The following is a 44333-nucleotide window of genomic DNA, read 5'->3' as shown; positions in this document are numbered from 1 at the left end:
CGTCTGCGCTCAGGGTAAACTTCTCGCAGTATCTTTTGGGCATAAAAAAACCCCGATGCCATATCGAGGTTTGTTATGTGAAGTGACTTGGCTGGGGCTCCCTTCGTCTGCGCTCAGGGTAAACTTCTCGCAGTATCTTTTGGGCATAAAAAAACCCCGATGCCATATCGAGGTTTGTTATATGAAGTGACTTGGCTGGGGGGAGAACCCCTTTTGCTAAGACCAACCAGAGTCGAGTACTTGCATCATTTCACATTTCGTGTTGACGATTTGTGAACTTTATTATGAAATAAATTATGTCAAAGTAACTTTTGAATTACAAATATACATGTTTAGAAACCTTTATAAAATGTATTTGAAGATTACTATAATTAGAGTATTTGAATTTATGTCATTGTAAACGTTCGGTTTCCAGTACTGCAATTACATTCCATACACATTTGCAATCCGGTTGCATTATTAATCGTTTATCTTTGCAATGTGAAAACAATCGCAGTCTTACTGTCCCTATATTTTTTGGCACTCAACTTAGTGCCTTGCGGCGATGATGCTCAAATTTCCGATTCGGAAACAACCGAGTTTCAAGTGGGTTCGGACCATAATCAAAATCACGGCGATTGCGAACTTTGCTCACCTTTTTGTCAATGCCATTGCTGTCATTCGCACACCATTGTTTTTGATTTGGACATTTTTGAGCCTATCGAACCTAAGGTTATACAAGAAAGTTTTTCCCATTTTGAAAGCGTAAGCGAAGACCCGGTATTTACCCTCTTTCAACCTCCCAAGATTATTGGCTAATTACATATGCGATGACATCATCGCCCTCCAAAAAAATTAGTCAATTAAATTCAAATTACTATGAATAAATATGCAATAAGCCTTTGGCTTATGCTCATTTGCTGTGCATTCGGTTATGCACAGAATAATCTGAAAATCAATATTTTTACAGCAGAAGAAAAAGAACCTTTATTCGGGGCGACCATTTACATTGAGAGCCTGGATAAGGGAGTGACCACCGATTTTGATGGTATAGCCTTATTAGAGGATGTACCCGATGGTCAATTCAATCTCCAAATCTCGTACTTAGGCTTCGAGACTTTGAAAACCAATATTGTTGTACCTACAGGAGATGAGTTGGTCTTTTATCTGAAGGAAAGTGCAAACGCCTTGGATGAAGTGGTAGTACAATCCTCAAGAAGCACCCGTACCATACAAAGGATACCGACTCGAATTGAGTATATCGGGGTCGAGGAATTAGGGGAAAAAGCGATAATGAACCCAACGAATATTTCCATGGTACTCCGTGAAAGTACGGGAATCCAGATGCAACAGACCTCGTTGAGTAGTGCCAACACCAATATTCGGATACAAGGTTTGGACGGTCGTTACACCCAGCTCCTTCGAGATGGTTTTCCCCTCTACGGAGGTTTTTCAAGCGGTTTGAGTATTCTACAAATACCACCGTTAGATTTGAGACAGTTTGAAATTACAAAGGGAAGTTCTTCCACATTGTACGGTGGTGGAGCCATTGCAGGTTTGGTCAATATGGTTTCCAAGACTCCAAACGAAGAACCTGAACTGGATATCATGCTTACCCAGACCCAAGCTTTGGGAAGTACGGCCAATGTCTTTTATAGTGAACGTAACGAAAAATGGGGATGGACACTTTACGGCTCTGGTCATTTACAAAAAGCTTTTGACCCTGAAGATGATGGATTTAGTAACCTTCCTCGTACCCGTTCCTTAAGTTTCAATCCGAAATTGTTCTATTATCCTTCTGAAAAAACTACGGTGTGGTTTGGTGTCAATGGAACCTACGATGATAGAAAAGGAGGTGATATTACGAAGATTGAAGAGGGTGAAAATGGAATCCATCAGTATACCGAAGAAAACCTGTCAAAGCGAATCAGCACACAAGCTGTTTTCGAAACCCAGTTGGACTCCACCCAATCCATTTCGGTCAAGAACAGCGTTGCGTTTTTTGATAGAAGTCTTGAAATCCCTAACCTTTCTTTCAAAGGAACGCAATGGAACACTTTTTCGGAGGCATCATATCAGAAACAGGGACTAAAATCAGATTGGGTCTTGGGAGCCAACCTTTACACGACTTCTTTTGATGAAATGGAGAATCCCATTGAACGTGATCAACGCGATATTACATACGGACTATTCTTAAATAGCATCAATGACCTTTCGGACCGATGGATTTTTGAAACAGGTGTACGAACAGACTATGCTGAGGATTGGGGATTTTTTCCACTCCCAAGGGTCTCCTTGCTTTACAAATCAAACACTAGTTTTTCAAGTAGGCTCGGTGGTGGACTAGGGTATAAAATCCCTGATATTTTTACGGAAGAAGCAGAGTTCATCAATTTCAGGGATGTTCTTCCCATTGATAGGGAAACTATGAAAGCCGAACGGTCGTACGGTCTGAACCTTGATTTTAATTATCAAACGAGATTATCTGACGAGCTGGGCTTTTCTATCAATCAATTATTTTATTTGACCGCTATCAGAAATGGCCTATTGCTCAACTCTTTGGATAATGGCCTATTCCAGTTTGAAAATGCAACTGGGGAAATCTTGAGCAAAGGCTCAGAGACGAATATCAAATTCACCTTCAGGGATTTTCGATGGTTCTTAAACTACGCGCTTATCGACGCGAGATTGAATTATTTACCTGGCAATCCTCAAAAACCCTTGACCGCCAAGCATAATGCGGGGAGTATTTTAATGTATGAATCTGAAAAATGGCGTATTGGGTATGAGACCTATTATACAGGAAAACAATTACTATCCAATGGAACGGAAACTACTGATTTCGTAACCATGGGGCTCTTGCTGATGCGCAACTTTAAATGGGGAAGCACATTCATTAATTTTGAAAATTTCACGGACAGGAGGCAGAGCCGTTTCTCTCCTTTGGTATTGCCACCACATGAAAATCCTACTTTTCCAGAAATCTATGCCCCCACAGACGGATTTATCTTTAGCGTAGGCCTTATTTTTAAACCATTTGGAAACGAAGACAACGATTAACTGACAATACAATGATACAAGCAGATAAATTTATGGAAGAAAAAGGGGTTCGCCCAACGGCAATGCGTTTGTTGGTCTTCCGATTCTTGGCCGAAAGCAAAACCGCCAAAACCCTATCTGACATCGAAAACGCTTTTGCAAAGGCGGATAGGACTACTTTGTATAGAACCCTTAAGACTTTCGAGGATAAAGCGATAGTCCATCAGATAGATGACGGTACGGGCATGACCAAATATGCACTATGTGAAGAAGGCTGTAATTGTGCCATCGAACAGGATTTGCACCTTCATTTCCATTGTAATAACTGTAAGGAGACGGTCTGTCTTACGGAACATAAAATTCCACATATCAATCTTCCGGACGGTTACGTTGCAGAAGATGCGAATTTGGTATTGAAGGGAATCTGTGACAAATGTAGCGGACAATAAATGCACTTCTGTTGCATGATTCCATAATGTACCTTGCATTAAAAAAGTAGTAATCCATGAAATTCAACACATCTATACCAAGCGGACTCAAAGGACATTACTTAAAAGAGATTGAACTGTATCGTTCATACCTTCAAAAGAATGATTTAACAAGGGCATGGCATCATCTTGAACGTTCTCATATTCTAGGCCAGTCTTACCCCATGGAGCATAGTTATACGCATTGGTTAATGTTGAAATTTGGGTTCAGTCAGAGAAATATTAAAGAAGTTTTTGGGCAAGTGATACGGCTTTTAGTTGGGGGTTGGAAATCCTTTATAGACCATGTTCCGATTGGAAATACAGGTGGAAGTAACGTGCCACCTATGAAGAAGATGGAAATGCCACCAGACTTAATTCTTATTTTGAATAATTACAGAAAAGGTCAATGAAAAAGAAAAAAGTAAACTTACGCGATTTAGACCCTAAGAATCATGAGGGCGAGCACAGTCATGATGATGGACACAATCACAGCAGTCCAGAAGAAGCATCCAATTTTAGAACGTATCTGCCTGCGATTTTCGGCTTCGTAATGTTAATGATAGGTATTGCGGTTGATTATTTCGATGCTATTCCTTTTTTCAAGGGATGGGTCAGAATTGTTTGGTACACGATAGCTTACATTCCAGTAGGGTTTCCAGTAATCAAGGAAGGATGGAATAGTATCAAAAATGGAGATTTCTTTACGGAATTTTTCCTGATGTCCATTGCCACTTTGGGAGCTTTTGCGATAGGCGAATATCCCGAAGGCGTGGCCGTAATGTTATTCTATGCTGTAGGCGAATTATTCCAACAAGCAGCCGTTAATCGAGCAAAAGGAAACATCAAGGCTTTGCTGGATGTACGACCTAATGAAGCTCTGGTATCCCGTAATGGCGACTTCATTTCTGTTCATCCTGAAACTGTAGCGATAGGCGAAAAAATTCAAGTACGGGTGGGCGAGAAAGTACCTCTCGATGGAGTTCTACTTTCAGATAAAGGTTCTTTTAATACCGCAGCCCTAACGGGAGAAAGCAAACCCGATACCCTCCAGAAAGGCGCATCTGTGTTTGCTGGAAGTATTAATCTTGATGGAGTAATAGAAGTGGAAACTTCGAAAGAGTTCAAGGACAGTTCCATTGCACGTATTCTAGATATGGTTCAAAATGCCACCGCTCGCAAATCTAAAACCGAACTTTTCATTAGAAAATTTGCTCGTATTTACACACCTATTGTTGTTTTTCTCGCTATAGGTCTAACGTTGCTTCCCTATTTCTTTGTTGATGATTATGTTTTTAGAGATTGGCTTTATAGGGCTTTGATATTCCTTGTGATTTCGTGTCCCTGTGCATTGGTCATCTCTATTCCATTGGGTTATTTCGGTGGTCTTGGTGCAGCGTCCCGAAATGGTATCCTTTTCAAGGGCGCGTCCTTTCTCGATGCAATGACAAAGGTAAATACCGTAGTAATGGACAAAACAGGAACAGTTACCAAAGGTGTCTTTAAAATCAAGCAAGTGGTAAATAGTTCCGCTTTCGCTGAGTCGGAATTTATGCAATACCTGATGGCCATGGAAGAACAGTCCACCCATCCGATTGCAAAAGCAATTCTGGAATATAAAGCCGAAGGTGCGGATTTTGAAGCGACCGATGTCTCAGAAGTCGCGGGAAAGGGATTGAAAGGAACTGTTAATGGGAAAACAGTTTTGGTTGGCAACAAAGCCCTAATGACCTCGAACAAAATAGAAGTGCCTTTAGAAACGAATAATATCGTAGAATCAATTGTAATGGTCGCCATTGACGGAAAATTTGCAGGCTATGTGACCATTGCCGATGAACTAAAGGAAGATGCCCATCAAGCCATAAAACAAATTAGGGATTCGGGGATTTCCAAAATCATCATGCTTTCTGGGGATAAAGATTCCATTACCCAAAAAGTCGCCAAAGAATTAGGTATCGATTGGGCAAAGGGTGGCTTATTACCTGAAGATAAACTCAATGAAGTAGAAAAGCTCAAAGAGCAAACAGATACAAAGGTTGCCTTTATAGGCGATGGTATCAACGATGCTCCCGTTTTAGCGGCAAGCGGCGTAGGTATAGCAATGGGGGGCTTAGGAAGTGATGTGGCTATTGAAACAGCTGACGTTATTATTCAAAATGACCAACCATCAAAGATTGCACGGGCCATTAAAATAGGCCGTTCAACAAGAAGTATCGTATGGCAGAATATTGCATTAGCTTTTGGAGTTAAAATCATAGTACTCATTTTGGGTGCAGGTGGCCTCGCAACAATGTGGGAAGCTGTTTTTGCCGATGTGGGTGTGGCGTTATTAGCGATATTGAATGCTGTTCGGTTGCAAAAAATGAAGTGGGGGTAGAGTCGAGGGAGTTTATAGTTTTATACTTTTGTCAAGCCTAATTACAACAACTTGAACCTTCTTGAATAGGAGGACAGGCCACAGTTCCATAGGAACAATACACACAACAATCTCCTTCTTTGGGCTTAAGTAATGTTTTGCAATTTTCGCATTCATAGAAGAACTGGCACGCCGATGTGGGCATTTTCTCTTTTGCTTCATGACCACATTTGGGGCAGGTAATTGTTGATTCTAATTGTATCTCCATTACTTCACTATTTTGTATCCCGTGCTAAGAATAGCAGTTTCTATTTTTTCAAGGTCGACTTTAGTTTCATCATATTTTACGGTTGTATTCGCCGCTTCGTAATCTGCATTGACTTTTAGTATGCCGTCAAGATTATTTACCTCACTTTCGATATGTGCTTCGCAACCCGTACAGGTCATTCCTTCAATAGTTACCCTGATTTCTTTAATGTTCGATTGCTCCACGTAAACGATTTGCTTACTTGAACCTGGACTGGAATAAAGAATATGGGAGTAGGATGGAAATGCCAACATGGCTCCGGCGAATAGGGTTATCAAAAACAAAAAACCCTTGGAGTTGATAAACTTGAGTTTTTCGTCATCACATTCACAATCAATTTCCTCTTGGGTTTTGGGCTTGAATTTTTGATACCATGCAAAACCTAAAACCAAAATGGTAAATCCGATTAAATACGGTCTAAAAGGTTCTATCCAAGAAAAGGTAGAGGCTAAACCAGTAGTTCCTGCCAATACTGCAAGTACAGGTGTAATACAACATATAGATGCAGCAAGAGCAGTTAGAACCGTCGTACCAATCAATTTTTTATTTCCAATCATAACACTATACTTTCCTTTTTCAATAAATTGAGAATTGGACTCAATGTCGTCAACTTGTCCTTGTTAAGCGCATAAAAAATCGTCTGAGCTTCTTTTGTGGCGTAGACCAAATCTCTATCCTTTAGCTTTCTAAGGTGTTGTGAAATTGCCGATACGTTCATTTGAAGTATATCGCTCAAATCACAAACGCATAGTCTTTCTTCCCTTTGGAGCAAAAAGAGAATTTGAAGTCTAACCTTATTTCCTGCCAAGTTTAAGACTTCGGAAACAAAACTTAAAGAACTGTCCAACTCCGCTATTGAAGACCTACAGTCCATTATCTGTCTTGCGTCTGCTTCCAATCGGATACATATCTGTTTTCCCATAAAACAAAGATATGTATTTTAGTATTTTCTTAAATACATATCTTTATTAAAATTGTTCTTTATACAACAACTTATTAATAGAATCAAGCAGGAAAAATATAAAGTCTTAGTAAACATCTCTTTTGCAATTCACTTTTTAAACTTCTGTTAAACAAATGACTACCATTTAATATTTTTGTAATTTTGCAGTTCAAATGAAAGAAACGCTACATAAAATAACCTCTACTTTAATGGCACTTATTGTGCTATTATCCACCATGTCTTTCTCTGTGGATATGCATTACTGTGGTGACCATTTGGTAGATTTCAGTATGTTCGATAAGGTAGACACCTGCATGATGAAAGCAGAAAAGTCGAAAGACTCTAATTCCTGTGAAGTTATGGAAATGGAGACTGAGACAAGCTGTTGTTCCGATATAGAAGTTACAATTGAAGGTCAAGATGATTTAAAAATCTCATTCGACAACCTTTCTTTTGAACAGCAACAATTTGTTTATTCTTTTGCTTATTCCTTTATAAATCTCTTTGATGCGGTAGACGAAAATATAACTCCGTTTAGAGACTATGTCCCGCCTCCACTATTACGGGATGTTCAAATTTTAGACCAGACTTTCCTTATTTGATTATTAGACAGTATTAAGTGCGCCCTGCGATAACTATCGTTTGGGGCTCAATTTGTTGTGTTTGTTTTTCTGTTTTCTAGAATTTCAAATCTTTCATAACTGTTTAATTATCAAATCACATGCTTAATAAAGCTATCAAATTCCTTATCGAGAACAAACTCGTTGCAGTATTAATGCTCGCCTTTTTTGTAGGTTGGGGTATCGTAAATGCACCATTTGGTTGGAATACAGGCTTTCTGCCTTCAAACCCCGTAGCAGTAGATGCTATTCCGGATATTGGTGAAAATCAACAAATTGTTTTTACGAAATGGGAAGGTCGTTCTCCACAAGATATTGAGGACCAAATTACGTACCCGTTGACCACTTCTCTGCTTGGTATACCAGGTGTAAAAACTATCCGTAGTTCTTCTATGTTCGGTTTTTCTAGCATCTATATCATATTTGAGGAAGATGTTGAGTTTTATTGGTCACGTAGTCGGATTTTAGAAAAGCTAAATTCATTACCGGCAAATCTTTTGCCTGAAGGTTTAAACCCAGCTCTGGGTCCCGATGCAACAGGATTAGGTCAAATTTATTGGTACACTTTAGAAGGGCGTGATGAAAATGGAAATGTAACTGGTGGATGGGATTTACAGGAACTACGCAGCATTCAAGACTACTATGTGAAATATGCGCTTTCAGGTGCTAGTGGAGTATCAGAGGTCGCTTCTATTGGTGGTTATGTACAGGAATATCAAGTTGACGTGAATCCTGAGAAAATGCGCCAATATAAAATAAGCCTTAGCCAAATTGTAAAGGCAGTAAAGGAGAGCAATCAGGATATAGGAGCGCAGACATTAGAAATAAACCAAGCTGAATACCTTGTTCGCGGCTTGGGCTATGTCAAGACCATTGCAGATTTAGAGAATGCGGTTGTTTCTTCTGAAAATTTCACATCACTTCGAATTAAGGATGTAGCCAACGTAAGTCTTGGTCCAGCAACTAGACGTGGTATTCTGGATAAGGAAGGAGCAGAAGTCGTTGGTGGTGTGGTTGTTGCTCGATACGGTGCTAACCCAATGGAAGTCATCACGAATGTAAAAGCCCAAATTGATGAACTTAAAGATGGCCTACCATCAAAAGTACTGGCCGATGGACGCACCTCTCAATTGACCGTAGTTCCTTTTTACGACCGTACAGAGCTGATTGAAGAAACACTCGATACACTTAATGAAGCATTGACATTAGAAATACTAATTACCATTTTAGTGATTATCATAATGGTCTTCAATTTAAGGGCGTCTATTTTAATTTCTGGATTATTACCAGTTGCTGTATTGATGGTTTTTGTTGCCATGAAAATCTTTAATGTAGATGCCAATATAGTTGCGCTTTCAGGTATCGCTATCGCCATTGGTACAATGGTGGATGTTGGTGTCATTCTAGCCGAAAACATGATACGGCATATGGATGATAAAAAATTGCGCTTTAGTGAAGGCGGCACGGAATACACTACGAATGAAATTATCTATAATGCCACCTCTGAAGTTTCTGGAGCAATCTTAACTGCAGTCCTAACTACCATTATAAGTTTTGTACCGGTATTTACTATGATTGGTGCAGAAGGAAAGCTATTCCGTCCCCTTGCTTTTACAAAAACCATGGCGCTTTCGGCTTCTTTGGTTATCGCCTTATTCATAATCCCACCATTGGCGGCATATCTATTTAGAAAGAAGAACCTAAAATCTTCGTTGAGCTATGTACTTCAAATTTCCCTCTTAGTATTGGGAGCAATCGCAATGTTTTCAGGCTATTGGTTGGGGATTGTTTTGATTGCTTTTGGTGTAACCGGACTATTAAATTTAAGGGGTAATCTTGACAAGAAGAGAGTAAATCTGATTAACATTATTATATCGTCAGCTGCTATCGTATTTCTGCTTGCAGAATATTGGAGACCGTTAGGCTTTGATAGAAGTGTGTTTATCAACTTAATTTTCGTAGCGATTATTTGCTTTGGAGTTCTAGGGATATTTTCTGTTCTAAGAATGTATTATGGTCAGATTTTGGAATGGGCATTAGCGAACAAACTCTTGTTCCTAATCATTCCTGCAACGGTTCTTATTTCTGGTGTGTGGATTATGAACAACACGGGAAAGGAATTTATGCCATCCCTAAACGAAGGCTCGTTCCTATTAATGCCTACCTCTTTACCACATGCCGGTGTAGAAGAAAACAAAAGGGTATTGCAACAACTGGATATGGCAGTTGCTACCATCCCCGAAATAGAAACGGTGGTTGGTAAATCTGGCAGAACAGAATCCGCACTCGACCCGGCACCGCTATCTATGTATGAAAATACGATTCAGTATAAATCTGAATACATGCATAATACAAAGGGTAAAAAGCAACGCTATAGAATAAATGACGACGGGCTTTTTGTACTAAAAGATGGTAATCTTGTTATCAACCCAAATACGGATATAGATAGTGAAAATTCGAGTTACGATGCATCAAGATTAAGAGACCCATTTGCTATTGATTCGAGGCATTTGGTTGAAGATGATGATGGCGAATTCTACCGTAACTGGCGACCGGAGATTAATAGCCCAGATGATATATGGAATGAAATCGTTAAGGTGACCAAATTACCAGGGGTAACTTCAGCACCGAAATTACAACCCATTGAAACCAGATTAATAATGTTGCAAACAGGAATGCGAGCACCTATGGGAATCAAGGTCAAAGGGCAAGAATTGGCCCAAATAGAAGCCTTTGGTTTACAGTTAGAAGGTATTCTGAAACAAGCCGAAGGTGTTAAGGAGCAGGCTGTTTTTGCAGACCGTATTGTTGGTAAACCTTACTTATTAATTGATATCAAACGAGAGCAACTAGCGCGATATGGAATATCCATTATGGATGTTCAGCAAGTTCTAAAAGTAGCTGTTGGCGGAATGCCTTTGACGCAGACAGTTGAAGGTCGTGAGCGTTATGGAGTTCGTGTGCGTTACCCAAGAGAATTACGTGGGAATGAAGAAGACCTTAAAAAGATTTATGTTCCTGTAGAAAAGGGAAGTCCCGTGCCATTGGGCGAACTCGTTGACATACGTTACGAGCAAGGTCCACAAGTGATTAAAAGTGAAGATACCTTCCTAATCGGATATGTACTGTTCGATAAGCTTGATGGTTTTGCTGAAGTAGATGTCGTAGAAAATGCTCAGGCTTTAATCAAGGAAAAAATCGCTGCTGGGGAATTAACCGTTCCTAAAGGAATCAGTTATCAATTTACTGGAACCTATGAGAACCAGTTACGAGCAGAGAAAACACTTTCAGTTGTAGTTCCGTTGGCACTAGCAATCATTTTCTTGATTTTGTATTTCCAGTTCAAATCTGTTTCTACGTCACTTATGGTCTTTACAGGAATCACGGTGGCTTTTGCAGGTGGTTTCATTATGATTTGGCTGTATGGTCAAGACTGGTTCTTCAATTTCAATCTGTTCGGAGAGAATATGCGTGACCTATTCAATATGAAAACCATCAATCTAAGTGTGGCGCTATGGGTCGGGTTTATTGCACTATTTGGTATTGCTACCGATGACGGAGTAGTAATGGCAACCTACCTCACACAAACCTTTGACCGTGACAAACCAACAGATAAAAAGGGTATCAGGCATTCAGCATTAGAAGCTGCGAAAAAGCGAATACGTCCTTGTCTGATGACCACGGTAACTACAATTCTTGCCTTACTTCCCGTATTGACATCCACAGGAAAGGGGAGTGATATTATGATACCAATGGCTATCCCAATTTTTGGGGGAATGGTGATTGATATTACCTCCTATTTCATTGTACCGGTATTGTACAGTTGGAGAGAAGAATTAAAACTAAAAAGAGCAAACTAATGAAAAATATAAATATCGTTATCTGTCTTTTGTTTGTTTCCGCTTTTTCGAGAGCGCAACAATTACAATCATTTATTAGCGAGGCAGTAGGTAATAGTCCTGAGATTCAGGCGTACAATCTTCGTCATAACATAGCTGAAGAAAAAGTGAACGAAGCCGATTGGATTCCCAATACAGAATTCAGCGCAGGCTATTTTGTGAGTGAACCTGAAACTAGAACAGGCGCACAACGGGCCCGATTTTCGGCCAGACAAATGTTGCCATGGTTCGGTACGATTACGGCTAGAGAAAATTACGCAAGCGCAATGGCAGATTCGGAATATGTAGAAGTCGTGATTGCAAAACGTAAACTGGCACTTTCGGTTTCTCAATCCTATTATAGACTCTATAGCATAAAGGAAAAACAAAAAGTACTTGATGAGAATATTCAGTTATTGAAAACCTATGAAAAACTGGCACTTACTTCTGTGGAAGTTGGAAAGGCATCTGCAGTAGACGTATTGAAATTGCAGATTAGACAAAATGAGTTACAGCAGCAAAAAGAGGTGTTGAACGAAGGGTATTTAGGCGAACAAACAACCCTTAATAAATTGCTCAATCGAGATGGGGACACAGAAGTAGTTATTCTTGAAAAATTAATGCTCCCAAATGAAGATGGCGTGTTTGCTGAGGAGGCTTTAACACTTAATCCAGAATTGCTTAAATATGACAAACTCTATGAATCCGTAATGCAATCAGAAGAATTAAATCAAGCAGAACGCAATCCTATGATTGGTTTTGGATTGGATTATGTTCCTGTTTCGGAGCGACCTGATATGAGTTTTAGTGATAATGGTAAGGATATTTTCATGCCAATGGTTTCTGTTTCTGTACCACTTTTCAATAATAAGTACAAGTCTACTTCAAAACAGAACGAACTGAGACAGCTTGAAATAATAGCTCAAAAAGACAATCGCCTGAATGTTTTAGCGTCTGCTTTTGCTCAAGCGATATCACAACGCAATCAAGCTAGAATTAAATACAATACACAAGAGAAAAACTTGAAGCAAGCTAATGATGCGGAAGAAATCCTTATTAAAAATTATGAAACCGGTACTATTGATTTTAATGATGTACTCGATATACAAGAATTACAATTAAAGTTTCAAATCAATCAAATAAGTGCCATAACAACTTACTATGCGCAAAGTGCGGTAGTCAATTATTTAATAACTCAATAAACACAAAAACAATGAAAAAATTCAGAACAATTTTAGGAGCAATGTTAGTAATAGCCTCAATTACAATGGTCTCTTGTAAAGACAATAAAAAAGAGGTACTAACGGAAACGGAAACAAACGCTGAGAACCAAGGAAAAGAATATACTTCGGCTTACGTATGTCCAATGCATTGCGAAGATAGTGGTAGCGATAAAGAGGGTAAATGTGCTACCTGTGGAATGACATTAGTGAAAAACGAAGACCATACGGCAAATGGCCATACTCACTAGAAAAATCGAAAGATAATTAGAGTAGGTATTCTGAAAGAGAAGACTAAACCTCTTTGCATTTCTAAACAATCATAAGAAAATGAAGATGTATAAACACACCTTTTACGTGTTACTTGGAATGGCTCTGTTGAGTTTTTTAACTAATTCTTGTACTGATGAATCTACTAATGTAAAAGTTGGGTATTCGGGAGCTTTGCGAAACATAATGTCAGGAAATATAGATGCTACAATTTCATTAGATACCCTGTCACAAAAGAAACATTTTTATGCTCTTGGCGCAGTAGCAGATTTAAAAGGTGAAATACAAATATTTGACAGTCAAGCACATAATAGTGTTGTAATTGATAGCAGCATGAGAATCACCGATTCTTATGCCATCAAGGCTGCTTTACTTGTTTATGCAGAAGTTGAAACGTGGAATAGTTTTAATATTGAGAATGTCACAACTAAAGTTGATTTAGAAAAGAGAATTTTTGAAACTGCGAAATCTAATGGTATTAATGTGGAAGAACCTTTTCCTTTTTTGTTAGAAGGCCAAGTTGCTACTTTAGACTGGCACGTGATAAATTGGAAAGAAGGAGATACTGTTCATAATCATAAGAAGCATAAAGAATCTGGTTTGAGTGGAAGCATACAGCAAGCAGATGTTGAAATTATTGGTTTCTATTCCACAAAACACAAGGCAGTATTTACGCATCATACTACTAATATGCATATGCATTTCAAAACTGATGATAATGCAATTGCTGGGCACGTTGACGAACTGATGTTAGACAAGCAATTCATACTAAAACTTCCAAAACAATGAAACACACCTTTCACATACACGGAATGACCTGCAACGGTTGCAGAAATCACGTAGAGCAAACACTTTCTAAAGTGGAAGGTGTGACTAATGTTTGGGTGTATTTAGAGAAAGCAGAAGCAACTATTGAAATGAAATCCCATATTCCCATTGAGACATTTCAAAAAGTAATGCAAAATGATGGAGGTTCTTATAGCATACATAAATTAGGAGAACATAATAAAGCAAAAGAAACTAAAGAGGAAGAAACGAAAGGCAAAGGTACAGGTACTTTCTATTGTCCGATGCATTGCGAGGGAGATAAAACCTACGTCAAACCTGGCGATTGTCCAGTTTGCGGAATGGATTTAGTTGAAGAACAAAATTTATCTGCAACGACTTCACATCAATGGACGTGTCCAATGCATCCCGAAATTGTTAAGGACGAAGCGGGAGCTTGTCCCATTTGCGGAATGGATTTAGTACCAATGCAGCCAGACCTTTCTTCAGAAGATAAGACCTATAAAAAGTTACTCAATAAATTCTGGATAGCTGTAGCTTTTACGCTGCCTATCTTCATAATCGCAATGAGCGAGATGATTCCTAACAATCTATTATACGATATAATAGAACAAAAATCGTGGAATTGGGTTCAGTTCGCTTTATCTATTCCTGTAGTTTTCTATGCAACTTGGATGTTCTTTGAACGTGCCTTTAAAAGTATAAAAACATGGAATCTCAATATGTTTACGCTCATAGGCATCGGTGCGGGTGTGGCCTGGTTGTTTAGTGTTTTTGGGATGTTGTTTCCTGATTTCTTTCCTGAACAATTTAAAACGGGGTCTGGTGCTGTTCACGTATATTTTGAAGCTGCAACTGTGATACTAACATTAGTCTTGATGGGTCAGGTTTTAGAAGCCAGAGCGCATAGCAAAACCAATTCGGCTGTAAAAGAACTATTGAAATTGGCGCCAAATAAAGCAATACGAGTTGTTGATGGAAATGAAGAAGAAGTTTCCATAGACCAAATCCAAAAAGGCGATATCCTTCGAGTTAAACCAGGTGATAAAATTCCTGTGGACGGCGTAATTATGGAAGGACATACCACCGTAGATGAGTCAATGATTTCAGGCGAACCTATTCCTGTCAACAAAGCTGAAGATGACAAAGTGAGTAGCGGAACTATCAACGGCAATCAATCCTTTTTAATGAAAGCCGAAAAAGTAGGTAGCGATACTTTGCTCTCCCAAATCATACACATGGTAAATGATGCCAGTAGAAGTCGTGCACCTATTCAAAAACTTGCAGATACCGTTTCAGGTTATTTTGTACCTGTGGTGGTTATCATTTCTCTAGTCACTTTTGCAGTTTGGGCAATTTGGGGTCCAGAACCAGCATATGTATACGCGCTCGTAAATGCGATTGCAGTATTGATTATTGCCTGTCCCTGTGCTTTAGGGTTGGCGACACCAATGTCAGTAATGGTAGGTGTCGGTAAAGGGGCGCAGAATGGCGTGCTAATAAAGAACGCCGAGGCTTTAGAGAAAATGGACAAGGTGGATACTTTGATAGTTGATAAGACAGGAACGATAACAGAAGGAAAACCAACTGTTGAAAAAATGGGGTCGTTCAATGATTCATTTTCTGAAAGTGAAATAACCCAATTTATAGCCTCCTTGAACAGTTCTAGCGAACATCCACTAGCCGAAGCTACTGTCAAGTATGGGAAAGAACAAAAAATAGAAATCCGTAAAGCAAAAGATTTTAGTGCGGTTACTGGAAAAGGAGTAGAAGGAATAGTCGATGATAAAAAGCTTGACCTAGGAAATGCAAAAATGATGGAGTATGCCAATGCAACTATATTATCAGCAATGGAAGCCGAAGCGCAATCCTTTCAAAAACAAGGAAAAACCGTTTCCTATCTGGCAGTAGATGGCCATGTGTCTGGTTATGTAGTGATACGCGATAAAATAAAAAGTACAAGTGCCAAAGCCATTGCAGCACTTCAAAATAAAGGAATTTCAGTAATAATGCTTACTGGCGATAATCACGATACTGCACAAGCCGTTGCCACCGAACTCAACTTAGCAAACTTCAAGGCTGGAATGTTACCAGAAAATAAATTGGAAGAGGTAAAGAAACTACAAGACGAAGGTCATGTCGTAGCAATGGCAGGAGATGGAATCAATGATGCCCCAGCCCTCGCAAAAAGTGACGTAGGTATCGCAATGGGTACGGGAACAGATGTTGCAATTGAGAGTGCAATGATTACCCTAATAAAAGGTGATTTACATGGTATTGTAAAAGCAAGAAATTTAAGTGATAAAGTAATGCGGAATATAAAACAAAATCTATTTTTCGCTTTGATATATAACACTCTAGGTATACCCATAGCGGCAGGGGTTTTGTTTCCATTTTTTGGAATTCTACTATCACCAATGATTGCCGCATTAGCAATGAGTTTTAGTTCTGTTTCAGTAATTGTAAACGCACTTAGACTCAAAACAAAATCAATTAATTAATAAAAAATAAAGAACAATGAATTCAGAAGAAAAAAATCACAACGAAATGAAAAAAGGAAATTATACCAAATTTGTAGCGATGCTTGCTGCATCATTCATAGCTATGTACATCACGATGTACTTGAATACCTATCAAATAGACCATGTTTATTTTAGCCTAACTAGATTCTACATGAGTTGTTTAGGTATCGCAACTATGGCTATCATTATGTTTGTTGCGATGCGTAATATGTACACCAACAAGAAGAAAAACATCGCTATTGTCTTAGGAAGTATTGCTCTTTTTGGAACCGCTCTAGGGCTCGTAAGGCTGCAAGCACCAATAGTGGGAGATATTTTGTGGATGAAGGCAATGATTCCTCATCACTCCATAGCAATTTTAACTAGTGGGCGTGCAGACATTCAAGACCCTGAAGTAAAAAAATTGGCGGACGATATAATTAAAGCTCAAAAAAGGGAAATAGAAGAAATGAAGGCAATGATTCAACGCCTTGAAAACGAAAAATAATAATTATGAAAAAAAATATCCTATACCTAGGTGTTGCGGTAATCATTGGACTAATAGGTGGTTATTTGATATTCGGGAATTCTTCGCTATCGTCTATTCCAGAAAGTCCAGATAATCATAACCATTCTGAGGCATCAATAAATGAAATGTGGACATGCTCAATGCATCCGCAAATTTTGCAATCAGAACCTGGTGATTGCCCAATTTGTGGTATGGAATTGATTCCTGCAGAAGCAAGTTCTGAAGGTCTATTGGCAAACCAAATCCAGATGACAGAAAATGCAATGGCATTAGCAAATATTGAAACTACCATTGTTGGAAACCTTATGGAAGGTAATGATGACGGGGTTATTTCTCTATCTGGTAAAATAGCTACAAATGAGGAAAACAATGCTATTCAAGCAAGTTATTTTGATGGTCGTTTGGAGAAATTAAATGTAAGTTTTGAAGGGCAAGAAGTAAAAAGAGGGCAATTATTAGCCACAATCTATTCCCCTAATCTCGTAGCTGCTCAACAGGAATTAATTACAGCAACTTCTTTAAAAGAATCTCAACCAGCTTTATATAAAGCTGTTCGTAATAAGTTGAAACTATGGAAGCTTTCTGCAAGTCAAATCGACAATATAGAGTTAACGGGAGAAGTGCGTGAAAACTTCCCGTTATACGCAACGGTTTCAGGAACAGTAGCGATGGTAATGGCGGCAGAAGGTGATTATTTAAAACAAGGTCAGCCTATTCTAAAAGTAAGTAACCTTAATTCAGTTTGGGCAGAATTTGATGCTTATGAAAATCAAATTTCACAGTTTAAAAAAGGACAGAAAATAAAGGTTACCACGAGCGCATATCCTAATAAAGAATTTGATGCAGTCATATCATTTATTGACCCTGTGTTGAATAGTAGTACAAGAACTGTGACGGTGCGTGCAACCTTAGAGAATAACGAAAGTTTATTCAAGCCTGGAATGTTTGTTTCTGGAAAGATAAAAGGCACAGCCCAAGTTCCGGGAGAATCATTGAATATTCCAGCAAGTGCGGTATTATGGACAGGGGAACGCTCATTGGTATATGTAAAACCAAATCCAAATAGGCCTGTTTTTGAAATGCGAGAAGTTACTGTTGGGCTTCGTAGCGGAGATAATTTTACAGTTACTTCAGGATTAGAAAATGGAGACGAAATTGTGACCAATGGCACCTTTACGGTAGATGCAGCAGCCCAATTACAAGGTAAGAAGTCAATGATGAATAAGTCTGGCGGAAAAACAATGACGGGTCACGAAGGTCATTTGGGAATGCAAGGAGATTCAGAAAATAAATCCAATGCCATGCAAACTATGAAAATGAAATTATCAAAGTCATTTCAAACAGCTTTTCAAGCTGCATTAAAACCCTATTTTAAAATGGAAGATGCCTTTGTGGATAGTGACGCGAGTCAAGTTTCTGCTATAGCAAAAACGACATTAGCAAAAATGAAAGCAATAGACGTAAGTGATTTGGGCAAGATGGAAAAATCGCATCTATCTAAAAGTATTGAAATCTTGGGTGCAATCTCAGCAAGTACGGATTTAAAAAAACAAAGAGCTCAATTGGTTGTTTTAAATGAAAATATTGTGGCCCTTGCAATGAATATCGAATCACCTGCGGAAACATTATACGTTCAAAAATGTCCTATGGCCAATAGCAATAAAGGTGCTATCTGGTTAAGCACCGAAAAAGAAATTAAAAATCCTTATTATGGAGATGATATGTTGACCTGTGGTAGTGTGATTGAGGTGATTAAATAGAAATATAAACTTTATTAAAAAGTAGGGGTTGGCATTTAAGGTCAGCCCTTTTTGGTTTTAACCCTAGTTATACATTTGTAAATTATCTATGCTATTCCACTCAGCACATTCCCCTTCATTCCGAGAAAAGCTCTATTACAGAGAAAGAGCTTCGCTGCAAAAGTCTTGAACAAGATCCTCCAACTTTAGATTTCCACTTCGCTTCTCCTACCGAAAATGGCAGGAACACTACGTTCCCAATATAAAGTTGAAGCATCACGTTCGCTTCACCGGAAAATACTATTTCCAATTTGTTCCACGTCCTATGATTTTATATTTCACAAGGGATTTAGACCTACTCCCGAACCTCCACCAATACCTTTTTTTGACAGCAAAATAACAACATTCCATCTTGGACGGCGGCATAAAGCCGCTGCGCTTTTTATACGCCTTACCAAGATGGAATATTGAAGAGTCCGAGCAACAAAAAAAGGTAACAGCGAAGGCGCTATGGGAAGTAAATCTAAAAGGAATCTTATGAAATCTTACAAAATCAGCAAAAAGGACGTGGAACAAAAGTTAAAAAAACAACAAAAGGAAAACGCTCTAGATATAATAAGTAAATCACTCAAAAAATATATAAACAAATACTGCTTGAATGGTTCGGGTAGTCTATTAATTAATCTTTAAATCTTCTATTATGAGTATTTTAAAAAATCACGTACAGTTAATTGGAAACGTTGGACAAGAGCCGACCATTACGAACTTAGAAAGCGGCAAAAAGGTTGCACGGCTTTCATTGGCAACAAATGAGTATTACAAAAATGCCAAAGGTGAGAAGCAAACCGAAACAAACTGGCATACGGTTGTCGCTTGGGGTAAAACCGCGGAAATTATAGAAAAGTACGTTGCAAAAGGCAAGGAAATCGGTATCAGCGGAAAATTAAAAACTAGAAGCTACGAAACCGAAGACGGCAATCAAAGATATGTTACCGAGGTGGTAGCGGATGAAATTTTACTGTTAGGTATTAAAGGCGAGTAAAAATAAAGAGGGCGTTCCTGTGGAAAGATGCGCCCTCTTTTTCATTATTAACTTCTTAAAGAAAATTACAATGAGCAATAAAGTTAGAGAAATTAAAGAGGGATTACAACATTTTAACGGTACTGAAATGTTTTACCGAATCCCATTAACACGAACCCGATTTACCGATGGCTTAAAGTATTTAGCAAATACTGCGGAGTGCTTTTGGCTGATTACCGATGCTTCTGTAATTGCTAAAAATCTAAGGCAGAAAAGCAGTTTCATTACTATTGATTTTAAACGATTGACTGAAAAGGAACAAGCCGAAAAAGAATGTGAAGCCACGATCACGTATAGTGATGGAAACGATAATATTTTTGAAACGCATAGGTACGGTTTTACGGATTTTCCTTTGGATGAACTACGGCTATTTTTTGTAAACGATACGTTAATGTTACCTAGCGAATATTAAATTTTAAGAGGGTGTTCCTGTGGAAAGATGCACCCTCTTTTTATACTAACTCCTTAATTTTTATCACAATGGAAAATAAAGTAAATGAAATAAAAATCAGTTATATCGGTGGCGTAAAATCCGCCTTTTGGAAAAAGATAAACCACTCTCAGGATGCAGCAAACCTACTATATGAAAACTGGGATAAAGATACTATTGAGGTGCATGAATCTTTTAAAATTCTATTACTGAATAACAGTAATAAAGTGAAAGGGGTTCACCAAATTTCGCAAGGTGGAATTACGGGAACTTTGGTAGATATTAGATTACTATTCGCCACGATTTTAAAATCGCTTTCTGTAGCTATAATTTTAGCCCACAATCATCCGAGTGGAAAATTGAAGCCAAGCGAAGCCGATATCAATATCACGAACAAGATAAAACGAGCAGCTAAATTTCTAGATATTCTTGTATTGGACCATCTGATTGTTGTGCCAAATGGAGGTTATTACAGCTTTAAAGATGAAGGTATACTCTAGTAAAATTCTAAGCTATGATATATTTAAATTATAATAACTTGGATGGTGAGACCCAAGAGAAATTATTGGCGGAATCTCGAAAGGAAATCGAAGCGAAGCACGGCAAGGAAATTCAAATGTGTGCCGTGAACAATCAAGAGGATTATCATGCTATTCTAGAAGAAGAAGCAATCCGAAATTTGTACAATTATAAATTTATTTTTAAAATCTAAAACTACACTAGAATCGAAAAGAACGGACAGCCTTTAAAAAGCTGTTCGTTTTCGTTTATGGAAAATTCAATGGTTAGCAGAGTATACTTCTGAATCCGTAAAACCAGCTTCAAATCATTCTTAAAATTTGCTGTTTGAAAGTGAGTAGGTAAAAGAGCCTTTACCTTGAGGGAAAGGTATTCTGAATTTCCCCTGCGGGGGAAAAAGGAATAGCAAGAGGGTAACCCGCTGGCGCGAGGTTTCGATTTTCAGTTTTTCCAATACGATAGTATTTACAGAGTCTGGCAAGGTTTTTAATTTTTCTGAATTGATTTTTAGGCTCTCTTTTTTACTAAAATCTGGTGTCAGACCAATGAGGTAGCAAAATTTATTACTAAAAAGATGGATAAAGGATATGAAAAAGAAGGTTTTGTAACCTTCAAGATTAAGGCTTCAGTAGCGATTAAGTTTCGGCGATTCTGTAAAAAAGTGTCCGAATCACAATCGATGACATTACTACTGATGATTGCTTTTTTTGAGGATAATGGCATTTCTCCGCACGAATCAATCGGACCTCAAATGCAGACTTTGGAAGCCCTGATAAAAAAGCGAATCAATGGAGTTATTGCAATAATGAAGGACATTGAAAAGAACCAAACCAAGCCAACGGTTGCGATGATGCAATCGCTTTTTGCAGCAGCCGAACCACCGAAAAAGAACTTGATTCTAGAGAAGGAAATTCCAGAGAAAAAGCAAAAAGTCAGGTTTGTTGAGCGATTAGAAAATGATGATGAATTATAAATATTTAAGACGATGTATATAACAGTAACGGCACAAAAACTAGGTGGTGATTATTCGCAAAGTTCAGCAGGTTTTGTGGAGTACCTAGAAAAGGAAAACCAAGGATTGGAACAAGAAGACATGGAACATTTTTTCAATCAATATGGGGACGAGATAAATGCATCCGAAGTAGTTAGGGAAATTGACGGAAATACATCGAAGCTTAAAAAGAAAGAACCCAAATTTTATTCCATCACCGTTAGTCCAAGTAAATATGAATTACGAAAACTACAAAACAGTAGGGAAGAATTAAAGCGATACACAAGAGCAATAATGAAAGATTATGCAAGCTCTTTTAATCGTGAGATTAATAGCAGACCGGTAACCGTTGATGATATTAAATACTATGCTAAAATTGAACATCAGCGCACTTTTAAAGGAACGGATAAACAGGTCCGGGAGAATCAACCATTCGCCACTAAGATTTTAAAACTCAAAAATGAAATTAGGCAAATCAAGCAAGGACAACAGGGGGGAAGCATCATAAGATTAGAAAGCAAAATCAACCGATTGGAAAAAGAAGCGCCCCATCAACAAAATGGAAAACGAATTGTTCAGGGAATGCACAAAGAGGGCAACCAGAGTCATATTCATATTATCGTAAGTAGAAAGGATATGTCTGATTCCGTCAGTCTTTCTCCAGGAAGTAAATACAAAGCTTCTGATGTAATGATAAACGGAAAACTGGTGAAGCGTGGTTTTGATAGGGATTCGTTTTTCGCAAAAGCGGAAAAGACATTCGATAGCACTTTCAGTTACAAACGAAACTATGCGGAATCGTATCAATCAAAGAAAGATTTTATCAAGAATCCGAAACGCTACTTTTCGACTTTATTGGGTTTGCCTACAAGTGAAAAATCGGTTGCCTTCAAAATTTTGGGTAAGGCTGGCGTTCCCTTAAATAGCATACCAACCAACAAAGTACAGCTCGCATTGAAAACCATAAGGTATTTAAAACGGGGTGTTGATATCGCCATAAAATCAGGTTCAATAGGTATTTGATATGGGGACACAAGGACTATTTTTTACGATGACACTATTGATTGGAATGGGATTGATTTTCTATTGCCTATTCAAGTTAACACGCTATGCCTTTATTACCAATATAGCTTTAACAGCTATTTGTTTAGGGCTGCTCTTTAAAATGAATTTTCATGCTGTTGAATGGTTCTTTCAGTTGCTCTACGTTGGCTGTCCGCTCTTATTAATAAATACGGTCATGTATGTTTTTCTTCACAAGGAGAGCGACTTATTAAACGATAAGAATAAATATCAAGTTCAATTTAAAGTAAAGCGAGGAAGTTTTAAAATTGATAATATTAAAAGAGGGGCTTCCGTAATTGGTTCCGCCGGAAGCGGTAAAACCGAGAGTGTCGTTTATAATTTTCTATCTCATTTTAGTAAGCACTCCTTTTGTGGAATCATTCACGACTACAAGAATTTTGAAATTACCGAAATGGCATATCCCTTATTTGAGAAGAATGCTATTGATTTTCGAGTGATTTCTTTTGATGATATCTACGACCGAGTAAACCCGATTGCTCCGCAGTACATGCAAAATGAAGAGATTGTCAATGAAGTGGCACGGGTTTTAATTGAAAACCTTTTAGAACAACGGGAATCTGGAAGCTTTGGATCAAGCAAATTCTTTAACGATGCAGCGGAAGGTTTGATAGGTGGATTGATTTGGAAATTGCATACATCCTATCCGAAATACTGCACCTTACCACACCTAATCGCTATCTATCAATTTCTGGACACAGACAGTCTCATTGCTTTTTTGAGTACAAATGCGACCTCTAGGGCAATGGCTGACGCTTTTATAAGTGGTAAAGATTCTGATAGGCAAACCGCAGGGGTAAAAAGCACTCTGGCCAATGCCCTTAAAAAGATTAGTACCCAACGCATTTTTATGGTGCTCTCTGCAGATGATGTTCCTTTGGGTCTTAATAGCCAGGAAAAACCATCTGTCATTTCTGTAGTAAATAATCCCAAATATGAAACGGCGTATTCTCCCATTATAGCAACCATTATTCACACGATTACAAAACAAATGAGTGTGCGTTCTGGAAAGTCGTCGTTTTTGATGATGGAAGAAGCGCCTACAATTCGGCTTTTGAATATGCACCGTATTCCGGCAACGCTGCGTAGTTATGATATTGCAACGGTTTATGTGATGCAAGATAAAATACAGAACGATATGATTTATGGGGATAAGGCAAGCAAGGCAATATTGAGCAATTTATCTTATCAATTCTTCGGAAAAGTAAATGACCCGGACACCGCTAAATATTACGAACGCTTCTTTGAAATTGTAAAGAGCGAAACCACAAGCGTGAATCGAGGTTATAATCTCAATTTTGACACACGCATTACCACAGGAGAGCGTGAGGTGGCAAAAATTAGAGCTGACGTTTTCTTTCGACTAAAACAAGGTGAGTTTATAACCTTTGCTGATGGGGAGGATAAAAGGGTTCAGTTTAAGTTACCTAAGATAGAGAAGCGGATGCCTAAGAAAAAGAAGGCATTTACCGATGAGGATTTGGAGGAGAATTTTGAGAGGGTTTATAGTGAGGTTCGGTCGATTTTTAAATAAGCAGGTACATACGAATTCTGGTAAAACGATAATTAGTAAAAACAAAAAGGTTCACCTTTCAGCTGATACAATCTATATTTGTATTTTCATTCTAGTTACATTCAGATAATTATGGTTGATTTTAGAAAAAGACTGAGTAAATCAGAAATAACAAAAAAAGTTGATCCGATAGAAATTTATGATTCATTGGATAGGAGAAGTGTTGCAGGACCTTTGAGACCCGCTCAACATAAGATATTGAAAGAATGGTTTGAATCACGAAAAGAAGAAAAAGACTTAATTATTAAACTTCATACGGGAGAAGGTAAAACGTTAATAGGCTTACTGATTCTACAATCCAAAATAAATTCGGGTAATGGCCCTTGCCTTTTTATTTGTCCAAACATTTATTTAGTTCAGCAAGTGAGAAGAGATGCCAAGAAATTCGGTATCAACTATTGTTCAATCGGTGACGACAATTCCTTGCCAAATGAATTTATTGATGGAGAAAAAATATTGATAACACATGTGCAAAAAGTTTTTAATGGCAAAACGATTTTCGGATTGGGTAACGATTTCGTACCTGTTGAAAATATAATATTGGACGATTCTCACGCCTGCATCGATTCAATAAAAAATACTTTTACCATAAGTTTAGATAGTGACCACTCAATTTATAAAGAAATATTTGAACTTTTTAAAGATGCCCTTCCAGAGCAAGGCGAAGGTACTTTTCTAGAAATAGAGAACGGAGATTATAACTCTTTTCTACCTATTCCATATTGGAATTGGATTGACAAATCGGAAGAAGTTTTGCAAATACTTTCAAATTATCGGGAAGAATCATCGATAATGTTTTCTTGGCCATTTATCAAGGATAGTATAAAAAATTGTCAAGCCTTCATCTCAGGTAAAACCATAGAGATTACTCCAATACATATACCAATAGAAAAATTTTCATCATTTCATAAGGCAGAGCAGAGAGTCCTTATGTCCGCCACAACTCAAGATGATTCGTTTTTTATTAAAGGACTTGGCTTCAATACGGACGCAATTAAAAATCCACTTGCAAATCCAAGCCAAGTTTGGTCTGGCGAGAAAATGCTTGTTATACCGTCATTAATTGATGACAGCTTGGATAGAAATAAAATGGTAAACTATTTGGCGAAAGCCTCCACTAAAAACTACGGGATTGTTTCATTGGTCTCTTCATTTAGTAAAGCATTAACTTACAAAAGCTTAGGCTCTATTGTTCCTAAAACAAGAGAAATTTCAGCGGCAGTAGACCACCTTAAAAAAGGTAAATTTAATCAAACAGTTGTGTTCGCAAACCGATATGATGGTATTGACTTACCTGACGAAACATGTAGAATATTGGTTATTGACGGTAGACCCTATTTTCACTCCTTAGCTGATCGATACGAGGAATCGAATAGAATGAGTAGTGACTCAATTAATATTAAAATAGCTCAAAAGATTGAGCAAGGTCTGGGAAGGAGTGTACGTGGTGAAAAAGATTATTGTTTGATTTTGATAGTCGGTGCAGATTTGATAAAATTTATAAAAAGCTCTCGAACAAATAAGTATTTTTCTCCTCAAACTAAAAAACAGATTGAAATTGGGATGGAGATAGCACGAATGGCTTCAGATGAAATTTCTAGCAAAAATGAACCCTTTGAGGTTGTAAAATCTTTGATGAAGCAAAGCATTCAACGAGATGAAGGTTGGAAAGAATTTTATAAAGAAGAGATGGATAGAATAGAACCTGACAGCTCCACTAGTAAAATTTATGATGTTCTAACCCTAGAAAGGAAGGCTGCTGTATTAAACTATTCAGGAGAACATGAGAAAGCTAGTATTTTGATTCAGGACATAATTGATAATCATTGCTATGAAGAAAGTGAGAAAGGCTGGTACCTTCAAATAATGGCGAGATATAAATTTTTACTGAGTAGAAAAGATTCAAACAATCTTCAGAAAAGCGCATTTTTTAAAAATCATGAGCTACTGAAACCAAATGAAGGCATCACCTATCAAAAATTAGAATTTGTAAATGAAAATAGAACAAAGCGAATTCAAGATTGGATAATACGTCACAAAAATTTTCAAGAATTAATGTTGTCGGTTGAAGGTGTTTTATCTGATTTAGAGTTTGGCACTGCCGCAGAAAAGTTTGAAGCTGCAATGAAAGAATTGGGCTTAATGCTTGGTTTTCTTAGTGAACGTCCAGATAAAGAATTCAAAAAGGGTCCGGATAATTTATGGTGCGGAGTTAGCAACCAATATTTTATTTTTGAATGTAAGAGTGAAGTCAATGTTGAAAGGCAAGAGGTTAATAAACACGAAGTTGGGCAAATGAATACTCATAGCGGGTGGTTTGAAAATGAATATAATGATGCTCCTGTAAAAAGAATTTTGATAATACCAACCAAGACGGTATCATATCATGCTGATTTCACTCATTCAGTACAAATAATGCGAAGGGGAAAACTCAGACATTTAAGAACTACGGTAAAAGCTTTCTTTAAAGAATTTAATAAGTATGAAATAGGTTCGGTAACAGATGAAAAAATTCAAGAGTTTATCAATATTCATAAATTGGATATTTCAAATTTGTTATCTGAATATTCCGAAAATTATTACCAAAAAACAAGCTAGCTATTTAATAGCTAGCTTAATTGATAGCGATTTAAAATAATATGTTAGAGGTACTCAAAAAGGCACCCTCTCCTTAGGCTTCCTAGCAGTAGCCTTCCAAACCCCATCAACCTTTACAAGCTTAAAAACTCCAGGAGTTTTATCATATGCCGTCGAGTATTTAACCCAAGCCACATCTCCATCGGTACTTTCTTCGATAAGCTTAAAATTCATTTCCGAACTCTTAGGCTTGGCAAACATTTTCATGAGATTCGAGAAATTCACAAAACCTTCAGGAGTGGTATGCTTTTTTAAGGTTTCTTCATCACCTTGATAAAAACTTTCAGCGACGATTTCCGCAACAGATGCGGGTGTAGTATCCTGAGTTTCCGCGCAAGCGATAAATGTCAGGGCAAGTGTAAATATGACCAACTTTTTCATAGCAGTTTATTTAGGGTTATTAATATATCGATGTGACACCTTAAGTTTCAGATTACGCTCTCCATTTGCTTCGTTGAGTTCTAAAACCGCTCTGCGGTCATTACTCAATGAAAATTTAGGCAGTACGTAAACCATTCTCACGGTTTCATTTTCTGCTATTCTGGTTGGTCGGTTGTGTATGAACAGCGGCTTTTGATAGATACGCTGTAGTGATTTCTTTTTCCCTTTTTGTCTGGTTTGAACAGAAAGTTCCAAGAAATTCAAATCGTAGTCCAAAGTAGAGGTATTCTTTATTTGGATAACGAAGTACAATTCTTCTGCGTCAAAAACAATATGCTCAATGCTCAGTACAATACCTTGATAACGCTCTCGAAGGTTTATTGAATTCAACTTTCGATTTACCAAGTATTTACAGGCGCGTAAATAATAGTCTGATTTATCAATGCTCTTTTCTTCTTTGCCAGCAATTGGCAATTCTGCAACTGATTTCTCATTGCCAATACTACTAGCGCTAGGTACAAAATAATTGAGTTTTGAGAGCTGTTCTTTATACCTTACAATATACGAAAAAATAGCCCCATTTCTATTGATTACTAGTAGATTACTTTCTTTTCCTGGCTTCGCTTGGAGAAGTCCAAAGTATTGTTCTTTATCACGATTATAGGTGAATACGAAATTGTCGGAGCCAGTAATACCTTGTCGTATTGGTTCCGGAAAAAATAGGGCAACGTTCTTTTGGTCATTGGCATAAATAGTATCGAGAATTATCCCTTCTTGCGCATTCATGAAGATGAAAGCACAGGTAAATAGTGAGGTAAGCAGATATCGTTTCATGAGAGTGTATTTTTAAATGTCCGTTAAGAGTTTATAACTTCGGTTTTAGAATTAGTTTGTAATTGTTGAGTACCGTTGCCTTGGTATTCCGATTGTTGCGACGAAAAATTCTAGTAATACCGCTTACTTGTGGAACACTTGGGATATTAATATCCCCCAGGATATCATCCATCACTTCAGTAGCCGCTTCCTCCCTGAAACTATTCTCCACATAGATACCTTCACTACCGTCTGAAAGGTCGAAGGCCTTTAGCTTCGTTGGATGATGATTGATGTTCTCAATTTCAATTAAAGCCCTGTTGGGATGAAAGCTGATAAATCCGTAGACCAAGGTATTTTTAGGTATTAATTTGTTGTTCACCCTTGAAGTTTTTGTCAAACGCATCCGCAAACGTGTATTTGTTTTTACGATTTGATTACCATCGACCACTACTTCAATTTCGGAGTCAGTACCTCCCAATATTGATGACGCATTGACCAAGGGAGACGAAGCAAAAAAGAGTTGATGTTCCAAACCAAGTTCTTTTGCGTGGATTTGCATTTCACGCTTGATGTCTCCTGAATCTACCTCTTGTACTACTTTCGGAATCGATTTTTTACGACCTATGTTTTCATACGTCCTATCGGAATAGTTGATACGACTAGCATTATAGATACTATCTACAATACGCTGCTTGTTCTTTTCACCCATTTCGGGGTCATAGAAACCAAGGGAGTCCATTAGTTTTTCATCATAGATGCTTGGTGCATTGGTTTCGCGGACTTTTTTCAAATCGTTAATGGCATCCAGTTTGGAATCATACTCTTTTTGTTCCTGTTCCAACTCTGGTACTAGGGTTTGCTTCAGATTTTCGTTTTCACTTTCATCATCTCCCATAAGTATAATGGAATAGGAGATTAGGAATATGAGTATCACGGCCAATACAGAGCCGAAGACTATTTTATTTTTTTGAATCTTCATTATTTATCTTTTTAAGGGAGTTTTCAAAGTATTCTGTGATTAGTAATCCGTGCGGATTATTCGGGAAGTTTCGGTTTACCGCAATCAGGTTTCCAGTAGAAACAAGTTCATAGGTATCTAGTATGGATCCTCGATTGATTTCAAAAACGGTAACCGTTCTAAAGCTATAGGCACCGTTATTTTCGTCGATTTTCGATTCGATGCTTAGTACTTTTTGCACTAAGGAATATTGTAATAACCGATTGTAAACCCCATCCGATTTCTTTTGACGATACAAATTGTCAATAGAACTGTTTCCGAGCCACAAGGCCTTTTCTAAATTCTTCTCGTAGTTGCTCGCATCGATGTTATAGAAGTAGTTGTGGAAGAGCTCTAAATGCGCTAAGGCTTCCACACCGAAGTTTTCTTTCTGTGCTACTAACTTGATCGGAATGACAGAACCATCTGTATTTATGGCAAATGCACTATTCATCGCCTTGGAATTGATGTTGTACACCATCCAAATGGAAAATAGGCTTGAAGCGGTAGCGAAAATGACTGTGGACAACACGATGAGTCTATTGATTTGTAGAACGGCGTAGATGTCTTTGTATGGTGTTTTCATTGCTTACTTATTTAATGTGTGAATAATCGTAATGTGAAGGAAGTCGCTCGGCGGTATAGTTTGAATTTGAGGAATACGATAAACCCAACGGAACCCAATTGAACTACTGGAGCAAAAAAGCCTTGACCAAATTCTGTCCCGAAAAGATTCGTCCAGAAGTTGGTATTGATTTCGGTGTAAATGGCATTGACGAATACGTTGACCAAAAAGAACGCTGGAACGAGCATATAAACAGCAGCGTACAATTTGAAAAAGGTATAGGCCATTGTTCTGAATTTCTCAAAAACAGCTAGACTGATTATCAAAGGAAAGAACGCTTGCATTATCCCCAGAAGGAAATAACGTTCCGCCAGAAATAAGGGGTAGATAAACAGGTCAAGAATCCATAGGAATGTACTGACTATAAATGCAAAGATTTTGAATCCGTATAATGGCGTTACCAAAGCTTCATAAAGTAAGGTCATGGCCATACTTGCCGCATCTAAAAGACTGACTTCTTCTTCAAGCGGTAAATCTTGTAACTGCAAAGGAAGTAGGGCAGGAGCGGTACCACGATACTGGCCTTCAATGGCTACTAGAATACCATCAAAAAACTCAAGTACCTGAGTTGAAAAGATGACAAGAAGAACGACCGCAAAATTTTTGACCAATTCACCCGGACTCAGCCCCCAAGTATAGCCCTCCTTATCTGCAACTCCTTCATTATACTTTTTTAGGATATTGATAAGAAAGAATAAAACGGCAAGCGTTTTCATTCCTGCAATCGTATACTGTGAGAAATTGCTGTTTTGGATAGTTTGGAAAACAGCGTCAATGTATTCCAACCCAATTCCTAGAAAAATGACTGCATTCATCTTTAGTAATTTGTTTCTCGATTGTTCACCTTGTCCTGCATTTTTCTAAAAGAAATAATGTCTCGGTAGCGTTTCGTTTTGATGGTGACATTCGAAACCATTTCTTTTGATTCCGTTTCTTTCTGCTTTAGAATCTCCGCACGGTCGGCATCGCTCATTTTCATAAAATCGCTAGAGAGCACCTGGTCTATAAAATCCATAGTGTCCAATGAGTTTTCAACCACGGCACTAAAGGACTCGGATACGCGTGCGACTTCCTCAGGTTTTATATAGGGCGAATTCAGAATGTCTTGCAAATCATTCTGCATCACATTAACAAGCCTTTGATTGTTCTTGCCGATTTCCTTAACGGCCTTTAATTGCTTCAAAACATCGTTTACCTTCTCAAGATTCTCCTTTTGTTGCTTGAGAAACTTGACCGTTTTGATGATGTTCGCTGTCTGCTTGCCCGATTCTACCAGCTGCTTTATCAAACTGATAAAATTGACATTATCATAAGTCGGCATCCCTTGGGCGGTGGCACCGCCAGGCAGTAAAAGCGCTATTGTAAATACTAGTATTGCTGTAATTGTTCTGATTCTATTTTTCATGATGTTTTGATTTAAGTGTTAATAAATTCTTTTATGGCCAATTCCATATTATTGGTCTTTTTATAAATGGCCATTATGGCCTCGTTTTCTTGTCCATCAGTTAAGTAGGCTGCATACACTTCCTTGGGCACTTCTAGGCGGAAGATGTTACTTTCCTTACCTATCTTGATGAACATTTCGGTGTACTTGCGCGGTCCGGTAAGGTTGTTTTTGATGGATTTTAATTGATTCAAATCATGGCTAGAAAGGTTCAATCGCTTCTGCAGCTCGTCATATCCCTTTTCATTATTCAGGCTGTACACCACTTGGGTATTTTCGAGAATGCTTGCCGATGTAGAATTATTGGGTAGTTGATTGATGGATTGGAGAATGATACCAATAGCACCATTTTGTTTTCGAATCGCTTGGTAATAGAATTCGACACTTTCCAGTACGTTGTCGAACTTCAATTGTTTGGCAAATTCATCAAATAGGATAATGCCTTTTTCAGCTCTATTTTTCCAGATGGTTCTTTGGATGGCTGATTTAATTAGCTTCAACATCACAGATAGGATTTCTTTATTATCCTTTACTTCATCCAGTTCAAAAACTATCAATCGTTTGTCCTCAATTTTATAAGTCTGGTCTTCGCTTACTTCAAAGAGGAAGCTATATAGACCATCGCCAACATACTCCGACATTACGTGCAAAAAGCTTGTAACATTGAAGTAGTCAGGATGGATTTTAAGTTGACTTAATAGGTCTTTTTGATTTGTCTCGATGAATCTGTAGAAGCCATCCAAAGAATGATTGTCTGAAGTACTATCGAAATAAAACCGCAGTATCTTTTTGATAGATACGGACTGTGCTTTGGTCACTTTGATATCCGAAGCGAACAATTCAAAAAGGAACACAGATAAGTCCTCCAATCGCTCGGGAGTCAAATCAATGGCATCACTAATATAAAATGGATTGATGCCTAAGTTCTTTCCACTCTCATAGCGTAAGACAGTGTATTTTTCAGGATACAGTTTCGCGAATTTGGTATAGGAACCTCCTAAGTCAATAATGACCAGACGAACGCCACTTTCAAAATATTGACGTAGAATGTTATTGGCTAAAAAGGATTTACCCTCACCCGTTGGCGAAAAAATGGCAAAGTTTCTCGCCTTGATGCGTTTCTTTTTTTCATCCCATACGTCCTTTAAAACAGGAATGTTATGCTCCCTATCGTTAAAGATGATGCCAGTTGGGTCAGATTTGTAATTGCTGTTATTGATAAGCAAACACAAGGCGTGTTTTAAATCAGTTACATACAAATCTTCATTCGAAAAATTGGAAGAGAAGCAGCAGTAACTATTCAAGATATAGTTTTTGCGTTCCTCGCCTCTAGGATAATACGGTATGATATCTATCTCTTTGAACTCCGTCTTTATCTTGGAAGCTATTTTTTCTAGTTCGCAAGCTTCCTTAGACCAATAAACAATGTTTAAGTGCCCGCGTACCACACGGGCTTGGTCATCTGCATTTATCTGGTCTAAAATGTGTTGAATCTTAGTTAAGATGACTTTGTTCTGAGAACCGAAATTGGAACTTTTATTAAGCTCTTCAACTTTCTTGTCAAGCTGTTTGCGCCATTTCTGTTTGTCATCTAGGTAGATGATTTGATTAACAATGTGGTTTTCATTGAGCGTAAGCCCTAGACCATCTACGAAGCCTTGATGAAAAACAAAATCATCTGAAGTAAATCGTTCATTGGTTTTACTTGTTTGCACACTTTCGCCAAAGCACAGTTCGCTATTAACTGCGAGAGCATCGAAGTAATTTTCACCAATGTTGGTGTTTGATTTGTCAAGCAGAATATCCGTGTCGAAACCTGTATTAAAGCCGTTGAAATAGTTGTGGGTCAGGGCATGTATTTCTTTCGCTTCAAGCGGAACAAATTCTATTTTACGACTATTGTTTATAAAGGAAACAGAGTCACTTACCGCACCAATAAAACTGTTCAAGGTCTCATCAAATTCCCTCAAAATACCTTTACCAACTTTTCGAAAAGGGTTCGTAAACTTTTTGTTATTAAGCGCATTGTTTTTCGTCAATATGAAGAATAGGTAACTGCGATGTTCCATGAACTCACGACCCTTAAAATGCTTATGGGTGGCCTGTTCAAGAAAGGTCTTATTCGGAAGCTGCTCGGCGGAGTACTCTTGTTTTAGATACACATCTTGTTTGTGAACCACGCACCCCGTAGGTAATGATTTGAGGGCTTGAAACCATGCGCCGTGCATATCCTCAAAGTCCTTCTCAGACAAGGAATAGATTTCTGGAAGCGTACCCTTAAAACACAAAACTACGTTACCATTATTGGCAAAGACAACATTTTCGTTGATGTCCACAATGGGATAATAAGATGCTAGATTAATCTTCTTCATAATAGATGGCTGACGATTTTTTGTTACTGATGCTATTGGGGAATACCTTGGAAAATTGAAGCAATTGCGGACTATTGGCAAACTTGGTTAATCCGATATAGAGCGTACCATTGAATACGAGCACTCCAAGGATAATCACAAAACCAAAGGAGAAAATGATGACTAACAAGGATGCGATGATGGATATCATCATTAGTGCGAATAGCGATATGGGCAGTCCGAATATGACTGCCCGTTTTCGTATGTTTTTATAAACCTCGAATCGCTTCATGTTAAACGACTATTGAGATGAGGTAGGTAAAGATGCCCACTACGGCACCAGCGATAAGTACGAAGACCAATACGCGAGTGATGCCTTTTTTGAGGTCGGCATTCTCCCCAAAAAAGTGTCCGGCATTAAATAGGAAACCGACTAAGAAGATGACTCCCAATAGAATGGGAAAGATGGCCCGAATCGTATCCCCAACATCATTGACGGAATCTTCGATGCCTCCAATTTGGGCAAAGGCGGGAGCTGTGACAAATAGCAGCGCGGTAAGCGCAAGAATAGATTTTTTCATAACTGTTCGTTTTAGTGCCTGATTAGGGCGATTGATGAATAAACTTTATGAAATCTATTGCCGTTGGGCTGTTTTGCCTGAAATGCTCTAAAATTTAACGCGGAAGGCTGTTAAATTTTGGAAGATTCTTATGGAAAGGAAGTATTCGTTGCATTTTGTGCAATCAAGAAGTAATGATATGGACATTTTAAACTATATGCTGACTGTGTTTATTTATTTGGCATTATTATCAATATCCTACGGTCAAATACCTGCTAAACAAATTATCGTAATTGACCCTGGGCACGGAGGAAGTGACACCGGAGCAATCGGCGTAAATGGTGTGGCTGAAAAGGATATCGTTTTAAGTATTGCTAGAAAGTTGGACAGCCTAAACACAAAGCTTTACCATAATCAATTTGATATTTACTTGACTCGATATACCGATACGCTAATTTCTTTACGAAATAGAACTTGGCTCGCCAAAGGGTTGAAGGCTGATGTCTTTATTTCATTGCATTGCAATCAAGCAGTAAACAAGAGCGCTAAAGGAATAGAGGTATATGTAGAGGAAAAGCAAAAGCTTTATTTTGAGGCTTCGGTTAGGTTTGCAAGTTCTATACAGAATGAACTAAATGATATGCTTGGTTTTAAGAGCAGGGGCGCAAAATTTGCCAACTTTCAGGTACTGCGTGAAACTACTGATTTCTGCCCTGCAGTTTTATTGGAGTTGGGCTTTTTATCTTCTGTTGATGAAGCCCAACATTTGACTCAGGAAGAAAAACATAATGGTATCGCTATTGCGATACTGGAATCGGTTGTTAAAACTAGATAGACATGGGAGAGTTATATTTGGAGGTTGTTCGGTGTTTGAGGGAGGTAATAATTGAGATGATTAGAATTCTTGTTAGTAGAATTTGACTCTTTACAAAAAGCGGATTTTGTAAAGAGTGATACCTTTTTTGATTATAGTTTAGGGAGTTTAACCATAATCCTAATACTATGACCAAAAGGCGTAATGTAAAGAGTTCTCAAAAAGAGACCACAAATTACCATGAGAAGGGTAAGAACTACTTGAGCGATTTCGAAATCAAAACTTTTCTAGAAGTTTCAAAAAGGACGAGATATCCAAAGCGAAATTACCTTTTACTGTTGATGATGTACCGGCATGGTCTTCGAGTTAGTGAAGCAGTCGCACTGAAGAAATCAGATGTCAATTTAAAAGATTCTAGAGTATGGATGAACAGATTGAAAGGTCGATTGTCTACTGAGCACCCAATTTGGGGAGATGAGCTTAGAGCGATTAAACGATATCTAAATTCTCGAATAGATAATTTACCGTGGTTATTTGTAAGTGAAAGAGGATTGCCGATGACCCGTCAAGCAGTATCTTTTATTGTGAGTGCAGTAGGAGTAAATGCAAAAATTGATAATGTACATCCACATACCCTTCGTCATTCTTGTGGCTTTTATTTAGCTAATTTGGGTTATGATCTTCGCTTGATTCAGGATTATCTTGGGCATCGTGACCCAAAACATACTGCTCAATATACTAGGGTTGCCAGTAAGCGATTTGAAATATTATGGAAGTAAAAGGAAACTCAGTTTAGATCCAATGTAAACTTTATAATCTGACATTTGGCAGGATAAAGTGCAATTCCCAGGGAATAGTATTTTACTACATGTTTTTAATTTCATAACGGGTTTCCGTAATTGATTACTTGTTAATATTTCATATATTTAAATGCCCTTTATTTATCTGAACTATAATTCTACAATCGCTAGCCGACGACCAATATTAATTTAGTCCTATTCATATTTGTTAACTATCGATACTACAAGAGATTTAATAACCACATTGGTGGTTAATGGTTACCATCTCCTTAGTTATAGTCGAATAAGCACATCATATAACATTCTTGTCCTTTATAAGTATGACAGTTTTGGGGCAGAAATAAGGTACTCTATTCTTTTAACAGATAAAATACCCTCAAATGGAATTTTAGGCACTTTAACTAAAATAAAGAATAGAACTAATTCTAAAGAATTTGCAATTTCCCAAATGAATTTGGAATTAGATTTTGACTCATATACCTATGAAGAATTTTACAAAAAAATAGGAGGTGTAGTTAATACAGGACTGGTTAGAAGTCCGGTATTATCAGGCTTAATGAATAACCTTGGTTTAAACCTATTATCTGAAGGGCTCGAAGGTGCGCCAAATGATTTATTAGAAATTTATTCCAAAGAATGTCTACAATATTTGTTTAAATCCCCTGCAAGAAGATATGGTAAGGACAGGTCATTTGAAAGATTACCTGACGGTGTGCTTTTAGTGAAAAATATAAGTGCTTTTCTTTTTGACTCAAAAGCTTACAGTAATGGTTTTGAATTTACCAGCGATGATATAAACCGATTTGAAAAATATATTGAAGATTTTAGCGAAAAATATAGTCATTTGTTTGCGGTAAAGAGCTTTATAGTTATCTCAGGAAGATTTAATGATTCAGATGAAGCTATTCTAAATAGGTCTACCGATTTGTTGTCCAGAGCTCAAGTACCCATAGCCTGTATTCAAGCAAAAACACTTGCTGAGATGGTCGCAGAAATAATGAAGAAACCAGAATTTCAACAATCAATAGATTGGAATCAAATTTTCGTGAAGCCTGTGGTGAAACTTTCAAATTTGACTAGTCAAATTAAAAAAATTGAAAAAGATAAAATAATTTAAAAACCAATCATGGGAACATCGATTAGTCAGCCTTCTCCGGACAATACTAACTGGAAGCCAGTAAAAATTGGATATAAAAACAAAGCTGTGCCTGTACGTAGGGTAATTGAAGAAATTTGGAGAGCATCAGAAAATCAGGAAAAGCCTCTTTCGACAGAGATAAACTCAGATATAATTTTTAAATGCCATCAGCTAATTGCTAATTCTGATAATGCAGATGATGCAATTAAAAATTTCACGAAAGAAATTATAAAGACAAAGAAAAACTCCATGGTTGCAGAATTTGCTAAAAGAGCAATACCATCTGCATACTTGTCGGAAAATGCAACTAAACAATGGCGAAGTTCTTTTTTTTCTGAATTAACAGATTATATAGTTAGTAGAGATACTTCAGGGTTTGTTGGCAAGGATTACAGAAATCAATCAATCTCGGATTTAAATTCGTTTAAATCTGAAATCAGGTCTTCAACTAGTAAAATTATTGACGGTATTAAAATTGAGCCTAAAACCTTATCCCAATGGCACACATTTGTTAAAAAAGCAATTGGTGATTCAAAATCTTATCAATAATGAAAATAGAAGTTAAGGATAAGAATTCTTCAACAACATTGGAGCTAACATCAGGTAAAAACCTTTATAATGGCCTAAATGCTTTTAAAGGTCATTTTAAAGACGCTACATCATTAGAAGTAGATTTACTTAATGTTTCGTCGGGAATATTTGCGGCTGATTTAGCAGTAAAACGAAGCGAACTAGAAGATTATATTAGAACAATTGAACTCAATATCGAAGTAGTCAATATTCACGCATTTGAAAGAATAAAAGATCTATTGGAAGAAGCTTTGTTTGTTTTAAGTAGCGATAATTGGACATTAAAATTTATTCAGATAGCTGGAAAACCTGAAGAAAGTAAAGCTTGGGAAAGTAAGAAAGGAACTGTTTTATTGTTTTCCGGCGGATTAGATTCTTTAAGTGGTGTCGTTCATTTTAAGAAACAAAATTCTGAAATTGCATTGGTAAGCCATATAAATCAAAATAGGGCGGTGAAGCAATCTCAAGAAGGGGTCTTGAAACTATTAAACGATTTTTATGGAACTAATTTAAATTATTACCCTTTTCGAGTTTTTGGGAGAAACCAATCAGGCTTTCCCTTTCCTTCCGATTCAAATAGGGAAAATACTCAAAGAACTAGGTCATTTTTATTCCTCACTCTAGCGGCGCTTACTGCAAGAAAATTAGGATTTCGTGAAATAATCAGCATAGCCGAAAATGGTCAATTCGCTATTCATTTGCCATTAAACCCGGCAAGAGTTGGACCATTCTCAACCCACACGGCAAATCCCAAATTCGTATGGTTAGCTAGAGATATATTTCAAAGATTGCTTTCCATGGATAATCTTAAAATTGAAAATCCCTTCTTATATAAAACAAAAGCCGAAGTTGTATCCATTTTGGATGCTAAAATTGCCCAAAATGCCAATAAATCTATAAGCTGTTGGAAAGCGTCCAGAGTATCGGATAAAAATCATTGCGGTGAGTGTATACCATGTATATCCCGAAGAATTTCTCTTGAATTTAATAATGTGTATTTGGATGAGTATAGTAGAGATTTGTTAACAGAAAGAATTTCTAAATTACCTTTTGATGATAACGGCAAAAGAAATCTCGTAGACTTTCTTGAATTTATTTCAAAATTTAAAGGATACAAAGACAAAGATTTAAATAGTTTACTAATCCAATTTCCTGAGCTATACAATGAAGCAATCGATAAAAAAGAGGCAGTTAGAATGTACGGTCGTTTAGCAACACAATCATATAGTGTATTTGATAAATATCCTGAGGTTAAAAAAATAATATAATGAGGTTCTCACATAGTAGATTAGAAGAGGCGCGTCAAAACCCAAAAAAGTTTAAGAAGTCTTTAGAAGGCGAATCTGGTTTCAGAGGTAGACCAGGCAGGTACAGGTATTGGCAATATGCAACTAGAAAATACCATTCCGAAGGTATGGAAGCAGCTGAAAAACATCTTATGACCCTGTTCAGTAAATTTACCCAAAATAGAAAAAGCGATAGACTTCTAGAGGAATTTATTTCATATCTGCACACATATGCAAATGATTATGAAGAACTTGGGAATGAGGTATTTAAAATGGGGGATAATTTAAAACTTGAAATCAATTATAATAATATAATAGGAGGAGAAATTCATAGGCTAGATTTTCGCATTAAAGGAGGGAATGAGGTCTACTTGATGATTAAGGAAGATTTTATTTGGGAAAATGAGTTAAGATTTCCTTTAATACAACAGTTTTATGCTGGGCAATTAGGTTGCCAGTATTCCGAAGTCGGCGTAGGTGTTTATTGTTTTGAATTAGGGGAACACGTGATTCATAAGTACAGTGAAGATGAAATAGAAAAGGCTTTGGTAGAAGTTGATGGTATTTCGAATTTTTTGAAATAAGCCCAAACTATTTTTGTACATGCTCGTTGTCAGCGTCCAAAAGGGATGTTTTTTGTAGGAAATATTTGAAAAAGAAAAAAGGGTATAAGGATTTAAGAAATATATGTTCATTAAACATACGATGTACTTCATGAAAATGATATAAGAACACTCAAAAAATAATTAATGGATAAGGAAGCATTATTTAAACAACTCCAAACTTGGACTAATAATATCCCACTACTAATTCTTGGTAGTGGAGCCTCTGTTCCTTTTAAACTGCCTTCAATGTGGGCTTTAGGAGAACATATAAAAAACTCTATTTCTTTTACCGATTCTAAAGACCAAGCGCAATTCAATGAATTTATTGAAATATTTGATAAAACAGGTGATTTGGAATCAACTCTTACGAAACTTCAATTAAGATCTAAGGTTCTTGCTAAAATAGTAGATGAAACTTGGAGATTAGTTAGCAAAGCAGACTTAGAAGCTTACGAACATTTTATAAAAAAAGATATTGATTTTCCTTTAGCAAAGCTTGTTCAGTATTTTTTGAACACAGCAGGTAAAAAGCTTTCAATTGTTACAACAAATTATGACCGATTAGCTGAATACGCCTCAAGTATTTCTAAAGCTGTTATTTGTAATGGATATTCTCAAAATCATATTGGACATTTTTCAAACAGGATACAATCAAACAATTTAGCTTCATTGAATGGCTATAACGGACAAGTGAACATTTGGAAAGTTCACGGATCACTAGATTGGTTTAAGTCTTCTGAAGACGAGAACATTCAGCTTCCAACTAGAAAAAACATTCCACTAGATTTCAGACCATTAATAGTAACTCCTGGTATCAGTAAATTTTATGAAACGAATTTTGAACCATATAGAACAATTTTTTCTCAAGCGGATAATGAGATAGATTCTGCCAATGGGTATTTATGTATAGGATATGGATTTAATGATGAACATGTTCAGCCTAAGCTAATAACACAAATAAAAAATAATAAGCCAATTATTGTAATAACTAAAGAACTTACACCAAAGACGAAGCAATCAATCATCGATAATCAATGTCAAAATTATATACTTATCGAAGAGGCAAATTCAAAAGACAGCAGAATTATTTCTTCCAAATTCGGAGATGTAACAATTGAAGATACTAGTTATTGGGAATTGGGTGAGTACTTAAAACTAATAATCGCGTAAAACAAGATTATGGCAATATTTTCATTTGAAGAATCAAAAACAATCGGTACTGTTTTTAGTGTTGATACTGCAACTATCATTGTAAAAGTCGATGAGTTAGACAAACTCCGCAAACTTCAGGTAAACCATTTAATAGCTGTCAAAAGTTCAAAAGCAGGACAGCATTTGATCGGAATTATAAATCGAATTACAAGAAAAGTCTCGGGCGAAGAAAACTATGTTTCCGAAGATTTAGGGATGTCAAATTTCTTGCTAACGGAGAACATTTTAAAAGTAAACTTAATAGGTACCTTGATTGATATGCACGGAGAAAAGGAAAACGTGTTTAAACGAACCTTAGATACGGTTCCGGAGATTGAAGCTAATTGTTTTCCTATAGACGGTGAAAACATTACCAAGTTTATGCGAACAATTTCTTCAGAAGAAAACTATGACGTACCCCTTTCTTTAGGAAAGTATTCTATTGATGAAAATGCCGAAGCATTTTTAGATGGAGATAAGTTTTTTCAAAGGCATGCAGTAATAGTAGGTAGTACAGGTTCAGGAAAGTCTTGGTGTGTAGCTAAGTTAGTTGAGCAGATTGCAAAACTTCCCATGGCCAATTCTATCCTTTTTGATATTCATGGAGAATATAGCGGAGAAAATTTTACAGCTGACGGTATTCAACATTTAAAGATTGCAAATCCCTCGGACTTAGGCAAAACTGGAAATCTTGAAAATAATGTGCTAATGCTACCTTATTGGCTTTTAACATATGAAGAAATGCTAGCAATGTTGTTAGATAGAAGCGATAGTAACGCTCCTAATCAAGCAATGATTTTTTCGAAAACAGTATTTGAAGAAAAAGAAAAGTACCTGGATAATATAGGTGATACGGAGCTCAAAGGAAATATCACAGTCGATAGTCCTATTCCATATAAAATCGTAAATGTCCTCAATGAAATAAAAGTACTAGATGCAGAAAGGGTGGCAGGAGCTAGTGCGGGAAGGGATAAAGCAGGTCCTTTTAATGGAAAACTAACTAGATTTATTCAAAGATTAGAAGCTAAAAGTCAAGACAAAAGACTTGGTTTTATGTTTCAGATTTCAGATGACGAACTCGAAATTAGTTGGATGAATAAATTCTGTAATTCATTGATGCAAGGTTCTAGTAATAACGATAAAAAAGCAGGTGTAAAAGTTATTGACTTTTCTGAAGTCCCGTCTGACGTTTTGCCTTTGGTAATCGGATTAGTTGCAAGAATAATTTTTACTGTCCAACAATGGACTGCAAAAGACAAACGACACCCCATTTGTTTATTATGTGATGAAGCCCATTTATATATTCCCGAAAGGACAAATCAGGATTCCGCCTCTGAATTAGGTTTAAAGAATTTTGAACGAATTGCGAAAGAAGGAAGAAAGTATGGAGTTAGTTTAACCGTAATAAGTCAGAGACCAGCAGAAGTAAATAGAACTGTGCTTAGCCAATGTAATAATTTCGTTTCATTAAGATTATCAAATGCCGAGGATCAAGCTGTAATAAAAAGACTTCTTCCTGATAATCTTTCAGGTTTGACTGACGTATTGCCGATTTTAGATATAGGAGAGGCTTTAATAGTTGGTGACTCTTCTCTTTTACCGACAAGAGTTCTAATAGATGAACCAACTATTAAACCGCACAGTGCAACTATAAAATTTTGGGAGGAATGGAGTAACGACAATGCTGAACAAGATATACATAGTGCGGTAGTTGGATTAAGAAAACAATCGAAATGAATCAGGAATATGACATACTCTCAAAGAAAACTTGGAGAAATAATCGAAAGTAGCTGCTCCGAATTAATAAAAAATCAACCTATGTTGTTTGACGAGGAGTCCGATGTAAATGAAAGGACTGTGTCAGGAGAACTTGCTGGAGTTATGCGAAAGCACCTTAAAGAATTTCATGTCAACTGTGAATATAATAGAATGACAGATGAATATGGAACTCAAATTCCCAAAAGAATTGGTCTAAATCCTAATCATTCTAATCCTTCCACAGTATATCCTGATATCATCGTCCATCGCCAAGAGGATGGTGAGCATAATCTACTTATTATTGAAATAAAAATGAGCTGGAAAAATTCCAAGAAGAAAGCTGATTTTGATAAATTAAATAGATATATGAATGAATTAGCCTATCAAACTGGATTGTATTTAGAGTTGGGTCCAGAGGGTATTATTGAAATGAAATGGTACAAAAATTCGTAAATGCACGAAAGCATCTCAAAGAGGTTTATAGTAATTAGCATCTTTCGTGATGCGCCATAACCAAATAAAGCATAGCATATTGCAATTTTAAATTAAAAGAATAAACTCTTTACAAATTGCACCTTTTGTAAAGAGTTTATTGATTAAAATAGGATTTTTACTACCTTCCTGAAAAGTTCAAATAAACGGCTAAATGGGTATCTACGACTTCAATATATTGATAGAAAATGATAGGTATGATAAGGTCTTTACAGAGGGGCAATTTATCGATACGGTTTCAGAAGGCGATATTAAATATGCACTTTATTCCTTATCTTACTTTTGGGTCGAAATCAAGTATGATTCACCAGGCAATAAAATTATTGGAATTTCAAGCTTTGTGGCAGGCGATACGTTGAACCGCTATAGTAATGTTCCAAAAAAAATCTAGTGCTCAAATGCATAAAAAGAAACTCCCCAGATGGGTCAGGATTATAAGGTACAATTTGAACTGTATTTGGTATCATGTTCTGATGCCTGTGGGAATGCCGGAAGATGATTTTTCTAAACAGATAAAGTCAAAATAAACGTTTATATGTGCTACTCAACTACACTTACCAAAAGTGAAACAGAAATCGAGAAAGAAACAAAAAGGGAGTTCCGTTACCCAATGGAATACAAGCCGTATTTCTTCCAATCTGCTTTTAACCATTCCAATTTGTATATCATTCCACAAAAGGAGCCGAAATTGATTCGCCCTGCCACGTGGGGCTTAGTGCCGAAGTGGGCAATGAAAGGCGATGTGAGTCAGTTTTTGAAGAAGAACTACACAAATAATGCTCGTTCAGAATCAATTTTTGAGAAGAAATCTTTTAAAGATTTTCCGATAACGAATAGATGTCTGATTCTGGCAAATGGATTTTTTGAACCGCACCACAAAGGAGGTAATGCCTATCCATATTTTTGTCATCATCAAGATGATAGTTTGTTTATGTTCGCAGGCATCTACAGCGAATTGGATAAGGAACTGCATAGCTGTACGATTATCACCGTTGAAGCGAACGAACAGTTTGCCGAAGTACACAATAAGAAAAAACGAATGCCTTTAGTTTTAGATTCCGAATTTACTGACGAATGGTTGCGAGATGATTTAAACGAGGCAAACATAACCGAACTAATGAAAGTTGGATTTACTACCAAGGCGTTTGAATGTTATCCTGTTACAAAAGAACTTTATAAACCAAAATTTACGGAGAAGAATACCCCTATCGCCATTACTAAAGTTGACTATCCCGAACTTAATGAGCAGGGTAGCTTATTCTAAACTAGTGTAAAATTATCCCACATATTGCATTTATGACATTCGTGAACGTGGCAGACCAATTTCATGCTCTTGTGGGTATGGCGCTCGATGGGTAGTACTTCTACCTTCTTTTAATCGTTCATGAACTTTATAATCCCGATCCGTGCCACTTTCATATCTGGGGTCAGGAACAAAGGGCATTTTTTCCATCTTGGATATCACTATCGTCGGGAAATGGAAATCTACTTCAACACGGCCTAGTAGTAGATAACAGCCACCTCCTTTGAATGGATATTTTTTTAGAGAGGTTGCAA

45 protein-coding genes (1 of these 45 only partly in view) are annotated in these 44333 nt (G+C 37.2%); 32 read left to right on the top strand and 13 right to left on the bottom strand.

Annotated features, from left to right (window positions below):
• Positions 1-480 precede the first annotated feature (480 nt).
• From ACRD7P_RS01835 to ACRD7P_RS01815, 5 genes are read left to right on the top strand one after another with little or no spacing between them, the layout of a single operon-like run.
• Positions 481-798 (top strand): DUF6660 family protein, encoded by a 318-nt coding sequence (locus tag ACRD7P_RS01835; RefSeq protein WP_430905769.1) that lies wholly within the window; start codon positions 481-483, stop codon positions 796-798.
• Between the two features lie 60 nt (positions 799-858).
• A complete protein-coding gene (locus ACRD7P_RS01830) occupies positions 859-3039 on the top strand; it encodes a TonB-dependent receptor (RefSeq protein ID WP_430905768.1) in 2181 nt (726 codons plus the stop codon).
• A gap of 11 nt (positions 3040-3050) precedes the next feature.
• Positions 3051-3467 (top strand): Fur family transcriptional regulator, encoded by a 417-nt coding sequence (locus tag ACRD7P_RS01825; RefSeq protein ID WP_430905767.1) that lies wholly within the window; start codon positions 3051-3053, stop codon positions 3465-3467.
• A 56-nt stretch (positions 3468-3523) separates the two neighbouring features.
• Positions 3524-3898 carry a DUF3703 domain-containing protein gene (locus tag ACRD7P_RS01820; RefSeq protein ID WP_430905766.1) on the top strand — a complete coding sequence of 125 codons (375 nt, stop codon included), beginning with the start codon at positions 3524-3526 and terminating at the stop codon, positions 3896-3898.
• A complete protein-coding gene (locus ACRD7P_RS01815; protein ID WP_430905765.1) occupies positions 3895-5862 on the top strand; it encodes a heavy metal translocating P-type ATPase in 1968 nt (655 codons plus the stop codon). The genes ACRD7P_RS01820 and ACRD7P_RS01815 overlap by 4 nt, the downstream gene beginning before the upstream one ends.
• A gap of 37 nt (positions 5863-5899) precedes the next feature.
• On the opposite strand, the gene ACRD7P_RS01810 is transcribed toward ACRD7P_RS01815, so the two are convergent.
• The 3 genes from ACRD7P_RS01810 to ACRD7P_RS01800 are packed head-to-tail and all read right to left on the bottom strand — an operon-like array spanning position 5900 to position 7070.
• The gene (locus tag ACRD7P_RS01810) at positions 5900-6109 is read right to left on the bottom strand and encodes a GDCCVxC domain-containing (seleno)protein (RefSeq protein WP_430905764.1); all 210 of its coding nucleotides are present in this window, start codon (positions 6107-6109) and stop codon (positions 5900-5902) included.
• Positions 6109-6705 carry a mercuric transport protein MerTP gene (gene merTP / locus ACRD7P_RS01805; RefSeq protein WP_430905763.1) on the bottom strand — a complete coding sequence of 199 codons (597 nt, stop codon included), beginning with the start codon at positions 6703-6705 and terminating at the stop codon, positions 6109-6111. Before merTP ends, ACRD7P_RS01810 begins: the two co-directional genes overlap by 1 nt.
• Positions 6702-7070: an ArsR/SmtB family transcription factor gene (locus tag ACRD7P_RS01800; RefSeq protein WP_120714424.1), complete on the bottom strand. Its 369-nt coding sequence runs from the start codon at positions 7068-7070 to the stop codon at positions 6702-6704. Before ACRD7P_RS01800 ends, merTP begins: the two co-directional genes overlap by 4 nt.
• Before the next feature lie 194 nt (positions 7071-7264).
• On the opposite strand from ACRD7P_RS01800, the gene ACRD7P_RS01795 reads away from it, so the two are divergent.
• From ACRD7P_RS01795 to ACRD7P_RS01720, 16 genes are all read left to right on the top strand, one after another.
• Positions 7265-7693 (top strand): HYC_CC_PP family protein, encoded by a 429-nt coding sequence (locus tag ACRD7P_RS01795; RefSeq protein WP_120714423.1) that lies wholly within the window; start codon positions 7265-7267, stop codon positions 7691-7693.
• A gap of 119 nt (positions 7694-7812) precedes the next feature.
• Positions 7813-11571, top strand: coding sequence for an efflux RND transporter permease subunit (locus ACRD7P_RS01790; protein ID WP_430905762.1), 3759 nt, complete (start codon positions 7813-7815; stop codon positions 11569-11571).
• Entirely contained in the window at positions 11571-12791 is a 1221-nt protein-coding gene (locus tag ACRD7P_RS01785; protein ID WP_430905761.1) for a TolC family protein, read from the top strand. Before ACRD7P_RS01790 ends, ACRD7P_RS01785 begins: the two co-directional genes overlap by 1 nt.
• A gap of 11 nt (positions 12792-12802) precedes the next feature.
• On the top strand, positions 12803-13060 hold the full coding sequence (locus ACRD7P_RS01780; RefSeq protein ID WP_120714421.1) for a heavy metal-binding domain-containing protein: 258 nt from the start codon (positions 12803-12805) through the stop codon (positions 13058-13060).
• Between the two features lie 79 nt (positions 13061-13139).
• Positions 13140-13868 carry an acetolactate decarboxylase gene (locus ACRD7P_RS01775; protein ID WP_430905760.1) on the top strand — a complete coding sequence of 243 codons (729 nt, stop codon included), beginning with the start codon at positions 13140-13142 and terminating at the stop codon, positions 13866-13868.
• A complete protein-coding gene (locus ACRD7P_RS01770; RefSeq protein WP_430905758.1) occupies positions 13865-16366 on the top strand; it encodes a heavy metal translocating P-type ATPase in 2502 nt (833 codons plus the stop codon). The genes ACRD7P_RS01775 and ACRD7P_RS01770 overlap by 4 nt, the downstream gene beginning before the upstream one ends.
• 16 nt (positions 16367-16382) lie before the next feature.
• Positions 16383-16874: a DUF305 domain-containing protein gene (locus ACRD7P_RS01765; protein WP_430905757.1), complete on the top strand. Its 492-nt coding sequence runs from the start codon at positions 16383-16385 to the stop codon at positions 16872-16874.
• Between the two features lie 5 nt (positions 16875-16879).
• Positions 16880-18655, top strand: a complete 1776-nt coding sequence (locus tag ACRD7P_RS01760) for an efflux RND transporter periplasmic adaptor subunit (protein ID WP_430905756.1) — start codon at positions 16880-16882, stop codon at positions 18653-18655.
• Between the two features lie 679 nt (positions 18656-19334).
• Positions 19335-19676 carry a single-stranded DNA-binding protein gene (locus tag ACRD7P_RS01755; RefSeq protein WP_430905755.1) on the top strand — a complete coding sequence of 114 codons (342 nt, stop codon included), beginning with the start codon at positions 19335-19337 and terminating at the stop codon, positions 19674-19676.
• Between the two features lie 70 nt (positions 19677-19746).
• Positions 19747-20127: a DUF6876 family protein gene (locus ACRD7P_RS01750; RefSeq protein WP_430905753.1), complete on the top strand. Its 381-nt coding sequence runs from the start codon at positions 19747-19749 to the stop codon at positions 20125-20127.
• A gap of 68 nt (positions 20128-20195) precedes the next feature.
• Entirely contained in the window at positions 20196-20645 is a 450-nt protein-coding gene (locus ACRD7P_RS01745) for a JAB domain-containing protein (protein ID WP_430905752.1), read from the top strand.
• Between the two features lie 14 nt (positions 20646-20659).
• Positions 20660-20857 carry a hypothetical protein gene (locus ACRD7P_RS01740; RefSeq protein ID WP_430905751.1) on the top strand — a complete coding sequence of 66 codons (198 nt, stop codon included), beginning with the start codon at positions 20660-20662 and terminating at the stop codon, positions 20855-20857.
• Positions 20858-21238: 381 nt separating this feature from the next.
• The gene (locus ACRD7P_RS01735) at positions 21239-21637 is read left to right on the top strand and encodes a BfmA/BtgA family mobilization protein (protein ID WP_430905750.1); all 399 of its coding nucleotides are present in this window, start codon (positions 21239-21241) and stop codon (positions 21635-21637) included.
• Between the two features lie 12 nt (positions 21638-21649).
• Entirely contained in the window at positions 21650-22678 is a 1029-nt protein-coding gene (gene mobB, locus ACRD7P_RS01730; RefSeq protein ID WP_430905749.1) for a MobB family relaxase, read from the top strand.
• A 1-nt stretch (position 22679) separates the two neighbouring features.
• Positions 22680-24272 carry a type IV secretory system conjugative DNA transfer family protein gene (locus tag ACRD7P_RS01725; protein ID WP_430905748.1) on the top strand — a complete coding sequence of 531 codons (1593 nt, stop codon included), beginning with the start codon at positions 22680-22682 and terminating at the stop codon, positions 24270-24272.
• Between the two features lie 111 nt (positions 24273-24383).
• A complete protein-coding gene (locus tag ACRD7P_RS01720) occupies positions 24384-26909 on the top strand; it encodes a DEAD/DEAH box helicase family protein (RefSeq protein ID WP_430905747.1) in 2526 nt (841 codons plus the stop codon).
• Between the two features lie 54 nt (positions 26910-26963).
• Here the strand turns inward: ACRD7P_RS01720 and ACRD7P_RS01715 are convergent, their stop codons facing one another.
• Genes ACRD7P_RS01715 through ACRD7P_RS01675 form a run of 9 tightly spaced genes read right to left on the bottom strand, consistent with a single transcriptional unit; the run spans position 26964 to position 34143 of the window.
• Positions 26964-27329 carry a hypothetical protein gene (locus ACRD7P_RS01715; RefSeq protein ID WP_430905746.1) on the bottom strand — a complete coding sequence of 122 codons (366 nt, stop codon included), beginning with the start codon at positions 27327-27329 and terminating at the stop codon, positions 26964-26966.
• A gap of 6 nt (positions 27330-27335) precedes the next feature.
• Positions 27336-28163, bottom strand: coding sequence for a DUF4138 domain-containing protein (locus ACRD7P_RS01710; RefSeq protein WP_430905745.1), 828 nt, complete (start codon positions 28161-28163; stop codon positions 27336-27338).
• A gap of 31 nt (positions 28164-28194) precedes the next feature.
• Positions 28195-29124, bottom strand: a complete 930-nt coding sequence (gene traM / locus ACRD7P_RS01705; protein WP_430905743.1) for a conjugative transposon protein TraM — start codon at positions 29122-29124, stop codon at positions 28195-28197.
• Positions 29105-29728, bottom strand: a complete 624-nt coding sequence (locus ACRD7P_RS01700; RefSeq protein ID WP_430905742.1) for a conjugal transfer protein TraK — start codon at positions 29726-29728, stop codon at positions 29105-29107. The genes traM and ACRD7P_RS01700 overlap by 20 nt, the downstream gene beginning before the upstream one ends.
• 11 nt (positions 29729-29739) lie before the next feature.
• Entirely contained in the window at positions 29740-30582 is an 843-nt protein-coding gene (locus ACRD7P_RS01695; RefSeq protein ID WP_430905741.1) for a hypothetical protein, read from the bottom strand.
• A gap of 2 nt (positions 30583-30584) precedes the next feature.
• Positions 30585-31172, bottom strand: coding sequence for a conjugal transfer protein (locus tag ACRD7P_RS01690; protein ID WP_430905740.1), 588 nt, complete (start codon positions 31170-31172; stop codon positions 30585-30587).
• 11 nt (positions 31173-31183) lie between these two features.
• Positions 31184-33583, bottom strand: a complete 2400-nt coding sequence (locus tag ACRD7P_RS01685) for a TraG family conjugative transposon ATPase (protein WP_430905739.1) — start codon at positions 33581-33583, stop codon at positions 31184-31186.
• Positions 33570-33854: a hypothetical protein gene (locus tag ACRD7P_RS01680; RefSeq protein WP_430905738.1), complete on the bottom strand. Its 285-nt coding sequence runs from the start codon at positions 33852-33854 to the stop codon at positions 33570-33572. Before ACRD7P_RS01680 ends, ACRD7P_RS01685 begins: the two co-directional genes overlap by 14 nt.
• Position 33855: 1 nt before the next feature.
• Positions 33856-34143 (bottom strand): hypothetical protein, encoded by a 288-nt coding sequence (locus ACRD7P_RS01675; protein WP_430905737.1) that lies wholly within the window; start codon positions 34141-34143, stop codon positions 33856-33858.
• Positions 34144-34321: 178 nt separating this feature from the next.
• Here ACRD7P_RS01675 and ACRD7P_RS01670 point away from each other — a divergent pair, with 178 nt between their 5' ends.
• From ACRD7P_RS01670 to ACRD7P_RS01620, 11 genes are all read left to right on the top strand, one after another.
• Positions 34322-34957, top strand: a complete 636-nt coding sequence (locus ACRD7P_RS01670) for an N-acetylmuramoyl-L-alanine amidase family protein (RefSeq protein ID WP_430905736.1) — start codon at positions 34322-34324, stop codon at positions 34955-34957.
• Between the two features lie 167 nt (positions 34958-35124).
• A complete protein-coding gene (locus ACRD7P_RS01665) occupies positions 35125-35715 on the top strand; it encodes a tyrosine-type recombinase/integrase (RefSeq protein WP_430905735.1) in 591 nt (196 codons plus the stop codon).
• 226 nt (positions 35716-35941) lie between these two features.
• Entirely contained in the window at positions 35942-36853 is a 912-nt protein-coding gene (locus ACRD7P_RS01660) for a hypothetical protein (protein WP_430905734.1), read from the top strand.
• Positions 36854-36862: 9 nt separating this feature from the next.
• The gene (locus tag ACRD7P_RS01655; RefSeq protein WP_430905733.1) at positions 36863-37423 is read left to right on the top strand and encodes a hypothetical protein; all 561 of its coding nucleotides are present in this window, start codon (positions 36863-36865) and stop codon (positions 37421-37423) included.
• Positions 37423-38712, top strand: a complete 1290-nt coding sequence (locus ACRD7P_RS01650) for a 7-cyano-7-deazaguanine synthase (RefSeq protein WP_430905732.1) — start codon at positions 37423-37425, stop codon at positions 38710-38712. Before ACRD7P_RS01655 ends, ACRD7P_RS01650 begins: the two co-directional genes overlap by 1 nt.
• On the top strand, positions 38712-39314 hold the full coding sequence (locus tag ACRD7P_RS01645) for a hypothetical protein (protein WP_430905731.1): 603 nt from the start codon (positions 38712-38714) through the stop codon (positions 39312-39314). The genes ACRD7P_RS01650 and ACRD7P_RS01645 overlap by 1 nt, the downstream gene beginning before the upstream one ends.
• Before the next feature lie 165 nt (positions 39315-39479).
• Positions 39480-40505 (top strand): SIR2 family protein, encoded by a 1026-nt coding sequence (locus ACRD7P_RS01640; RefSeq protein ID WP_430905730.1) that lies wholly within the window; start codon positions 39480-39482, stop codon positions 40503-40505.
• 9 nt (positions 40506-40514) lie between these two features.
• The gene (locus ACRD7P_RS01635) at positions 40515-42263 is read left to right on the top strand and encodes an ATP-binding protein (protein ID WP_430905729.1); all 1749 of its coding nucleotides are present in this window, start codon (positions 40515-40517) and stop codon (positions 42261-42263) included.
• Positions 42264-42344: 81 nt separating this feature from the next.
• Positions 42345-42737, top strand: coding sequence for a hypothetical protein (locus tag ACRD7P_RS01630; RefSeq protein ID WP_430905728.1), 393 nt, complete (start codon positions 42345-42347; stop codon positions 42735-42737).
• Positions 42738-42930: 193 nt separating this feature from the next.
• On the top strand, positions 42931-43167 hold the full coding sequence (locus ACRD7P_RS01625; protein ID WP_430905727.1) for a hypothetical protein: 237 nt from the start codon (positions 42931-42933) through the stop codon (positions 43165-43167).
• Positions 43168-43311: 144 nt separating this feature from the next.
• Positions 43312-44040 (top strand): SOS response-associated peptidase, encoded by a 729-nt coding sequence (locus tag ACRD7P_RS01620; protein ID WP_430905726.1) that lies wholly within the window; start codon positions 43312-43314, stop codon positions 44038-44040.
• Between the two features lie 30 nt (positions 44041-44070).
• On the opposite strand, the gene dnaE is transcribed toward ACRD7P_RS01620, so the two are convergent.
• Positions 44071-44333 carry the final stretch of a DNA polymerase III subunit alpha gene (gene dnaE, locus ACRD7P_RS01615; RefSeq protein ID WP_430905944.1) on the bottom strand. Its footprint extends 2788 nt past the window's final position, so 263 of the gene's 3051 nt are visible here — the last part of the coding sequence; its start codon lies beyond the right edge, outside the window — the gene reads right to left on this strand; it ends in the stop codon at positions 44071-44073.

The sequence above is a fragment of the Maribacter sp. 2-571 genome (assembly GCF_050589625.1).
Taxonomy (GTDB): domain Bacteria; phylum Bacteroidota; class Bacteroidia; order Flavobacteriales; family Flavobacteriaceae; genus Pelagihabitans.
The sequence above is the reverse complement of the archived record's forward strand: the minus strand, read 5'-3'. Positions and strand labels throughout refer to the sequence as shown.

Coding starts and splice junctions, on each gene's coding strand:
- ACRD7P_RS01830 (WP_430905768.1), top strand. CDS start 859: ATGAATAAATATGCAATAAGCCTTTGGCTTATGCTCATTTGCTGTGCA.
- ACRD7P_RS01825 (WP_430905767.1), top strand. CDS start 3,051: ATGATACAAGCAGATAAATTTATGGAAGAAAAAGGGGTTCGCCCAACG.
- ACRD7P_RS01820 (WP_430905766.1), top strand. CDS start 3,524: ATGAAATTCAACACATCTATACCAAGCGGACTCAAAGGACATTACTTA.
- ACRD7P_RS01815 (WP_430905765.1), top strand. CDS start 3,895: ATGAAAAAGAAAAAAGTAAACTTACGCGATTTAGACCCTAAGAATCAT.
- ACRD7P_RS01810 (WP_430905764.1), bottom strand. CDS start 6,109: ATGGAGATACAATTAGAATCAACAATTACCTGCCCCAAATGTGGTCAT.
- merTP (WP_430905763.1), bottom strand. CDS start 6,705: ATGATTGGAAATAAAAAATTGATTGGTACGACGGTTCTAACTGCTCTT.
- ACRD7P_RS01800 (WP_120714424.1), bottom strand. CDS start 7,070: ATGGGAAAACAGATATGTATCCGATTGGAAGCAGACGCAAGACAGATA.
- ACRD7P_RS01795 (WP_120714423.1), top strand. CDS start 7,265: ATGAAAGAAACGCTACATAAAATAACCTCTACTTTAATGGCACTTATT.
- ACRD7P_RS01790 (WP_430905762.1), top strand. CDS start 7,813: ATGCTTAATAAAGCTATCAAATTCCTTATCGAGAACAAACTCGTTGCA.
- ACRD7P_RS01785 (WP_430905761.1), top strand. CDS start 11,571: ATGAAAAATATAAATATCGTTATCTGTCTTTTGTTTGTTTCCGCTTTT.
- ACRD7P_RS01780 (WP_120714421.1), top strand. CDS start 12,803: ATGAAAAAATTCAGAACAATTTTAGGAGCAATGTTAGTAATAGCCTCA.
- ACRD7P_RS01775 (WP_430905760.1), top strand. CDS start 13,140: ATGAAGATGTATAAACACACCTTTTACGTGTTACTTGGAATGGCTCTG.
- ACRD7P_RS01770 (WP_430905758.1), top strand. CDS start 13,865: ATGAAACACACCTTTCACATACACGGAATGACCTGCAACGGTTGCAGA.
- ACRD7P_RS01765 (WP_430905757.1), top strand. CDS start 16,383: ATGAATTCAGAAGAAAAAAATCACAACGAAATGAAAAAAGGAAATTAT.
- ACRD7P_RS01760 (WP_430905756.1), top strand. CDS start 16,880: ATGAAAAAAAATATCCTATACCTAGGTGTTGCGGTAATCATTGGACTA.
- ACRD7P_RS01755 (WP_430905755.1), top strand. CDS start 19,335: ATGAGTATTTTAAAAAATCACGTACAGTTAATTGGAAACGTTGGACAA.
- ACRD7P_RS01750 (WP_430905753.1), top strand. CDS start 19,747: ATGAGCAATAAAGTTAGAGAAATTAAAGAGGGATTACAACATTTTAAC.
- ACRD7P_RS01745 (WP_430905752.1), top strand. CDS start 20,196: ATGGAAAATAAAGTAAATGAAATAAAAATCAGTTATATCGGTGGCGTA.
- ACRD7P_RS01740 (WP_430905751.1), top strand. CDS start 20,660: ATGATATATTTAAATTATAATAACTTGGATGGTGAGACCCAAGAGAAA.
- ACRD7P_RS01735 (WP_430905750.1), top strand. CDS start 21,239: ATGGATAAAGGATATGAAAAAGAAGGTTTTGTAACCTTCAAGATTAAG.
- mobB (WP_430905749.1), top strand. CDS start 21,650: ATGTATATAACAGTAACGGCACAAAAACTAGGTGGTGATTATTCGCAA.
- ACRD7P_RS01725 (WP_430905748.1), top strand. CDS start 22,680: ATGGGGACACAAGGACTATTTTTTACGATGACACTATTGATTGGAATG.
- ACRD7P_RS01720 (WP_430905747.1), top strand. CDS start 24,384: ATGGTTGATTTTAGAAAAAGACTGAGTAAATCAGAAATAACAAAAAAA.
- ACRD7P_RS01715 (WP_430905746.1), bottom strand. CDS start 27,329: ATGAAAAAGTTGGTCATATTTACACTTGCCCTGACATTTATCGCTTGC.
- ACRD7P_RS01710 (WP_430905745.1), bottom strand. CDS start 28,163: ATGAAACGATATCTGCTTACCTCACTATTTACCTGTGCTTTCATCTTC.
- traM (WP_430905743.1), bottom strand. CDS start 29,124: ATGAAGATTCAAAAAAATAAAATAGTCTTCGGCTCTGTATTGGCCGTG.
- ACRD7P_RS01700 (WP_430905742.1), bottom strand. CDS start 29,728: ATGAAAACACCATACAAAGACATCTACGCCGTTCTACAAATCAATAGA.
- ACRD7P_RS01695 (WP_430905741.1), bottom strand. CDS start 30,582: ATGAATGCAGTCATTTTTCTAGGAATTGGGTTGGAATACATTGACGCT.
- ACRD7P_RS01690 (WP_430905740.1), bottom strand. CDS start 31,172: ATGAAAAATAGAATCAGAACAATTACAGCAATACTAGTATTTACAATA.
- ACRD7P_RS01685 (WP_430905739.1), bottom strand. CDS start 33,583: ATGAAGAAGATTAATCTAGCATCTTATTATCCCATTGTGGACATCAAC.
- ACRD7P_RS01680 (WP_430905738.1), bottom strand. CDS start 33,854: ATGAAGCGATTCGAGGTTTATAAAAACATACGAAAACGGGCAGTCATA.
- ACRD7P_RS01675 (WP_430905737.1), bottom strand. CDS start 34,143: ATGAAAAAATCTATTCTTGCGCTTACCGCGCTGCTATTTGTCACAGCT.
- ACRD7P_RS01670 (WP_430905736.1), top strand. CDS start 34,322: ATGGACATTTTAAACTATATGCTGACTGTGTTTATTTATTTGGCATTA.
- ACRD7P_RS01665 (WP_430905735.1), top strand. CDS start 35,125: ATGACCAAAAGGCGTAATGTAAAGAGTTCTCAAAAAGAGACCACAAAT.
- ACRD7P_RS01655 (WP_430905733.1), top strand. CDS start 36,863: ATGGGAACATCGATTAGTCAGCCTTCTCCGGACAATACTAACTGGAAG.
- ACRD7P_RS01650 (WP_430905732.1), top strand. CDS start 37,423: ATGAAAATAGAAGTTAAGGATAAGAATTCTTCAACAACATTGGAGCTA.
- ACRD7P_RS01645 (WP_430905731.1), top strand. CDS start 38,712: ATGAGGTTCTCACATAGTAGATTAGAAGAGGCGCGTCAAAACCCAAAA.
- ACRD7P_RS01640 (WP_430905730.1), top strand. CDS start 39,480: ATGGATAAGGAAGCATTATTTAAACAACTCCAAACTTGGACTAATAAT.
- ACRD7P_RS01635 (WP_430905729.1), top strand. CDS start 40,515: ATGGCAATATTTTCATTTGAAGAATCAAAAACAATCGGTACTGTTTTT.
- ACRD7P_RS01630 (WP_430905728.1), top strand. CDS start 42,345: ATGTTGTTTGACGAGGAGTCCGATGTAAATGAAAGGACTGTGTCAGGA.
- ACRD7P_RS01625 (WP_430905727.1), top strand. CDS start 42,931: ATGGGTATCTACGACTTCAATATATTGATAGAAAATGATAGGTATGAT.
- ACRD7P_RS01620 (WP_430905726.1), top strand. CDS start 43,312: ATGTGCTACTCAACTACACTTACCAAAAGTGAAACAGAAATCGAGAAA.